Origin of the sequence: Campylobacter sp. 2457A (assembly GCF_020135895.1) — a bacterium.
In the GTDB taxonomy this organism is placed as follows: domain Bacteria; phylum Campylobacterota; class Campylobacteria; order Campylobacterales; family Campylobacteraceae; genus Campylobacter_D; species Campylobacter_D taeniopygiae.
Genome location: NZ_JACHTO010000015.1, coordinates 1 through 42,963, shown reverse-complemented (window position 1 = coordinate 42,963; position 42,963 = coordinate 1). Strand labels below are relative to the sequence as shown.

54 protein-coding genes, 9 tRNA genes and 1 pseudogene are annotated in these 42,963 nt (G+C 31.1%); 13 read left to right on the top strand and 51 right to left on the bottom strand.

What is annotated here, in order from left to right; all coding sequences use genetic code 11:
• From H2280_RS05940 to recA, 12 genes and pseudogenes are all read right to left on the bottom strand, one after another.
• Nucleotides 1-201, bottom strand: a pseudogene (locus H2280_RS05940) (ankyrin repeat domain-containing protein); the annotation flags it as partial.
• A gap of 58 nt (nucleotides 202-259) precedes the next feature.
• Nucleotides 260-1,339 carry a hypothetical protein gene (locus H2280_RS05935; RefSeq protein WP_337215944.1) on the bottom strand — a complete coding sequence of 360 codons (1,080 nt, stop codon included), beginning with the start codon at nucleotides 1,337-1,339 and terminating at the stop codon, nucleotides 260-262.
• Between the two features lie 156 nt (nucleotides 1,340-1,495).
• A tRNA-Leu gene (locus H2280_RS05930) sits at nucleotides 1,496-1,580 on the bottom strand.
• 5 nt (nucleotides 1,581-1,585) lie between these two features.
• A tRNA-Arg gene (locus H2280_RS05925) sits at nucleotides 1,586-1,662 on the bottom strand.
• A 9-nt stretch (nucleotides 1,663-1,671) separates the two neighbouring features.
• Nucleotides 1,672-1,748 (bottom strand) — tRNA-Arg (locus H2280_RS05920).
• 5 nt (nucleotides 1,749-1,753) lie between these two features.
• Nucleotides 1,754-1,830: transfer RNA gene (locus H2280_RS05915), tRNA-His, on the bottom strand.
• A 16-nt stretch (nucleotides 1,831-1,846) separates the two neighbouring features.
• A tRNA-Pro gene (locus H2280_RS05910) sits at nucleotides 1,847-1,924 on the bottom strand.
• Between the two features lie 49 nt (nucleotides 1,925-1,973).
• Nucleotides 1,974-2,813 (bottom strand): DNA ligase, encoded by an 840-nt coding sequence (locus H2280_RS05905; protein WP_337215945.1) that lies wholly within the window; start codon nucleotides 2,811-2,813, stop codon nucleotides 1,974-1,976.
• A complete protein-coding gene (locus H2280_RS05900; RefSeq protein WP_337215943.1) occupies nucleotides 2,813-3,469 on the bottom strand; it encodes an AMIN domain-containing protein in 657 nt (218 codons plus the stop codon). The genes H2280_RS05905 and H2280_RS05900 overlap by 1 nt, the downstream gene beginning before the upstream one ends.
• Nucleotides 3,459-3,662: a hypothetical protein gene (locus H2280_RS05895; RefSeq protein WP_137623825.1), complete on the bottom strand. Its 204-nt coding sequence runs from the start codon at nucleotides 3,660-3,662 to the stop codon at nucleotides 3,459-3,461. Before H2280_RS05895 ends, H2280_RS05900 begins: the two co-directional genes overlap by 11 nt.
• Nucleotides 3,663-3,727: 65 nt before the next feature.
• The gene (eno, locus tag H2280_RS05890; RefSeq protein WP_337215942.1) at nucleotides 3,728-4,972 is read right to left on the bottom strand and encodes a phosphopyruvate hydratase; all 1,245 of its coding nucleotides are present in this window, start codon (nucleotides 4,970-4,972) and stop codon (nucleotides 3,728-3,730) included.
• Between the two features lies 1 nt (nucleotide 4,973).
• Complete coding sequence (gene recA, locus H2280_RS05885) at nucleotides 4,974-6,002, bottom strand: recombinase RecA (RefSeq protein ID WP_137623827.1); 1,029 nt, start codon at nucleotides 6,000-6,002, stop codon at nucleotides 4,974-4,976.
• Nucleotides 6,003-6,134: 132 nt separating this feature from the next.
• On the opposite strand from recA, the gene H2280_RS05880 reads away from it, so the two are divergent.
• From H2280_RS05880 to H2280_RS05865, 4 genes are read left to right on the top strand one after another with little or no spacing between them, the layout of a single operon-like run.
• Complete coding sequence (locus H2280_RS05880; protein ID WP_337215941.1) at nucleotides 6,135-6,998, top strand: menaquinone biosynthesis family protein; 864 nt, start codon at nucleotides 6,135-6,137, stop codon at nucleotides 6,996-6,998.
• A 9-nt stretch (nucleotides 6,999-7,007) separates the two neighbouring features.
• Nucleotides 7,008-7,277, top strand: coding sequence for a flagellar biosynthesis protein FliQ (gene fliQ, locus H2280_RS05875; protein ID WP_137623829.1), 270 nt, complete (start codon nucleotides 7,008-7,010; stop codon nucleotides 7,275-7,277).
• Entirely contained in the window at nucleotides 7,274-8,050 is a 777-nt protein-coding gene (locus tag H2280_RS05870; RefSeq protein ID WP_337215940.1) for a UDP-N-acetylmuramate dehydrogenase, read from the top strand. The genes fliQ and H2280_RS05870 overlap by 4 nt, the downstream gene beginning before the upstream one ends.
• Before the next feature lie 36 nt (nucleotides 8,051-8,086).
• Nucleotides 8,087-8,260 (top strand): hypothetical protein, encoded by a 174-nt coding sequence (locus H2280_RS05865; RefSeq protein ID WP_171000080.1) that lies wholly within the window; start codon nucleotides 8,087-8,089, stop codon nucleotides 8,258-8,260.
• On the opposite strand, the gene H2280_RS05860 is transcribed toward H2280_RS05865, so the two are convergent.
• From H2280_RS05860 to topA, 5 genes are all read right to left on the bottom strand, one after another.
• Nucleotides 8,250-9,011 carry a hypothetical protein gene (locus tag H2280_RS05860; RefSeq protein ID WP_337215939.1) on the bottom strand — a complete coding sequence of 254 codons (762 nt, stop codon included), beginning with the start codon at nucleotides 9,009-9,011 and terminating at the stop codon, nucleotides 8,250-8,252. The genes H2280_RS05865 and H2280_RS05860 overlap by 11 nt on opposite strands.
• A 16-nt stretch (nucleotides 9,012-9,027) precedes the next feature.
• Nucleotides 9,028-9,789 carry a 3'(2'),5'-bisphosphate nucleotidase CysQ gene (locus H2280_RS05855; protein WP_407920025.1) on the bottom strand — a complete coding sequence of 254 codons (762 nt, stop codon included), beginning with the start codon at nucleotides 9,787-9,789 and terminating at the stop codon, nucleotides 9,028-9,030.
• 60 nt (nucleotides 9,790-9,849) lie between these two features.
• Nucleotides 9,850-11,025, bottom strand: coding sequence for a cation:proton antiporter (locus H2280_RS05850; RefSeq protein ID WP_337215938.1), 1,176 nt, complete (start codon nucleotides 11,023-11,025; stop codon nucleotides 9,850-9,852).
• On the bottom strand, nucleotides 11,006-11,842 hold the full coding sequence (locus H2280_RS05845; protein WP_337215937.1) for a biotin synthase: 837 nt from the start codon (nucleotides 11,840-11,842) through the stop codon (nucleotides 11,006-11,008). The genes H2280_RS05850 and H2280_RS05845 overlap by 20 nt, the downstream gene beginning before the upstream one ends.
• 63 nt (nucleotides 11,843-11,905) lie before the next feature.
• Nucleotides 11,906-14,005 (bottom strand): type I DNA topoisomerase, encoded by a 2,100-nt coding sequence (topA, locus tag H2280_RS05840; RefSeq protein WP_337215936.1) that lies wholly within the window; start codon nucleotides 14,003-14,005, stop codon nucleotides 11,906-11,908.
• Between the two features lie 156 nt (nucleotides 14,006-14,161).
• Here topA and H2280_RS05835 point away from each other — a divergent pair, with 156 nt between their 5' ends.
• The gene (locus H2280_RS05835) at nucleotides 14,162-15,427 is read left to right on the top strand and encodes an MFS transporter (protein WP_137623836.1); all 1,266 of its coding nucleotides are present in this window, start codon (nucleotides 14,162-14,164) and stop codon (nucleotides 15,425-15,427) included.
• On the opposite strand, the gene H2280_RS05830 is transcribed toward H2280_RS05835, so the two are convergent.
• The 24 genes from H2280_RS05830 to rpsJ all read right to left on the bottom strand — a co-directional run bounded on the left by H2280_RS05830 (nucleotide 15,420) and on the right by rpsJ (nucleotide 29,629).
• On the bottom strand, nucleotides 15,420-17,903 hold the full coding sequence (locus tag H2280_RS05830) for a PEP/pyruvate-binding domain-containing protein (protein ID WP_337215935.1): 2,484 nt from the start codon (nucleotides 17,901-17,903) through the stop codon (nucleotides 15,420-15,422). The genes H2280_RS05835 and H2280_RS05830 overlap by 8 nt on opposite strands.
• Nucleotides 17,878-18,720, bottom strand: coding sequence for a phosphatase PAP2 family protein (locus H2280_RS05825; RefSeq protein ID WP_337215934.1), 843 nt, complete (start codon nucleotides 18,718-18,720; stop codon nucleotides 17,878-17,880). Before H2280_RS05825 ends, H2280_RS05830 begins: the two co-directional genes overlap by 26 nt.
• On the bottom strand, nucleotides 18,701-19,870 hold the full coding sequence (locus tag H2280_RS05820) for a 1-acyl-sn-glycerol-3-phosphate acyltransferase (protein WP_337195810.1): 1,170 nt from the start codon (nucleotides 19,868-19,870) through the stop codon (nucleotides 18,701-18,703). Before H2280_RS05820 ends, H2280_RS05825 begins: the two co-directional genes overlap by 20 nt.
• Before the next feature lie 8 nt (nucleotides 19,871-19,878).
• The gene (secY, locus tag H2280_RS05815) at nucleotides 19,879-21,144 is read right to left on the bottom strand and encodes a preprotein translocase subunit SecY (protein WP_137623840.1); all 1,266 of its coding nucleotides are present in this window, start codon (nucleotides 21,142-21,144) and stop codon (nucleotides 19,879-19,881) included.
• Entirely contained in the window at nucleotides 21,144-21,536 is a 393-nt protein-coding gene (gene rplO, locus H2280_RS05810; RefSeq protein ID WP_337215933.1) for a 50S ribosomal protein L15, read from the bottom strand. The genes secY and rplO overlap by 1 nt, the downstream gene beginning before the upstream one ends.
• A gap of 3 nt (nucleotides 21,537-21,539) precedes the next feature.
• A complete protein-coding gene (rpsE, locus tag H2280_RS05805) occupies nucleotides 21,540-21,983 on the bottom strand; it encodes a 30S ribosomal protein S5 (protein ID WP_002779428.1) in 444 nt (147 codons plus the stop codon).
• Nucleotides 21,984-21,993: 10 nt separating this feature from the next.
• Nucleotides 21,994-22,350 carry a 50S ribosomal protein L18 gene (gene rplR, locus H2280_RS05800; RefSeq protein ID WP_137623842.1) on the bottom strand — a complete coding sequence of 119 codons (357 nt, stop codon included), beginning with the start codon at nucleotides 22,348-22,350 and terminating at the stop codon, nucleotides 21,994-21,996.
• Between the two features lie 12 nt (nucleotides 22,351-22,362).
• Nucleotides 22,363-22,899 carry a 50S ribosomal protein L6 gene (gene rplF / locus H2280_RS05795; RefSeq protein ID WP_137623843.1) on the bottom strand — a complete coding sequence of 179 codons (537 nt, stop codon included), beginning with the start codon at nucleotides 22,897-22,899 and terminating at the stop codon, nucleotides 22,363-22,365.
• 81 nt (nucleotides 22,900-22,980) lie between these two features.
• Nucleotides 22,981-23,376 (bottom strand): 30S ribosomal protein S8, encoded by a 396-nt coding sequence (gene rpsH, locus H2280_RS05790; protein ID WP_137623844.1) that lies wholly within the window; start codon nucleotides 23,374-23,376, stop codon nucleotides 22,981-22,983.
• Nucleotides 23,377-23,385: 9 nt separating this feature from the next.
• Nucleotides 23,386-23,571 carry a type Z 30S ribosomal protein S14 gene (locus H2280_RS05785; RefSeq protein WP_002779433.1) on the bottom strand — a complete coding sequence of 62 codons (186 nt, stop codon included), beginning with the start codon at nucleotides 23,569-23,571 and terminating at the stop codon, nucleotides 23,386-23,388.
• Complete coding sequence (rplE, locus tag H2280_RS05780) at nucleotides 23,564-24,118, bottom strand: 50S ribosomal protein L5 (RefSeq protein WP_137623845.1); 555 nt, start codon at nucleotides 24,116-24,118, stop codon at nucleotides 23,564-23,566. The genes H2280_RS05785 and rplE overlap by 8 nt, the downstream gene beginning before the upstream one ends.
• Nucleotides 24,119-24,121: 3 nt before the next feature.
• Nucleotides 24,122-24,355 carry a 50S ribosomal protein L24 gene (gene rplX / locus H2280_RS05775; protein WP_137623846.1) on the bottom strand — a complete coding sequence of 78 codons (234 nt, stop codon included), beginning with the start codon at nucleotides 24,353-24,355 and terminating at the stop codon, nucleotides 24,122-24,124.
• Nucleotides 24,355-24,723 carry a 50S ribosomal protein L14 gene (gene rplN / locus H2280_RS05770; RefSeq protein ID WP_137623847.1) on the bottom strand — a complete coding sequence of 123 codons (369 nt, stop codon included), beginning with the start codon at nucleotides 24,721-24,723 and terminating at the stop codon, nucleotides 24,355-24,357. Before rplN ends, rplX begins: the two co-directional genes overlap by 1 nt.
• A complete protein-coding gene (gene rpsQ / locus H2280_RS05765) occupies nucleotides 24,723-24,974 on the bottom strand; it encodes a 30S ribosomal protein S17 (protein ID WP_002779439.1) in 252 nt (83 codons plus the stop codon). Before rpsQ ends, rplN begins: the two co-directional genes overlap by 1 nt.
• A 9-nt stretch (nucleotides 24,975-24,983) precedes the next feature.
• Nucleotides 24,984-25,169 (bottom strand): 50S ribosomal protein L29, encoded by a 186-nt coding sequence (rpmC, locus tag H2280_RS05760; protein WP_137623848.1) that lies wholly within the window; start codon nucleotides 25,167-25,169, stop codon nucleotides 24,984-24,986.
• Nucleotides 25,156-25,581, bottom strand: coding sequence for a 50S ribosomal protein L16 (rplP, locus tag H2280_RS05755; protein WP_137623849.1), 426 nt, complete (start codon nucleotides 25,579-25,581; stop codon nucleotides 25,156-25,158). Before rplP ends, rpmC begins: the two co-directional genes overlap by 14 nt.
• 2 nt (nucleotides 25,582-25,583) lie before the next feature.
• Nucleotides 25,584-26,285 (bottom strand): 30S ribosomal protein S3, encoded by a 702-nt coding sequence (rpsC, locus tag H2280_RS05750; protein WP_137623850.1) that lies wholly within the window; start codon nucleotides 26,283-26,285, stop codon nucleotides 25,584-25,586.
• A complete protein-coding gene (gene rplV, locus H2280_RS05745) occupies nucleotides 26,285-26,707 on the bottom strand; it encodes a 50S ribosomal protein L22 (protein ID WP_137623851.1) in 423 nt (140 codons plus the stop codon). The genes rpsC and rplV overlap by 1 nt, the downstream gene beginning before the upstream one ends.
• A gap of 14 nt (nucleotides 26,708-26,721) precedes the next feature.
• Nucleotides 26,722-27,003, bottom strand: a complete 282-nt coding sequence (gene rpsS, locus H2280_RS05740) for a 30S ribosomal protein S19 (RefSeq protein ID WP_002779444.1) — start codon at nucleotides 27,001-27,003, stop codon at nucleotides 26,722-26,724.
• A 1-nt stretch (nucleotide 27,004) separates the two neighbouring features.
• Nucleotides 27,005-27,835, bottom strand: coding sequence for a 50S ribosomal protein L2 (gene rplB, locus H2280_RS05735; RefSeq protein WP_137623852.1), 831 nt, complete (start codon nucleotides 27,833-27,835; stop codon nucleotides 27,005-27,007).
• A gap of 1 nt (nucleotide 27,836) precedes the next feature.
• Nucleotides 27,837-28,118 carry a 50S ribosomal protein L23 gene (locus H2280_RS05730; RefSeq protein ID WP_137623853.1) on the bottom strand — a complete coding sequence of 94 codons (282 nt, stop codon included), beginning with the start codon at nucleotides 28,116-28,118 and terminating at the stop codon, nucleotides 27,837-27,839.
• 2 nt (nucleotides 28,119-28,120) lie between these two features.
• Nucleotides 28,121-28,735 carry a 50S ribosomal protein L4 gene (rplD, locus tag H2280_RS05725; protein ID WP_137623854.1) on the bottom strand — a complete coding sequence of 205 codons (615 nt, stop codon included), beginning with the start codon at nucleotides 28,733-28,735 and terminating at the stop codon, nucleotides 28,121-28,123.
• On the bottom strand, nucleotides 28,732-29,307 hold the full coding sequence (gene rplC, locus H2280_RS05720) for a 50S ribosomal protein L3 (protein WP_137623855.1): 576 nt from the start codon (nucleotides 29,305-29,307) through the stop codon (nucleotides 28,732-28,734). The genes rplD and rplC overlap by 4 nt, the downstream gene beginning before the upstream one ends.
• A 10-nt stretch (nucleotides 29,308-29,317) precedes the next feature.
• Nucleotides 29,318-29,629, bottom strand: a complete 312-nt coding sequence (gene rpsJ / locus H2280_RS05715; RefSeq protein WP_002779353.1) for a 30S ribosomal protein S10 — start codon at nucleotides 29,627-29,629, stop codon at nucleotides 29,318-29,320.
• A gap of 261 nt (nucleotides 29,630-29,890) precedes the next feature.
• Between rpsJ and H2280_RS05710 the strand changes: the two genes are divergently transcribed.
• Complete coding sequence (locus H2280_RS05710; RefSeq protein WP_337215932.1) at nucleotides 29,891-30,424, top strand: phosphatase PAP2 family protein; 534 nt, start codon at nucleotides 29,891-29,893, stop codon at nucleotides 30,422-30,424.
• A 115-nt stretch (nucleotides 30,425-30,539) separates the two neighbouring features.
• Here the strand turns inward: H2280_RS05710 and H2280_RS05705 are convergent, their stop codons facing one another.
• Nucleotides 30,540-31,925 (bottom strand): dicarboxylate/amino acid:cation symporter, encoded by a 1,386-nt coding sequence (locus H2280_RS05705; RefSeq protein WP_337215931.1) that lies wholly within the window; start codon nucleotides 31,923-31,925, stop codon nucleotides 30,540-30,542.
• A gap of 199 nt (nucleotides 31,926-32,124) precedes the next feature.
• Between H2280_RS05705 and H2280_RS05700 the strand changes: the two genes are divergently transcribed.
• Nucleotides 32,125-33,168: a type II asparaginase gene (locus H2280_RS05700; RefSeq protein ID WP_337215930.1), complete on the top strand. Its 1,044-nt coding sequence runs from the start codon at nucleotides 32,125-32,127 to the stop codon at nucleotides 33,166-33,168.
• 26 nt (nucleotides 33,169-33,194) lie between these two features.
• Here H2280_RS05700 and H2280_RS05695 read toward each other — a convergent pair whose 3' ends face one another.
• From H2280_RS05695 to rsmA, 3 genes are read right to left on the bottom strand one after another with little or no spacing between them, the layout of a single operon-like run.
• Nucleotides 33,195-33,956, bottom strand: a complete 762-nt coding sequence (locus H2280_RS05695) for a pseudouridine synthase (protein WP_137623859.1) — start codon at nucleotides 33,954-33,956, stop codon at nucleotides 33,195-33,197.
• 3 nt (nucleotides 33,957-33,959) lie between these two features.
• Nucleotides 33,960-35,951, bottom strand: a complete 1,992-nt coding sequence (locus H2280_RS05690) for a ribonuclease J (RefSeq protein WP_337215929.1) — start codon at nucleotides 35,949-35,951, stop codon at nucleotides 33,960-33,962.
• Nucleotides 35,932-36,720: a 16S rRNA (adenine(1518)-N(6)/adenine(1519)-N(6))-dimethyltransferase RsmA gene (gene rsmA, locus H2280_RS05685; protein WP_337195803.1), complete on the bottom strand. Its 789-nt coding sequence runs from the start codon at nucleotides 36,718-36,720 to the stop codon at nucleotides 35,932-35,934. The genes H2280_RS05690 and rsmA overlap by 20 nt, the downstream gene beginning before the upstream one ends.
• An 87-nt stretch (nucleotides 36,721-36,807) precedes the next feature.
• Between rsmA and H2280_RS05680 the strand changes: the two genes are divergently transcribed.
• Together H2280_RS05680 and rlmN are read left to right on the top strand one after the other, a co-directional pair.
• Nucleotides 36,808-37,353, top strand: a complete 546-nt coding sequence (locus tag H2280_RS05680; RefSeq protein ID WP_337195802.1) for a phosphorylase family protein — start codon at nucleotides 36,808-36,810, stop codon at nucleotides 37,351-37,353.
• 14 nt (nucleotides 37,354-37,367) lie between these two features.
• Complete coding sequence (gene rlmN, locus H2280_RS05675; protein ID WP_337195801.1) at nucleotides 37,368-38,438, top strand: 23S rRNA (adenine(2503)-C(2))-methyltransferase RlmN; 1,071 nt, start codon at nucleotides 37,368-37,370, stop codon at nucleotides 38,436-38,438.
• Between the two features lie 167 nt (nucleotides 38,439-38,605).
• Here rlmN and H2280_RS05665 read toward each other — a convergent pair whose 3' ends face one another.
• The 3 genes from H2280_RS05665 to H2280_RS05655 form a co-directional block, all read right to left on the bottom strand.
• The gene (locus H2280_RS05665; RefSeq protein WP_137623867.1) at nucleotides 38,606-38,881 is read right to left on the bottom strand and encodes a hypothetical protein; all 276 of its coding nucleotides are present in this window, start codon (nucleotides 38,879-38,881) and stop codon (nucleotides 38,606-38,608) included.
• Entirely contained in the window at nucleotides 38,881-39,195 is a 315-nt protein-coding gene (locus H2280_RS05660) for a hypothetical protein (protein WP_337215928.1), read from the bottom strand. The genes H2280_RS05665 and H2280_RS05660 overlap by 1 nt, the downstream gene beginning before the upstream one ends.
• A 123-nt stretch (nucleotides 39,196-39,318) precedes the next feature.
• Nucleotides 39,319-39,395, bottom strand: a tRNA-Met gene (locus H2280_RS05655).
• Nucleotides 39,396-39,478: 83 nt separating this feature from the next.
• Between H2280_RS05655 and H2280_RS05650 the strand changes: the two genes are divergently transcribed.
• The 4 genes from H2280_RS05650 (at nucleotide 39,479) to H2280_RS05635 (ending at nucleotide 40,753) form a co-directional block, all read left to right on the top strand.
• Nucleotides 39,479-39,566: transfer RNA gene (locus H2280_RS05650), tRNA-Ser, on the top strand.
• Between the two features lie 217 nt (nucleotides 39,567-39,783).
• Nucleotides 39,784-39,859: transfer RNA gene (locus tag H2280_RS05645), tRNA-Ala, on the top strand.
• Nucleotide 39,860: 1 nt separating this feature from the next.
• Nucleotides 39,861-39,936 (top strand) — tRNA-Val (locus tag H2280_RS05640).
• Between the two features lie 184 nt (nucleotides 39,937-40,120).
• Nucleotides 40,121-40,753, top strand: coding sequence for a hypothetical protein (locus tag H2280_RS05635; RefSeq protein WP_137623869.1), 633 nt, complete (start codon nucleotides 40,121-40,123; stop codon nucleotides 40,751-40,753).
• Here the strand turns inward: H2280_RS05635 and H2280_RS05630 are convergent, their stop codons facing one another.
• From H2280_RS05630 to queF, 3 genes are all read right to left on the bottom strand, one after another.
• Nucleotides 40,754-41,734: a Gfo/Idh/MocA family protein gene (locus H2280_RS05630; RefSeq protein ID WP_337215927.1), complete on the bottom strand. Its 981-nt coding sequence runs from the start codon at nucleotides 41,732-41,734 to the stop codon at nucleotides 40,754-40,756.
• The gene (locus tag H2280_RS05625) at nucleotides 41,718-42,362 is read right to left on the bottom strand and encodes an outer membrane beta-barrel protein (protein ID WP_337215926.1); all 645 of its coding nucleotides are present in this window, start codon (nucleotides 42,360-42,362) and stop codon (nucleotides 41,718-41,720) included. Before H2280_RS05625 ends, H2280_RS05630 begins: the two co-directional genes overlap by 17 nt.
• Before the next feature lie 126 nt (nucleotides 42,363-42,488).
• The gene (gene queF / locus H2280_RS05620) at nucleotides 42,489-42,872 is read right to left on the bottom strand and encodes a preQ(1) synthase (protein ID WP_337195798.1); all 384 of its coding nucleotides are present in this window, start codon (nucleotides 42,870-42,872) and stop codon (nucleotides 42,489-42,491) included.
• Nucleotides 42,873-42,963 lie beyond the last annotated feature (91 nt).

Below are 42,963 nucleotides of genomic sequence, written 5' to 3'. Positions count from 1 at the left end.
CCTTTGGTATCGATATAGGTCATAAACATCTTTACCTTTTGGATCTTCTATAATATACATTGTATTTAAATCTGTTTTTTTAACATATTCTTGCCATTCTTGATAATATTTATCCTTGACACTACATTCTTCATAAAAAAACCATTTAAGCATAGGATTTGCTTGAACTTCTTCATAAGAGATGATTTTTTCTTCAGCCATTTGTTTTCCTTTTTTTGTATAATTGATGTAGATTATTCTTAAATCCAGCACCTCAAAACTATTTTTTAATACTAGATATTATATCTAATGTAAGCAATATAGATATATCTTCAGCGACTTTGATAAACCTTTTATAAAAATAGCTATTCTTATCTATTTTCAATTTATTTTTAGCTACAACTTTCTTGTAATTATTTATATATTTATCTAAAATAATTTTATAAATAGTTGCAAACTCGGTATTATTTATTATATTGGGATTTTTTGTATCTAATAAATCAATGTCTATCTTGTTTTTTACAATATAACCCATTACATCTTTTTTCATTTTATACAAATAATTAACCAAAGTGATAAATTTAATAAATCCAAATAATGTTATGCACTCATCATTAAGCGTATATATATTTAATTTGTCATTTTTAATATCCTTTTTTACATCATAATGCCCTATGATCTTAATATAACTTGGTTTAAATAGATTATATTTAAAAATGATTATACTAAAATACCCCGCTATATTAAATATTATTCTATCATCGTTAAAGGAGGATACTTCAATATCATCTGCTAATTCATTACAATAAATACACAATAAACAAATAATGGCTTCAATATTGTTTTTAACATGATTATCTAACCTTAGATTTTCATATTTCTTTAACATTAATTTTAATTTATGGGTTTTGTTTATTAACTTATTAAATTCACTTCTATCAATATTCACATAATCTAAACCGTTGTAATCAGGATTAAAATATGGTAGTCTGGTATTGATAAGATTATTATAAGACTCATTTACAAACATAGTATCCGATGAAATACTATCATACCAAATATACTCGGTAAATTTAATAACTGGATGATTTAATTTAAACACTTTAAAAAAATTCAAAGTGTAATAAAATCCTTGTATTGAAGAAACCCCTTGATAATTATCTAATTCTATATCAGGTAACTCTGGATTTATAAAGTTTATAAATGTTGTACTAGATACGATATCATATTCAGTAAGAGTTCTCTCTCTATCATTATTGAATAAAATTCTAATTAAATACAATATAAAACTATTATATTCACTTGATGCTTCTTTTTTGATATTAAATATATCTTTTAAGCTCACAGGTATTTTTTTCATGTTTTTCCCTTTTTAACATTACATTACAAAAATTAAGATTATTATTTAATGTGTATTTTAGCATATATTTATTGTTTTTGCTTTTAATAAAATTTAAATTAAGTATATTTTTTCTTTGATTAAAATTTTATCGCGATTAAAATAAGAAAAATGAAGTGGTGCGGATGAAAGGACTTGAACCTTCACGCATTGCTGCACCAGATCCTAAGTCTGGCGTGTCTGCCAATTTCACCACATCCGCAAAAGTGGTACGCTCAAGAGGATTCGAACCTCTGACCTACGGCTTAGAAGGCCGTTGCTCTATCCAGCTGAGCTATGAACGCATAAAAGGTTGGTACGCCCGATAGGAATCGAACCCATAACCTACAGATCCGAAGTCTGTCGCTCTATCCAGTTGAGCTACGGGCGCTCTGATGGGGTGAGTGATGGGAATCGAACCCACGACCCTCAGGACCACAATCTGATGCTCTAACCGACTGAGCTACACTCACCATTTTATAATTAAAATGGTCGGGGTGAAAGGATTCGAACCTTCGGCCCCTTGGTCCCAAACCAAGTGCGCTAACCAGACTGCGCTACACCCCGAATTTAAAAACTAGTATTCTATCAAAAAAGAAATCATAAGTCAAGAAATTTATTCTCTAATGCGTAAAAAAACTGGAAAACGCGGAAGTGAATTTTTAGTCAATCCGTTGAATTTATAAGTAATAATAGTTCCTATAGAAGGTGGATTTTTTCTATCTTGATCCTTTAAACCACTGCCTATTTTAATGATTTTGCCATCCATTGTTTTACATATCAAAGCACCGATTTGATTTTCAAACCTTCCCTTGCCTTTTGTATAACCGATCACCTGACATTCTGCATCGTTATAGGGTTTTAATTTTAAAGCTTGTTTGCTTCTGCCTTTTTCATAAGGATTTAAACTTTTGCGTATAACTACACCTTCACCTTTGTTTTTTACAATATTCTCGTAAAATTCATTTAAATGTTTTTCATTTTCAATAGGAATTTGTGGAATGATTTTTATATATGGATTAGGATTTTTTTGTAAATATTTTTGTAAAACTTGAAGTCTGTTTTCAAGGTTGCAAGGATTGAGATCGAATTCTTCACAAGCATTAGGCACGTCAAAAACATTATAGCTTACTTTTTTCCATAAATTTTCATCCGAGTGTGTTGTTCTTATGAGAGAAGAGATTAAATCAAATTGATTTCTACTTATCCAAAGTTCCCCATCAAGAGCAAAAGGAGGAAAATTTTTCATAAAAAAAGAAGGTGGTGTTATGGTTTGATTTTTTCGAGTTTTTAAAGATTTTCCGTCCCAAATTCCACGAACGCCATCAAGCTTTTCACTCATTACATATTCATTCAAATTTTTATTTTGAAAATCCTGCTTATTGAATTGAGTCAAAAGCAAGATTTCATCAGCAAAAACAAAAGAAGAAAGGCAAATTAAAAGAAAAAATCTAATCAAGATAAATGAACCATATATCCTGTAGAATCTTTTTGTATTTCATAATTATACACACCATCGAGATAAATCACTAGTCTATAATATCCTTTATGAGATCCAAAATCTATACGTTTAAATATAGAATTTTTAAGGCGTATATTTTTAGTCGGATAAATTGATGTGGATTTAAAATCGATAATAATCTTACTAGGATTGCCCACTGAAAAATCGCTAATAAGATCATCTTGAGTGTTTAATTTGATTTTATTTTTATAAACAGTATAGGATATAAAATCATAAATTTTTGCAATTTGTAAAGGGATATCAACTTCAGTTGTTTTATTTGTTTCTTGGCTAGTATTTTGTGGTATAGTGACAGAAACATCTAAAATTTTTGAAGGCTCTGGGGTTTTAGAATGTGTTAAAACATAAGAATCGTGCCAATTGACACTTTTATTAATATCAACGTTTAACTTATCTTCGCTACCATCTGCTTTAACATAATGAAAAGTGATACTTTTTAAAATCCTTGCATCAGAATTAAATTTAAAAGTTCTCTCTTGGAATTCTTGCGGAACAATCATTTTTTCTTTTTTTTCCACTTTAAAAGGGTTTTCATCAGCATTTAAAAAAGATATAAAAATTAAAAATATTGTCAAAATTCTAGTTTTCATTTGGATACAATCCTTTTAATTCAAAATAATCTTTTTGGGCTTTAGCATTTTGCTTTTTAAGCAAAGATATTTGTTTGGTTAAGTCTTCTTTAGTAGCCTCCAAAGAAAGCAAAGTATCCAAGGAATATTGTCCAAAAAGCATATTCCCAAAATAAATCGCTCCAACAATAACCAATAAAGTCCAACAAAACATTTTTACAATATGAACATAAAAGCCCTTCTTTTTGGTGCTTTCATCATACTCTTTTAATAAATCACTCAGAGTTTCTCTCCTAAATACTCATCATTATCTAGCTCTATTTCAAGCAAACGATTATATTTTGCAGTTCTTTCCCCACGTGCTAAAGCACCGGTTTTAATTTGCCCTGTATTTAAAGCAACTGCAAAATCAGCGATAAAGGTATCTTCGCTTTCTCCGCTTCTATGAGACATGATGCATTTATAATTATTTCTTTGAGCTAAACGCACTGTTTTCATTGTCTGGGTAATAGTGCCAATTTGATTTGGCTTTATTAAAACAGCATTGGCCATTTTTTTAACAATGCCTTCTCGCAAAATATCTTCATTAGTAACAAACAGATCATCTCCAACGAGTTGAATTTTATCTCCTAATTTTTGAGTGAGTTTAATCCATCCATCAAAATCATTTTCAGCTAAACCATCTTCAATGCTAAAAATAGGATATTTTGAGCAAAGTTCAATGTATTTTTCAATCAGATCATCACTAGAAAGGATTTTGCCCTCTATGTGATATTTTCCATCTTTAAAAAATTCAGTACTTGCTACATCTAAGGCTAGTTTAATATTTTTTCCATATCCAGTTTTTTTAATACATGTCATTAAAAGCTCTAAAGCTTCTTCATTGCTAGATAAATTTGGAGCAAAACCACCTTCATCTCCTAAAGCTGTAGAATGCCCAAGACTTGCTAATTCTTTTTTCAAATTAGCATAAATTTCACAAACCGATCTTAAAGCCTCTTTAAAACTTGAAAAACCAAAAGGCATAATCATAAATTCTTGAAAATCTATATTATTATTTGCGTGGGCGCCTCCATTGATAATATTACACATTGGAACAGGTAAAATACTTGCATTAACTCCGCCCAAATAACGATACAAAGGGATATTTAAAGAATTAGCAGCAGCACGCGCTAAAGCCATAGAAACACCTAAAGTCGCATTGGCTCCAATTTTAGAATAATTATTTGTCCCATCAAGCTCTTTTAACACCTCATCAAGTTGAGTTTGATTGTACGCATCAAGACCTATAATATTTTCGGCGATAATTTCATTCACGTTTGAAATAGCGTTTAAAACGCCTTTCCCAAAAAATCTTTCATCATTATCACGCAATTCCAAAGCCTCTTTTGAACCAGTGCTTGCACCACTTGGAACTATAGCAGATCCCACACTCCCATCATTTAGCATAATTTCGGTTTTAAGAGTAGGATTACCTCTACTGTCTAAAACTTCAAAAGCTCTTACATCTTCGATCAATAACATCTCAATCCTCTTCATCGTTTTCAGAGGCACTGATCATACCTTCAACGCCTATAGAATTTTGAATTTCTTTCGTGATTTCCTCAGCTATTTCAGGATTTTCTTTTAAAAATGCTTTTGAATTTTCTCTACCTTGTCCTAATTTTTTATCTTTGTAAGAAAACCAAGCCCCGCTTTTATCGACAATATCAAGTTTAACACCATAATCGATTAACTCGCCTTCACGACTCAAGCCTTCTCCAAACATCACATCAAATTCAGCTTGTCTAAATGGAGGAGCCACTTTATTTTTAACCACCTTCACTTTAACGCGGTTTCCTATAACCTCTTCACTTTGCTTTAAACTTGCTACTTTTCTAACATCTAAACGCACAGAAGCATAAAATTTAAGTGCATTTCCTCCAGTTGTTGTTTCTGGTGTTCCATAGCCCATAGCACCTATTTTCATACGAATTTGATTGATGAAAATAACCGTTGTATTCATCTTATGTACAATACCGGTAAGTTTTCTTAAGGCTTGCGACATCAATCTTGCTTGAAGACCCACATGCTGATCTCCCATATCGCCTTCAATTTCCGCTTTTGGTGTTAAAGCAGCGACACTATCAACAACGATAAGATCGATAGCACCACTTCTAGCGATAGTCTCTACAATTTCCAATGCTTGTTCGCCAAAATCAGGTTGAGAGATATAAAGATTATCCGTATCAACGCCTAAATTTCTTGCATATTTAACATCCAATGCGTGTTCTGCATCGATAAAAGCACAAATTCCACCTGCTTTTTGACATTCTGCGATAATATGAAGAGTAAGGGTTGTTTTACCAGAACTCTCAGGTCCATAAATTTCAATAATTCTTCCTTTAGGCACACCTCCTATACCTAAAGCAAGATCTAAGCCAACCGATCCAGTGCTTATGCTATCAATTTGTTCAACTTCCTTATCTCCTAGCCTTAAAATTGTTCCTTTTCCAAAAGCTTTATCAAGGCTTTTTAAGGCTGCATCTAAAGATTTTTTCTTATTGTCGTCCATTATATTCCTTAAAAAATTTTAATTTAAGAATTCTACAAAATAAAATTAAATAATGTTTTATTTTTATAAATTTTTAAATGAAATTTTATAAAATAATTTCAATAAAAAATTTACTCAAGGTTAAACTACACAATGAAAAAAACGATAACAGTCGCACACTCTCCCGATGCTGATGATATATTTATGTTTATGGCGATTCACTTTGGTTGGGTGGGTAATCATTTTAATTATAAAAATACTGCTTTAGATATACAAACCCTTAATGAATTTGCCTTAAAAAATGAATTTGACGCCACAGCCATTTCTTTTGGACTTTATCCATTAATCGCCAAAGAATATGCACTTTTACGCACAGCAGTAAGCTTTGGACAAGGTTATGGGCCCAAATTGATTAAGAAAAAAAATGTTCAATTAAAAAGGAATTTTAAAGTCGCTCTTAGTGGAGCTAATACAACCAATGCTTTAATTTTCCGTATGAAATATCCTGAAGCTAGAATTATTTATAAAAACTTTTTAGATATTGAAAATTCGGTTTTAAGTGGAGAAGTAGATGCTGGAGTATTGATCCATGAAAGCATTTTGGATTTTGATCGAAATCTTTGTGTGGAAGCTGAAATTTGGGATATATGGCGAGAATTAGCCAAAGAAAATTTACCCCTACCTTTAGGCGGAATGGCTTTACGCAGATCTTTACCTTTAAATGATGCCATTGAAATTGAAAAAGATTTAACTCTTGCGGTAAAAATCGCTGATTCAAATCGCAAAATTATAGCTCCAATGCTACTAGAAAGAAATCTTATTCGTGTAGATAAAGACAAGCTTGATACTTATCTTAATCTTTATGCAAATAAAAATTCGATTAGCATGGATGAAACACAATTTAAAGCCATTGATACCTTATTTAAATTAGGATATGATTATAAATTTTATGATAAGATTATAAATGTAAATGATTATCTCATACCTAGCGAATATGAACAAGCAAGAAATTCTTAAGGGGAAAATATGGATGAAGGTACTTTAGTTGGATTAGGAGTTCAAACTTTTAAAATCACACTTTTACTATCTTTACCTATGCTTTTGGCGGGTTTAATTGCGGGTTTGATTATCAGTATATTTCAAGCGACAACACAAATCAATGAAATGACACTTTCTTTTGTGCCTAAAATCATTTTAGTGGTTATTGTAATCATCTTCTTAATGCCTTGGATGACGACTACGATGATTGATTTTACTCAAAACATTCTCAATCAAATTCCAACTTTTATTAAATGATTATTGATTTTAAAAAATATTCATCCGTTCGCATAGGCAATAAATTTGAAGTTCAAATTTTAGATCAAATCAGTGGTTTTGAAGGTTTTTTAATAGGAGGAGCTAACAATTTACTCGTAAGTCCTAAGCCAAAAAATATAGGAATTTTAGGTGAAAAATTTGATTTCATTGAAATTCTAGATCAAAAATCAGATTTTTTATATCTTCGTATAGGATGCAGAACTAATTCTAGAAAAATATATAATTTTGCCAAACAAAATAATCTTTGCGGCTTTGAATACCTTAGTAAAATTCCTGGCACCCTAGGAGGACTTTTGAAAATGAATGCGGGGCTTAAAGGAGAATGCATTAGTCAAAATTTAATTAAAATCGCCACTTCAAAAGGCGAAATTTTGCGTGAAAATATCGATTTTGATTATAGGTTTTGTCCTTTAAAAGTGCCTTTTTTTTGGGCGGAATTTAAATTAGAATTTGGCTTTGATCACGCAAAAGATGAAGCTTTAAAAAATGCTAGAAATAATCAACCTAGCGGGGCAAGTTTTGGATCTATTTTTAAAAATCCTCAAGGAGATTTTGCTGGACGCTTGATTGAAGCGGTTGGCTTAAAGGGTTTTAGCAAAGGCGATGCGATACTAAGCGATAAACACGCTAATTTTCTCATCAATAAAAAAAATGCAAGTTATGAAGATGCGATCTTTTTGATCGAACTAGCAAGAAAAAAAGTTTTTGAAGAATTTGGAATCATGCTAGAAAATGAAGTTATTATCATTTAATTTTTTGTTCTTATTAATTTAAACACAGGAAAAAATATGCAAATTTATATCAATTTAGAAGAGATGAATAAATGGCAAATCAAAGACGAACTTAGAAAAATCTTATCTCGACTTGATCCTATAAGCGCACATGAAATAGCAAAAGAATTAAGAGAGGAATTTTTAAGTATAGAGGAACTACAAGAAAAAATTAAAAACATTAATGCATAAGCGTTAATGTTTTTACTTCCTTAAGGATAATTTCTGATAGCATTTTAGGCATTTGATCTATGATATTTTGATAGTTTTTGCTTGAATTTTTAGGATCAAGAGCAAAATTTAATTTCACATTTTTTGCCTGAAGAATTTTGCCATTACTTAAAGCAATAATCTTGAAATTGATTTTAGCAACAGCATCTTTAGTCACGGTTATAAAATAGTTTGTAGTATTGACATAAAAATCATCCAAATTAACTACGATAAGATAATCTATAAATTTAGCATAAATTTTATTTTTATCCCTCTCATGTTTTAAAAAAGGGCTGACATTAATCAGTTTAGCATCTTTAGGGCTAAATCTTGATAAAATTTTAGGACTTTGATACAAACCATTTGCTACAGAATTTGCAAAATTTAGATTTAAAGCATTGATCAATCTTTTAGAAAATAAAGTTGAAAAGTCTCTAGCTTCAACTCTAAGCCCATCGGATAGATACCCAAAATTTCTTCTAAAGCTTAAAACGATAGCAAAATCTTTATCTTTATCCTTGATTAAAGCAGGTTTTTTTTCAATCAAACTTGAACTATCAAAAACAGCTTTTTGATTGTCTAAACTAGAATTAATTGGATTTTGTCCAAGATCTATCAATTCAAAATTATCTTCACTTGGCTTTAGCTTAATAATCTTTTTTTGCGACAAATCATTAGCAAAAAGATTAAAATTTAAAAACAAACTTATAAATAAAATAAAAACTAATCTCATTGATAACCCTTGATTATTATAAAAAATCTTTCAAAAAACTTTTTTGAGAAACACATATAAAAAATTGCGATCTATGCTCTAAAGGACTATAAGGAATTAAATTTTGATCCAACATCCCCATAAATCCACCATTTAAATTGACCAAAAAATCTCCCGCTGCTATATCCCAAATATTTAACCTCTCAAGACGTCTATAAATTCCTGCTCTGCCTTCTAAAATAGCACAAAATTTAAGCCCTGAACCAATATTAACAGCCTCTAATTTATGTTTTTGTGCGAATTCTAAATCCGTTTTACTTAAATGATTTACACTCAATAAGGCTTTAAACTGATTATCTTTAAACCATTTTTCATCTATATTTAAAAACTCATCATTTTTATAGACTTTACTTTCTTTATGTCCATAATAAATATCTTCGGTTGATGGATTTTTAATAAGCGATAAAATAGGTCTATTCTCATGAATCAAAGAAATCATGATGCAAAATTCATCCGAACCTTTTAAAAATCCACTCGTGCCGTCAAGTGGATCGATAAGCCAAAAAGTTTGCAAATTTTCACTTTCTTTTCGGCTTAGAATTTTTTCTTCAGATAAAACCTTTATATCTGTTTTTCCTAAAATATCATTTAAAATTTGATCGGATGCTAAATCAGCTGAAGTTAAAGCCGAACCATCTTCTTTTTTCCAATCTTTTAAATTTTTTCGCTCTTGCATAATAGCCTTAGAAGCTTTATTTGCTGCTTCAATAGCAAGCTCTAACCAATAATCTAAGCGCATCACTTTCCTTAAATTTAAAACTTTAATCCAATATTAGCCAAAATATTCCAACAATCAAAATCACTTCTTGATATTTGAAATAAACTTAATCGCACTCATTACCAAAATAGCCTCAAATAAAGCTGTTAATATCAGTGCTGAATAAATTTCTTGATCAAGTACTTTTACAGAATATCCCAATGTAGCCGTTGCGATCAACAAAGTTAAAGGCATAGAATGACCCAATCCAAATAAAACCATGTTTTTAAATCCTATCGTTTTTACAAAAACACTCGCACATAAAATTCTTAATCCCACCATCACAAGCATCAATAAAATAGCTTTTAAAACAATATGATAATTTAAAATCATCGATAAATCAAAAGTTGAACCCGTATAAATAAAAAAAATCGGAATTAAAAAACCATAACCAAAAGTTGAAATTTTATATTCTAAATCCTTTTTATGACCCAAAAAAGTCGCGATAAAAGATCCCGCGATAAAAGATCCTAAAACAATTTCAAGTTTTGTGATAATCATAGCAACGATGATTAAAATAAAAATTGCCATACAAAATCTAATATCTTTTTCGTTTTTATCTTCCCAAGGCATAAGAACGATTTTAAATTGAGGATACCACCAAAAAAGAACACCAAGAAATTTAAAAATCAAAAAGCAAAGACTTAAAAAGATGGCAAGATACAAAATGCTTTGTGCCACATCTACGATTGTCGTTTGCTCTTGTAAAAATGCCCCAGCTATCGTTAAAAGAACTATGGAAATAACCTCAGCTAAGGTTGCGACTATCATGGCTATATTTAACCAATCACACTCTTTTCCAAAATCCTTGTAAAGTAAAGACAAAAGCCCTACACTCATAACAGGAATAATCAAAACAAAGACAAAAGAAAGTTTAAAAATCCACACAATCAGTAAAGATAAAACATAAAGTAAGATAATATATAAAAAGCTTTTTTTAATGATCTCTTTATCAAGGCTAAAAAAAGTTCTTAAATTTATTTCCATACCTGCGATAAACATCAGATAATAAAAACCCACATTAGCTAAAATAGAAAAATTTTCACTCTTTCCAATAAAGCCAAAATAAGCCACAATCGATCCTAAAATAATTTCAGTGGCTGAAATTGGCAAACGTAAAATTTTAGCAATATGTGGAGAAAATAATAAACAAAGCGCTATAACTATAAGAATTTTTAAGTCAATTAAACCTTGCGTATCAATGACATTGTGATGCAAATGTAAATCCCATCTTTTTTAACTCGACTATATCACGACTCGGTTCTTCTCCTTTTGTCGTAAGATAATCGCCTATAACAATAGCACCCGCACCCGCTTTAAAAATTTCATATTGTCTTTCACCTAAAACAACCTCTCTTCCGCCTGCAACCATAATTACAGTTTGTGGCAAAGCCTCTTTGGTATCACTAACAATCTTTAAAGCTTCATCAGCATCCAATTTAGGAACTTTTAAATTTAAATTATCATTAGCGATAAAAAAATTAATCGGGCTTGAAAAAGGTTGCAATTCTTGCAAAGATTTTCTTAGACTTATTCTATCTTCAAAACTTTCACCCATGCCATAAATTCCACCACAACAAAGCATAAGCCCTGCTTCTTTAGCATTAAGATTAGTTTGAAAACGACTTTCCCAAGTATGAGTGGTGCAAATTTGAGGAAAAAATTCTTTAGAGGTTTCAAGATTATGATTATAAGAAAAAATTCCCGCTTTTTTTAATTCTTTAAGTTGTTCTACACTGGCCATACCATTACAAGCTATAAGGAGTAAATCAGGAACTTCTTTTTTAACCGCCATTGCAGCTTCACAAACATATTCTAATTTTTCATCATCAAGTCCAAGTCCAGCGGTTACTAAACAAAATCCTAAAGCCTCATTTTTCTTAGCAATTTTAGCCTCTAAAACAATTTGAGAAATTTCTTTACGTCTATATTTTTGAATATCTGTTTTTACATAAGCACTTTGAGTACAGTATTTGCAATCTTCTGAGCAATTTCCGCTTGCTATATTAGAAATAGCACAAAGCATGATTTGCATCGTTTCTCCTATTTAACAATTAAAACTCGCATTCTAACAAAAAAAGACTTAAATAAATTTCTTTTATTCTTTCATTTCTTTTTTGATTTTGCATTTAAGACATTCTAAAAAAGTGCCTTTTTTTAGTTCCTTAATAACCAAATTTTCGCCACATTCTTCGCATTTTTCATCACTTGGCTTATATTTAGAAATAAAGTTACATTTTGGATAAGCACTACAACCATAAAATTTTCCACGCTTAGAAAAACGTTCTACAATTTCACCTTTTTGACAACTAGGACAAATTATGCCTATACTATTGGTTTTTTTTGCGGTTGCGTTTTCTTCATTTGCTTTATTTTCATTTTTTAAATTTCTAGAATATTTGCATTTTGGAAAATTTAAACAAGCCACAAATTCACCAAAACGTCCCTTTCTTATCGCAAGTTCTCCTCCACAATCAGGACAAGTCTCACCTAATTTTGTCACCGTTTTTTGACTTGCAATCTTTGTTTTTCCCTCTTCAATTTTTCTCATAAAAGGGTAATAAAATTCTTTTAAGATATTTTGCCAATCCGCTTTATCTTCGGCAATATCATCTAAAGTATTTTCAAGATTTGAGGTGAATTTGCTATCTACAATATCACTAAAATTCTTTTCAAGCACTTCAGTTACATTAAAGGCAATATCACTAGGAATGAGTTGCTTTTTATCAATTTTAACATAATCACGACTTGTAAGTATTGAAATAGTCGGAGCATAGGTTGATGGACGTCCTATACCTAAGCTTTCTAATTTTTTCACAAGCCCTGCTTCAGAATATCTTGAAGGTGGTTCAGTAAAATGCGAATTCATTTCTAATTTTTGAATTTTTAAGTTCTCACCTATTTTAAGATTAGGCAAAATTTTATCCTTATCCATATCTCCATAAACTTTATAATATCCATCAAAAAGAATTTTTCTACCACTTATTTTAAATAAAGCTCTATCATTTTTTACAAAAACATTTTGCGTTTGAGAAATAGCAGGATTCATCTGACAAGCTAAAAAACGATTATAAATGAGTGCATAAAGCTTTAATTCATCTTTATCTAAAAATTTAGCTGCAATTTGTGGCGTAAATTCCAAATTTGTAGGACGGATAGCCTCATGTGCTTCTTGCGCACCCTTAGCCTTTGTTACATAAACATTAGCTTTACTAGGCAAATAATCTTTTCCAAAATCTTTTTGGATCAATTTTCTTACCTTATCAACCGCTTCTTTAGCCAAATTCAAACTATCAGTTCTCATATAAGTGATCACACCCATCATGCCTTGATGAGTATTAACCCCTTCATAAAGTTTTTGAGCTAACATCATAGTTTTTTTAGGATTAAATCCTAAACGATTGCTTGCACTTTGCTGTAAAGTTGAAGTCATGAAAGGAGGCGGTGGAGCGATTTTTCTTTCCTTACTTTCTATATTTTCTATCACATAACCGCCATTTTTACAAGATTGAAGAATCAATTTTGCACGATCTTTATTGGTAATGGTAAGTTTTTCAATTTTTGCCTTATCAAATTCAACCAACTCAGCATCCAAATCGGAATTAAAAATCATATCAATGCTAAAATACTCCAAAGGCACAAAGGCACGAATTTCTTTTTCTCTATCAACTATGATTTTCAAAGCAGCACTCTGAACACGACCAGCACTCAAACCTCTTTGAATTTTTTGCCCTAGCAAAGGACTTAATTTATAACCCACTATGCGATCCAATAAACGCCTAGTTTGTTGGGCATTGACTGAATGCATGTTAAGTTTTCTTGGATTTTTTAAAGCATCTTCAATCGCACTTTTGGTGATCTCGTGAAATACAATACGAGGTAAAATATTTTCATCCTTACCTATAGCTTTGGCAATATGATACGCTATAGCTTCACCTTCCCTATCCTCATCCGTTGCAAGATAAACTTGTGAAGCATTTTTTGCTTTTTCTTTAAGCTCTTTAACCAAACTGCTATGATCGCTTGTTATTCTGTATTCTGGTATAAATTCATCATTTTCTATTTTTATACCAAAGCTTGTTTTAGGTAGATCTCTTATGTGCCCTTTAGAAGCTATAACCTCATAATTTTTCCCTAAAAAATTACCTATAGTTTTAGCTTTAGCAGGAGATTCTACTATGATTAAATTTTTTTTCATGAGCTAGACCTCAAATGCTGATTTTTAGAAACATTTCATTATATTAATAAATAAAAGCTGAATTTAGCTAAAAAAATTTAAAAATTTACTTATAAATTGCTAAAAATAGAAACATATAATCAATTTGGAGTATAATAAAATAAAAAAGGCTTTAAAATGCGAAAACATTATCAATTTCACCCCAATGATACAAAATTAGATAAGAAAATAGTTGAAATTACCGAAAAATCTACCTTTAAAATCGCAGTATTTTCTATGGCGGCTATGACCATGTTGGGCAGCGTGGTTATTTCTTCAGCATTGCCAGCAATTAGTAGGCATTTTGAAAATCTTTTAACTCAAGCAGGTGCTACAAACTCAACAAGTTTTACTTTAGCTCACCTTGATATCTTAGTGAGATTGGTTTTAACCATGCCCGCCATTTTTGTCGTTATCTTATCACCTTTTGCAGGAATTTTAATGGATAAATTTGGTAAATTAAAATTTGTTTTTCCTGCAATGATAATATGGACTATAGCTGGAGTGAGTGGATTTTTTCTCAATGATATCTATGCTATTTTACTTTCTAGGGCTATTTTTGGAATGGCTACAGCTTTTATCATGACTGGAGCTTCAGCTTTACTTGGGGATTATTATAGCCATGGTGGATTTAATCGGCGTGAAAATGCCTTGAGTTTGCAAGGTTTTTTCTGTGCAGTTGGGGGTGCTGTTTTTATTTCTATTGCGGGTTTTGTTTCTAGTTATTCTTGGCGTTATCCTTTTTTAGTTTATGGGCTTGGAATATTTATTACTCTTATAGCTATACTTTATCTTTTTGAACCACGTTTTAAGTTTTATAATCACAGCAAAGTGGAGGCAAAAACAAATTATTGGCAATTCCTTCCTGTTTATTTTATAGGATTTTTTATTATGGTGGTATATTATATTTCTCCAACACAACTTCCTTATTATATCGAGGAGCATTTAGGCTTAGATCCTAAATACATCGGAATTTCTATGTCTGTTTCTGCCCTTTGCTATGGAGTTTTTTCGCTTAGCTATAAATATATTATGCGTTTTTTAAGCATTAAGCAAATTTATATTTTGACTTTATTTATAGTGGGATGTTCCTTTTTATTATTGTTCTTAGTTCATAACTTTATAGCGGTTTTAATGGCCTTAGCATTATTAGGAACCGGAGGGGGTGTTATGCTTGTTAATAATACCGCTTATCTTTTTTCCATATGTCCTGAAAATGCAAGAGCTAGAGCTTATGGGATACTAGCAAGTTGTATTTTCCTTGGACAATTTTTAAGCCCTATTATATCTCAACCTATAGTAAGACAAATAGGATTAGTTGATGCTTTTTTAATATGGGCTATTGTGATTTTTACGGTTTGTGCTATATTTGTATTTTTAAAACAAAAAGCTAGGGTTAATTAAGAATATAAACCCTACCTTTTCCACCATCAACTTTTACCTTCATTCCGTTTTTAAGAATTTTCATAGCATTTCTTACACTCATTACAGCAGGTAACTTCATCTCTCTTGCAGTCACCGCTCCATGTGATAAAGCTCCTCCGCTTTCTGTGATCACGCCTTTTGCAGTATAAAAAAGCGGTGTCCAAGCAGGATTGGTTGTTCGTGCAACCAAAATCGCATCTTTGGGAAAATGTGAAAAATCATCTTTAGAATGCACCAAATAAACCTCTCCTACGCTTACTCCTATACTTCCAGCCACCCCCTCTAGGATTTCACTTTCATTTTCGATTATTTCATCCTCTTCGCCTAAATTCCAAGCAGGGATTTTTTTGGAATTTTCAAAATATTGTGCTTTTTCTTTTTCTATTTCCAAATGCACTTTATCGATAGTTATCTTGCCTTCCTTATAAGCTGAAATTGTCTGCATATGGGCAAAAAATACATCCATAGGATCTTTTATAATGCCTAATTTTACAAAATGCTTACCTATAGCCTTAGCCGCCTTTCTTACTAAAATACTCAAACGCGTTGTTTCATAATGCTCCAAATCATCCAAAAGTGTATAAGTTTTTACCAAATTTAAAAGCTCATCAAAGCCAAAATGCCATTCTTTTGGCAATAATGCAAAAAGCTCATTTTTGGTATCAAAGTATATTTTTTTCTTTTGGAATTTTTTATTATTTGAAAAATCACTATTTAGCAAAAGCTTAATGTTATCAATTACTACTTCAGGTGCTTCAACCCAAGTAGGATGATAAGGATCAAATTCTATTTCCCTATGTCCGTGATTTTCTAAAAATTTTAAAAACTGTTGAGAAATTTTATATCCGAATATTTTTTCTTTAAGCTCTTTTGAGTTATATTTTTCAAATTCGCTTTTTAAAAACGGATCTTTTGCGATCAATTTAGCTAAAGAGAGCAAATCTTCATTGACTTGCGCAGTCTTGCTCTCATCAAAACTGGTTAAAATATCAAAATAAAAACTAGACTTTTCTCCTACTAATTTTTCTAACAATATTTTTAAAATTTTATAAAGCAAGCTTTGAGTTATAGATATAGCAATATTTGGACGAAAGTACATTGTGCCGAGTTTCACCACATCATCTAAAAAATCAAAAGCTTGTTTATTATCTGATATTACTTTATTTTCTAAAGCCCCTATACCTTTTAAATAATAATCCAAATCCCTCATCCATTGCTTTGGTAGTTCATAAACATGAGGATATTTTTGCAAAATTTGCTCTAACGCTGTATTTAAATTTTTAAAATCAATTCCTAAATTGCCACTTTGCATATAAAGCCAAATGATATTTTGATTACCATAAATATAATTATTAAAACTCGCAAACCATTTACCTTTAAAACTTGGTAAATTCATCATCTTAAAAGAATATTCTAAAGAAATATGAAAAGCTTTATCCACATAATCCCAAGTAAAAGGAGTAATTACATTTGGATAACGCTCTGCTGATTCATCACGCGTCCATCGCTCTGCTAATGTTGTAATCGCTCTTGCTTGAAGCAAATAAAGCTCATTTTTTTCTATAGCCCATTCTATATCTTGTGCAAAAGCGTAATAATTTTCCACCTCGCAATTTAACTTTGCAATTTGCCTTAATTTCTCCTCGGTAAGGCAAGGAATTTCTTGTTTTTCTTTGCTTACTTTTTCCTCTTTTGTGCCCAATTTATCTTGAATAATACAAATTTCTTTTTTGGCTATATGGGTAGAAAGTAAGGAAAAATCACTCTTTGAAAGGGAATACTCATCCACATTAAATTCACCGCTTACCACACTTTCGCCCAAACCATAATTTGCATTGATTAAAATTTCATCGTTACGATTTTTAACAGGATTGATAGAAAAACTTACCCCTGCAAAATCAGCATTAACCATTTTTTGTACCACAACAGCCATACAAGCTTCATTTTGAAAAAAGTTTTTTTCTTCACGATATAAAATAGCACGACTTTGCCATAAAGAAGCGAAACAAAGTTTAATATGCTTTAAAATTTCATCTCTACCATAAATATTTAAAAAAGTATCATGCGCTCCTGCAAAAGCAGCAGAATTTAAATCCTCCATTGTAGAAGAAGAACGCACGCTAAAAGCTGTATTTTCATCAAATTCTTTTAAATTTTCATCAAATTCTTTTAAAAATTGTTCGTCAAAATCAAGCTCTAAAAAAGCTTTCCTTAAGATCTTACTTTGCTTTTCTAACTTATCTAAATCTTGATAATCAAAAGTATGATTGAAACTTTCAATCAAATTTTTAACATTTTTATTATTTTCTATAAATTTGTAATAAGCTTTTACGCTAATAATAAAGCCTTGTGGCACCTTAAAACCAGCTTTTGTTAGTTTAGCTAAATTTGCCCCTTTACCGCCACAAAACTCTAAGATTGTAGCTTTTTTATCGCTGAATTTTAAAATTTGCATTGAAAGTCCTTTTTGCAAGTTGATAAGACAAGTATGCCAAAATAAAACCAACAATACAATCAATCAAATAATGATAACGCAAATAAATCGTAGAAAACCAAAGTAGAATACAAGGAATAAGCCAAAAATAAAAATGTTTTTTATCAAAATGTTTCAAAAAAAGTAAAATAAATAAAGAAACCCCGCAATGCAAACTTGGAAAAACATCGCTAAAATTACTAAAATTTGGATAAGCTTTGTTTAAAAAATCTCTAAAGAAAAATCCGTTAAGCAAACTTTTAAATTCACTTGCATAATAAAAATAAGGGCCTATAGCTGGAATAAAAATATACCCTAAAAATCCTATAGCATAAAGACTTAAAATCCCATTGTAAAAGGCTTTTGAAATTTTTTCATCTCTACAAAGATAAAAAATAAAATAAAATAAAAGTTGCACCATAAAAAGCAAATAAGCGATGCTTAAAAGCTCTGTAAAATAAGCATTGGAAAAATTATCAAAAAATAAAGATAAATTTTTAATGTCTCCTAAAATAAAAGCATCAATTAAAGCAAGATAATAATCCTTTTTACCAGCATTGATTAAGGGAGAAATTTCTTTTATTAAGGTAAAAATGCTATTCATGAAAAGAACATAAATACCAAATTTCAAACGATAATTTTTAAGAAACAAAAGAACAAAACTAGCCATTAAATAGCCTAAAATAATTAAAGTATAAATACTAAAAAATACATCAAAAACAAGCCTTAAAAACATAATACCAAAAAGACAAAGCCATAAACATTCAAAAAGCTGAATTTTATTCTTTAAAACACTCATTAATCTTCTCTTGCAAATCATCATAATCTTGTTTTAATCGCTTAAAAAATATGGCATTAAGCAAAGATATTCCATGTTTTTTAAAAGCTCCATAAAGATGAAATCCCCATAAAGATAAACCCATACATAAAAAAGCTAAAAACGGAGAAAATAAAGCTAAAATCACATAAAAAATTGTAAAAATACTTACTCCAGATAAAATTTTATAAAGACTTATAGTGTGTTTTTCTTTGGAAAATTTCGCCGCAATAAAAGAACCTATAAGAGTAGGTAAATTCAACAAAAAAGTAGGTGCTACAATAATCACTGTAATTAAAAACACCCACAAGCTTAGCCAAAAAGATTTGGGAAAAATGGCACAATTTTTATATAAAAAAGCTTTATGGCTTTTATTTTCATAAGACTTCAACTTTTCTTGCAATTCTAGAATCTTAGAATTCTTTAATATTTTTAAATACAAATCATCTCTATATAATGAAGCAAAAACAGCTAAATTTTGGCAAATTTCTTGCTCTTTTTCATCTTTAAACTCTATTAATATGCTTTCTAAAGCTGTGCTGATTTGAGTATGTAAATTTTCTTTATCTTGGATACAATCCCACTTTAAATTCTTTCCTTTTACAATAAAAACCTTAGAACCCATTTTAGCAGGATCATCATAAAAAATGCTCAAGGGTGTCATTTCTAAAGTATCTTTTTTTAGCATTAAATGTGCTATTTTGGAAGCTCCGTTATCAAATTTTAAATGTTTAGGATTTAAAGCACTAGTACCCTCGGGAAATATTCCCAAAGTATTGCCATTTTGCATCAAATTTAAGCATTGTTTTAAAGTGCTAAAATTATCATTTTCTTTTATTTTTAAACCTTGTTTTAACGCCTTTTCTCTGTCTTTTTTTCTCGTGATCTCAATACCATGAAAGAAAATTTTACCTAAAAAACTACGTCTTAAGTTTTTAGCTAATAAAAATTGGATTTGAGGAAAAATAAAAGCGTATAAAAAACCATCAATGGCACCGTTTCTGTGTGATAAAACAGCCATTTGTCCCAAAGGATCATTTTTGGATAAATCTAAAAAAATAACTTTTCTAAAATAAGCAAAAATAAGCAAGGAAATGAAAAATTTAGAAATTCCTTGCTTTATTTTTTGCATTATATATTCTACAAACCTACCGCACTTAAGGTTTGATATTTACTCATATAAATTTGAGCTTCGATTTTTCTCATCGTATCAAGTGCAACTTGCACTACAATAAGCACTGAAGTACCACCAAATTGAAAAGGCACTCCCATAAATTTCACTAAAACCCAAGGCAAGGTTGCTATAATTCCTAGATAAATAGAACCAGATAGCGTTAAACGAGAGGCTACTTCATTTAAATAATTTGAAGTTCCTTCTCCTGGACGAATTCCTGGGATAAAACCACCTTGCTTTTTAAGATTATCTGCAATATCCTTAGCATTAAATGCTATAGAAGCATAAAAATAAGCGAAGAAAATCACAAAAATAAAAGTCAAAATGTGAAATACATATCCATTAGGATTTAAAAAATCATTAACAGCTTGTATATAAGGATTTGTACTGGTTTGCAAAATGGTTGTCGGAAACATTAAAATCGCACTTGCAAAGATTGGAGGAATGACTCCGCTAAGATTGATTTTAATCGGAATATAATTCATAATACGTTTATTTTGATTTTGCATCACTACTTTGCGAGAATAAGAAATAGGAATTCTACGCTCTCCAAGTTCTACATAAATAATAGCACCTATCGTAATTAAAATCAAAACAAAAATAGCAAAAGCGGTTAAGAAATTCATCTCTCCTGAATTTACCTGACCTATAGTCCCTGAAATCGCTCTTGGAATCCCTGAAACAATACCTGCAAAAATAATTAAAGAAATACCATTTCCTATACCTCTTTGAGTGATTTGTTCTCCAAGCCACATTAAAAGCATAGTTCCTGCAAGCATTGAAATAGCACAAAGTGCGATAAACATATTTAAATTTTCTATCATAATAGCACTTGATCCACCCTTGCCGTGTAAGCTTTGTAAGCCTATAGCCACACCTATACTTTGAGCTAAAGTGATCAATATAGTCGCATAACGGATAATTTGCATGTATTTTTGCATACTATCGCGTTCTTTTTTCATCTTACCTATGCTTGGAAAAGTTGCTGCGAAGAGTTCCATTATAATAGAAGCAGTGATGTAAGGCATAATTCCTAAAGAGATAATAGAAAAACGTTGTGCTGCCCCACCGCTAAAAACATTAAATAAACCTAAAGCATTATTTTGATTATGGTTAAAAAAATCCGCAATCACATCAGCATTGACGCCAGGAACTGGAATATAAGCCAGAACCCTATAAGCAAATAAAAAAGCTAAAGTGATTAAGATCTTATTCGTCAATGCTCTATTCATTATTTTGTTCCAGTGACGCTAATATTCTCGTCTTTAATTTTTGATACTAAGCCCTTAGCACTAGCACCGATAAGCTTAACTTTTTTCACAGATTTTGAAAGTTTGTGAACACCTTTGATGTTTTCAATTGTAATTTCAGCTAGATCTTTTACAGCTGTAATTTTTTCAACATTGATTACATAAGGTTTTTCTACTTTAGATGTAAAACCTACTTTTGGTAATCTTCTTTGAAGTGGTTGCTGACCTCCTTCAAAACCTCTTTTTTCATTATAACCTTTTCTAGCAGTTTGGCCTTTTCCACCTTTAGTGGCAGTTTTACCCATACCACTGCCTTGGCCACGACCTATTCTTTTAGTTTTGTGCGTTGAACCCGCTGCTTTTGTTAAATTCATGACTTATCCTTTTAGCATTGTTAAAGCTTTAATAGTAGCGCGAACCACATTAGCTGAATTATTTGAGCCTAAAGATTTAGTTAAAATATCTTTAATACCAGCAAGCTCTACAATAGGACGCGTAGAACCACCAGCAATAACTCCCGTACCTTCGCTAGCTGGTTTAAGTAAAATTCTACTTGCATTGTATTTTACTTCTACATCGTGAGCAATAGTTGAACCTTTAGTTTTTACTTCAACAATATTTTTAAATGCATCATCGACTGCTTTACGAATAGCATCTGGAACTTCTTTAGCTTTTCCATAGCCAACACCTACTAAACCTTTGCGATTACCAACAATCACTAAAGCAGTAAATCTAAATCTTCTACCACCTTTAACTACCTTAGTAACTCTACCAATATCAACAATGACTTCTTCGAATTCTTCTCTATTATATTTTTCCATCAATTACCCCTTATAGCCTAATGCCATTTTCTCTTAAAGATTCAGCTAAAACTGCGATCACTCCATGATAAACATAACCATTTCTATCAAACACAGCTTGCTCAATTTTTTTAGCTTTTAATAATTTCGCAAATTCAGCGGCAATTTTTTTAGCCCCTTCTTTGTTGGCTTTAATGCCTAATTTGCGTCCATCTGCTGCAGCCAAAGTTACAGCTTTAACATCATCGATTGCTTGGATATAAAGAGTTCTATTTGATTTAAATACAGAGATTCTTGGAAAATTTTCACAACCAGAAATTTTTGCTCTGATTCTCTTTTTTCTTTTAATTCTTAAACTTAATTTTCTTTTTAATACATTTGCTCTCATTCTTTAGTCCTCTTATTTCTTAGATGTCTTACCGGCTTTGCGGATAATACGCTCATCTGAATACTTAACGCCTTTTCCTTTATATGGCTCAGGTGGTCTAAATTCACGAATTTGAGCAGCAACTTGTCCTACTACTTGCTTATCACTTCCTTTGACAATCACATTATTTTTATCAACTACAATTTCAATGCCTTCAGGAATATTATAATTAATAGGATGTGAAAAACCGAGGCTTAATTCTAAAATTTTTCCTTTTAAAGCAGCTTTATAACCCACTCCATTGATTTCAAGAGTTTTTGAAAAGCCTTGAGTTAAACCTACAACAATATTATAAGCTAAAGCTCTATAAGTTCCCCAATAAGCCCTGCTTTGTCTGTCTTCACCTTTTGGAGAAAAAAGAATATTGTTATCTTTAATCTCAACATTAACATGAGCTTTTGTATCAAGCTCTTTTGCCAAATTTCCTTTTTTAAATTTAAGTAAATTTCCTTCTAATTTAACCTCTACTCCACTAGGAATAGCGATTGGTTGTTTACCTATACGAGACATATTTTTTTCCTTTTTATTTGTCTAGGATATTTCTACTTTTTGCAAAGAATGGATACCCAATGCCATAAAAAGCAGATTTTTTTACCAAATGGTACATAAAATTTCGCCACCAACTCCTGCTTTATAAGCTTCATCGTTAGCTAAAACGCCTTTGCTTGTGCTTACTACAATCGTACCATAACCATTTTTAAAACGTTTAATTTCATCTTTTCCTTTATAAACACGACGACCTGGTTTTGAAACCCTTTTGAGTTCATTAATCACACTTTTACCTTTTTCATCGTATTTTAAGATCACATTGATAAATTTCTTTTTATCTTCTTCGATAACATTAAAACTTTCAATATAACCTTTAGCTTGAAAAATTCCAACCAAAGCTTCAACAACTTTAGAGTGTAAAAGTTTAGTTGTTTCAAGTTTTCTCATTCCCGCATTGCGAATTCTTGTTAATGAGTCTGAAATTATATCATTTATCATTTTATTTCCTTACCAACTTGCTTTTTTAAGACCTGGAATTAAGCCTTCATTGCCCATTTTTCTCAAGCAAACTCTACAAATTCCAAAATCTCTATAAACTGAATGCGGACGTCCACAAATTTGGCATCTAGTATAGCCTCTTACTTTAAATTTAGGCTTACGTGCTGCTTTTGCAATCATTGATTTTTTAGCCATCTTTTCTTCCTTTTGCAAATGGTACACCGATAAGTTCTAATAGTTTTTGTGCTTGCTTATCGTTTTGTGCTGTTGTAACTATAGAAATATTCATACCATGAGTTCTTAAAATTTTATCATACTCAACCTCTGGAAACATAAGTTGTTCATCAAGACCAAAGTTATAATTTCCACGTCCATCAAAACCATCTCTACTCAAACCTCTAAAGTCTTTTACCCTTGGAAGAGCGATAGAGATTAGTTTATCAAGAAAAGCATACATATTATCTTTTCTTAAAGTAACCATAACTCCAACTGGAAATCCTTCGCGGACTTTAAAACCAGCTACAGATTTTTTTGCTTTAGTGATAACAGCTTTTTGTCCAGCAATTAAAGAAATTGTGTCAGCAATATTTTGCAACACTTTTTGATCCTTAGCAAGTTCTCCAGCTCCCACACTGATAACTACTTTTTCGATCGCTGGAATAAGCATAGGATTTTTAATATCAAATTCTTTAACCAATGCAGGTTTAATGCTTTGATTATATTTTTCTTTCAATCTCATCATTGCTTACTCCTGAATTTTTGCCACATTAGAAATATCCATTGGCATTTCTTTATTGATAAAGCCACCATTTGGATTTTTATCACTAGGCTTGATCGCTTTTTTAGCAATTTTACATCCCTCAACTACTACTTTAAGAGTTTTTGGATATACAGCTAAAACTTTACCTGTTTTACCTTTATCATCTCCTGTGATAATCTTTACATTATCACCTTTTTTTATTTTTAATTTAACCGCCATTATAACACCTCCGGTGCTAGTGAAACAATTTTCATAAAGCCACCATATCTAACTTCTCTACCTATTGGTCCAAAAATACGAGTTCCTATAGGCTCTCTTTTGTTATCAAGAATTACTGCAGCGTTTTCATCAAAACGAATTAAAGAACCATTATCTCTATGAATTTCTTTTTTAGTTCTAACGATAACTGCTTTTACCACTTGACCTTTTTTTACCTTACCATTTGGCAAAGCTTTTTTTACAGATGCAACGATAACATCACCTACAGTAGCATATCTTCTTTTGCTACCACCTAAAACCTTAATACACATAAGTTCTTTTGCACCGCTATTATCAGCTACTGCAAGTCTTGTAAAACTTTGAATCATTACTCAACTCCTGTTGCTAATACAGATTTTAAGCGAAATGATTTTCTTTTAGAAAGTGGTCTGCATTCTACAGCAACAACAGTATCACCAACTTTAACTTCATTTCTTTCATCATGAATTAGATATTTTTTAAAGCGTTTTACGATTTTTCTATATCTTGGATGAACAACCTTTCTTTCAACCAAAATACTTGCTGTTTTTTCTCCAGCAATTTTCACAACAACGCCTTGAATTTCTCTTTTAAATGCCATTTGTTATCCTTATTTTAAAGCGTTAATTGCTGTATTGATTCTAGCAATGTCTTTTTTAACTTCACTAACTTCTTTAGGATTAGTTAGCTGCATTGTTTTTAGCTTTTGTTTTAAAGTGAATAAAAGCACCTTTTTTTCTTTTAGCATTGTTGCAAGCTCAGCTGCTGTTTTATCTTTAATCTCAGTATATTTCATTTTGGCTCTCTCTTGTAACAAACTTAGTTTTAAATGGCAATTTATGCATTGCTAAAGTTAATGCTTCTTTAGCCATTTCTTCGCTTACTCCTGCCATTTCATAAATAATACGACCTGGTTTGATATTCATTACCCATTCTTCAACAGCACCTTTACCTTTACCCATACGAGTTTCTAAAGGCTTTTTAGTTAAAGGTTTATCAGGGAAAACTCTAATCCAAGTCTTACCTTGTCTTTTAACGAAACGAGTTAAAGCGATACGAGCCGCTTCAATTTGACGTGAATTAATTCTTCCTGCTTCAGTTGCTTTTAAAGCAAATTCACCAAAAGTAAATTCAGTCCCACGATTAGCATAACCTCTGTTACGCCCTTTCATCATTTTACGATATTTTGTTCTTTTTGGCATTAACATGATTACTTACTCCTTCTTGTGCGTCTTGGTTTTTTAGCTGGAGCATTTTCCTCGGTTTTTTCAGCCTGCAAACCTTTTTGCAATACTTCACCTTTAAAGATCCAAACTTTAACGCCTATGTTACCATAAGTGGTTCTAGCTTCAGCAAAACCATAATCGATTTTTGCTCTTAAAGTATGAAGTGGCACACGTCCTTCAAGATACCATTCTGTTCTTGCCATTTCAGCACCACCTAAACGGCCAGAAACTGAAACTTTAATTCCTTTGGCACCTGCTTTTTGTGCTCCTTGGATTACTTTTTTCATTGCTCTTCTAAAAGCAATTCTTTTTTCAAGTTGAGTTGCTACGCTTTCAGCTGCAAGTTGTGCAGAAGCTCCTGCTCTTCTTTCTTCTTTGATATTGATATTGACATCTTTTCCGATAAGATCTTGTAATTCTTTTCTTAAATTATCAACATCGCTACCTTTTTTACCGATAATAATACCTGGTCTTGCTGCAACTACAGTTACACGAAGCTTTTTAGCAGTTCTTTCGATCAAAATTTGACTGATTCCTGCATAATAAAGTTTTCTTTTTAAGAAAGCTCTTATTTTATAATCTTCGCCAATATTTTCTACCAAATTAGCTTTAGTTGGAAACCATCTTGACTCCCAATTTCTATTGATTCCTAGTCTTAGACCAATTGGATTTACTTTTTGTCCCATTAGCTTTCCTTTTTCGCTGTTACTTTTTTAGTGCTTGTTTTTTTAGCTGTTGTAGTCGCTTTTTTTTCAGAAGCTTTTTTAGTTGCTTTCTCTTCGATTTTTGTTTCTACTTTTGCTACTTCTACTAAAATATGTGAAGTAGGTTTTCTTATGCGACTTGCACTTCCTCTAGCACGTGGTCTAAATCTTTTTAAGACAGCACCTGCATCCACACGACAACTTTTTACAATCACTTCATTTGCTTCAAAACCACCATTTGCTACCGCACTTGAAATTGCATTTGCAATATATTTTGCTCCCTTATTTGGCATAAATTTTAAACTAGCCATTGCAAGTTCTGCATTCATCCCCTGAACTTCTCTAGCAATAAGTCTTGCTTTAGTCGGAGATAATCTTATGAATTTAATTAAAGCTTTACTCATAAATACACCTCTCCTTATTTACCTATCTTTTTCTGAACAGAACCTTTATGGCCTTTAAATGTTCTAGTCGGAGCAAATTCTCCAAGTTTATAACCGATATGATTTTCAGTTATATAAACTGGAATAAAACTTTTTCCATTATGAACATTAAAAGTTAAACCTATCATATCAGGAATGATAGTGCTTCTACGAGACCAAGTTTTTATAGGTTTATTATCATTAGCCTTTTTAGCAGCGATGACTTTTTTCATTACATGATCATCAACAAAAGGACCTTTTTTTAGTGATCTAGCCATCTTACTTTCCTTTTCTTCTTGAAATTATTAGTTTATCACTAGCTTTTTTACGGCGAGTTTTTGCACCTTTAGTTGGTTTGCCCCATGGGGTTACTGGATGGCGTCCAGAATTTTTCTTACCTTCTCCCCCTCCGTGTGGGTGATCAACTGGGTTCATCGCAGAACCACGAGTTTGAGGACGGATACCTCTATGGCGATTTCTACCCGCTTTACCTATAGTGATGTTAGACCATTCTTCATTGCCTACTTCACCGATACTAGCCATACATTCAGCTAAAACTTGTCTCATTTCTCCACTTGCAAGTCTTAAGATTACATATTTTTCTTCTTTACCCATAAGTTGAGCATAAGCACCTGCTGAACGGATCATTTGACCGCCTTTTCCTGGCTTTAATTCAATATTATGAACAATAGTACCCACAGGAATATTTTTAAGCTTCATTGCATTACCTGGTTTAATATCAAGTCCGCCTTCTGCTGCAGCAACTATATCACCTACGCTTAATCCACGTGGTTGGATAATATATCTTTTTTCACCATCTCTATAAGAAATAAGAGCGATTCTACAATTTCTGTATGGATCATACTCGATTGCTTCTACTTTACCCTCGATACCAAATTTACGACGTTTAAAGTCTATAATTCTATAAAGTTTTTTAGCGCCAGCTTCTTTATGGCGACTTGTAATTCTTCCGTAACTATTGCGTCCCGCATGAGATGGAAGTTTAACAAGTAGTGAGCGAACACTTGGTTTTGCTGTAATATCTTCTGAGCTTAAACCAGTGATATATCTTCTACTTGGAGTATATGGTTTATAAGTTTTAATTGCCATCTTAAGCCTCCACATTTTCTAAGCTAACACCCTCAGGTAGCTTAACATAGAATTTTTTATAATCGTTTCTTTGCCCCAAACGACCTCTAAAGCGTTTAACTTTTCCACTCATTCTTAAAGAATTGATACTTTGTGGAGTTACGCCAAAATACTCTTTTAAAACAGCTTTTAAACTTGTTTTAGTCATCTTTGGAGAAGTTTGAATAACTACGACACCTTGCTCTTGCAAATTCAAACTTTTTTCTGTATAAAGTATTGTTTTAATATCAGTAATATCTGCCATAATTATCCTTCTTTTGTAATAGATTCTAACGCTGATTTTTCCATAATAACAGCATTAAACACAGATACCAAATAAGCATTAACTTCGGTTACATCTACAACATAGCAATTTGCTAAATTTCTGTAAGCTAAAAGTGTTTTTTCATCTAGTAAATCTTTAACAATTAAAGCATCTTTTACACCAAGCTTTTTAATAACAGCATTTGCGTCTTTAGTTTTTCCGCTTTCTATAGTTAGAGAATCTGCAGTAAATAAAGCACCTTTAGCTGCTTTATCCGCTAAAGCTCTTTCAAGTGCTAATCTTTTTTGTTTTTTATTTACTTTTTGAAAATAATTTCTTTCATTAGTTGGACCAAAAGCAACAGCACCGCCTACCCAAACATTTGTTCTAGTTGAACCTGCACGAGCACCACCACGACCTTTTTGTCTCCAAGGTTTTTTACCCCCGCCACTTACATCACTTCTACCTTTAGTATGAGCTGTATTTGCTCTAAGACTAGCAAGGTAAGATTTTACATATAAGTAAAGGTTATGTGGATTTACTTCTGCGTATTTTGAAGGTAAATCAAGTTCACCTGCTTTTTCTAGTTTATCATTTAAAACGGTTACTTTACTCATTTTGCAATCCTTATTTTACCCATAGCTCCATTGTATCCTGGAACTGCACCTTTAACAACTAAAATCTTATTTTCACTATCATAAGACACGACTTCATTTTTAACAGTTATTTTTGTATTTCCATAATGTCCTGCCATTTTCATACCTGGTTGAACACGACCTGGCCATTCTCTATTACCTATAGAACCATGACGTCTATGAAATCTTGAACCGTGACTTGCCGGACCTCCAGCGAAATTATGTCTTTTCATAACACCGCTATAACCTCTACCTTTAGAGTTAAAACTTACTTTTAAAATTTTAGCTTCACTCAATGGAGTTTCATCTAAATCACCTGCTTCAGTATTTGCCACTTCTAAAGTTGCAAAACGATTAAATTCAGCAGAAAGGTTGTATTTTTTTTGTTGTCCTGCGATACATTTATTATTTGTTTTACCTTTTGAATATGCTACTATCGCTTTTCCATTCTCAACTTCGCATACTTTTGCATTGACAACTCTTAGCAAAGTTACAGCGATACTTGGACTATTGATAGTTCTACTCATTCCAATTTTTTCTACAATGTATTCCATATTCTATCCTTTATTTACCCATAGCTCTAACTTCAACGCTTACTTCTGGCGCCAAATCAAGCTTAGTTAAAGAATCAACTGTATCTGGAGTCGCTGCTACAATATCTAGCATACGAGCGTGAATTCTGATTTCAAACTGCTCACGAGAATCTTTATTAATATGTGGAGATTTTAAAACTGTATAGCGTTTGATTTTTGTAGGCATTGGTATTGGACCTCTAATATCCGCACCTGTTCTTTTGACAGCTTCTACGATTGCTGCAACTGTTCTGTCTAGTACTCGATGGTCATAAGCTTTAAGCTTAAGCCTAATTCTTTCCATGATATTTCCTTTAAAAAGAACTCGTTAGTTTAAAACTAACCAAAAATAAAAATGAGAGTATAGTAAATTTGGCTTTCAAAAGTCAAGAAAATTTGATAAAAAATTATATTTTTATCCTTTTAAAAAGGAAAAAAATATAATTATATCTGGATGAAAAATTTAAAAATATTAATAAAAAATAATTTAAAAATACTTTTTTAAGTTTAAATTCAGGGGGGGGGTAAAATACAAATCTCATTATTTTTTATTTGGAGGTTTGATATGAAATTAATCCAAGCTTTTTTATTATTGATTTTCATTTCTAACTTAAATGCAAATATTTTTGATGATAAAAAGCAAGTCAAAAATGCAGGAGATATAACTCAAATTGCAGTCCCAATTTATGCTTTTGGATTGCTTTTTTATAATGATGATTTTAAAAATGGAATTTTACCCTATACATTGAGTTTTGCTGCAACTCAAGCAAGTGTAGAAATTCTTAAACGTATTGTTAAAGAAGAAAGACCTGATAAAAGCGACAATCTATCCTTTCCTAGTGGACATAGCGCGGCAGCATTTTTTGGAGCGACTTTTATCCATAAAAGATATGTGATTAAACAAGCAATTATTCCTTACATCTTAGCCACTTATACAGCTTATTCTCGCGTAAAAGCAGATAAACACTACACAAGAGATATTATAGCAGGTGCTGCAGTAGCTGGATTTTGGAATTTTGTTTTAGTAGATCGTGTGCCTAATTTGATGCTAGAACCTAGAACAGATGGGTTTTTCTTAAGATATGCAAAAACTTTTTAACAAATATTAAGATCTTAGATACTTATAAAAAATCTATAGTTCAATTTCAATTCAAAGAATTTAAAATCTTATAAATTCTTTGAAAAAATTTTAATTCTACCTAAAAATTTATATTTTAATTTTCTTGATATTTTTTCATGTCTAAATTTTTCATTTCTTTATCTGTTATAAGACTTACAACCATAGCTCCTGAAACATTGCTACAAGTTCTTGCCATATCAAGTATAGGATCTATAGCTAAAATGATAGCCAGTAAGGCAAAATGACTTTGCATTCCAAGTCCTGAAAGCATAACAGAGATGATCATTATCGTGATACCTGGAATTCCAGCGATACCAAAAGAAGCAATGATGCATAAAGCAATCGTTATTAATATTTCACTCATACCCATAGGTATATTTAGAGCATGAAACATAAAAACAGCAATCATTCCTGCATAATATCCGGCACAACCATTCATTCCCATAGTTGTTCCAAGACTTGCAACAAAAGAAGCATTAGTATGAGTAACACCTAAATTTTGAGTTAAAGTAGAAATGGTAACTGGTAAAGTTCCTGCTGAACTTCTTGAGCTAAAGGCCATCAATAAAGCCGGCAAAGCCTTTTTAAAATACATAAAAGGATTTAACCCATGAAGCAATAATAATAACGCATGTAAAATAAAAACAGCCACAAAAGAAACATACAGCAAAGCTATAAAATAAATTGAATCAATAAGCACCTTATAGCCATTTAAAATCAAGGCATTAGCGATCATTGTAATGATAAAATAAGGCATGATTTTTATCACATAAAGACTGATCTTCATGATAACTTGATGTAGAAAACTAGTCAATAAAGAAAAAATTCTAAATCCACGATTTTCTTTTAGACTTCTTACCCCAAAAGATAAAATAAAAGCAAATATAATCACCCCTAAAATATTGTTTGAATTCATAGCATTGATGATATTATTTGGAATTAAATTTAAAATGATCTCATCTAAACCTTTAAGTTCGTGAAGATTTTTTGAATTTGATGCAAAAGCTATATTATTTCCAAGATTTGCAACCATTGCAATACAAATTCCAATACAAGCTGAAATGCCCGTTGAAAATAAAAACCAAAAAAAAGCACGAGAAAACAAAGATTTTATTTGAATCTTTTCATCTAAATGTATCAAAACATGGATTAAAGAAATAAATACCAAAGGAATGACTAAAAGCCTTAAAATACTTATATACAAAGTGTTTAGAAAATTCATCCAAATATGAATTTCATAAAACCAACGTAAAGAATTTGAAGAACTAAATTTTGATATTTCTTCATTAGGAAAACCTGCTAAATAAAGTAAAAAATACCCTAAAGCAAAACCAAAAATTAAAGAAATTGCCATGATTAAATAAAATTTTAGTCTTTTTTTGAAAAATTTGAGCAAGACAAAAAGACAAGCAATTAAAATAATGAGTAAGAAACTTTTAATTTGGGATAAATGAAAAAAATTAATTAAAAAATTTTCCATAAAAAACCTCTAAAAATGTTATTTTGCAACCTGCAAACTTAAAGGGGCAAATTATAGCATTAAAAATTAAAAAATCAATTTTATTATTTTTTATAAATGAGTAAAAATACTTTCTTATTTTTAAATATTTAGTTTAAAATTTATTTATTTTTATTTAAATTATATTATAATTTTTAAATATTTAAAAAAGGAGGAAGGTATGAAAAATATTATTTCATTAATAGTATTTTTGCTATTGAGTGTTAGTTGCTTAGAAGCTAAGCCAAAAATTGTGATTTTAGCAACCGGTGGGACTATAGCTGGTTCGATTGATAGCGAACTTGAAACAACGGGATATAAAGCCGGAGTTATAGGCGTAGAAACCCTAATCAAAGCTGTTCCTCAAATCAAAGATATCGCACAAGTAAGCGGAGAGCAAATTGCTAATATTGATAGTTCTAATATGAATGATGAAATTTGGTTAAAACTAGCCAAAAAAATCAATGAATTGCTTAAAAAAGATGTGGATGGTATTGTAATCACTCACGGAACTGATACTATGGAAGAAACGGCTTATTTTTTAAATTTAACCGTAAAAAGCAATAAACCTGTTGTCTTAGTCGGTGCTATGCGTCCAGCAACTGCTATGAGTGCGGATGGCCCAAAAAACCTTTACAATGCTGTAGCCTTAGCAGCCAATAAAAATGCAAAAAATAAAGGCGTAATGATCGCGATGGATGATAAAATATTAGGTGCAAGAGGAGCGGTTAAAACCCATACTCTTAACGTTGATGCCTTTACTTCGCCTGATTTTGGAAATTTAGGTTATATAGTTGATGGAAGAGTCTTTTTCTACAATACAATCTCAAAGGATCATACTACAAAAACTCCTTTTGATGTTAGCAAATTAAAAACTTTACCAAAAGTTGATATACTTTATACTTATTCCAATGATGGAAGTGGCGTTGCAGCTAAGGCTTTGTTTGATAATGGAACTCAAGGTTTGGTTGTAGCAGGAAGTGGAGCTGGAAGCATCCATGAAAATCAAAAAGAAGTCTTAAAAGATTTGATGAAAAAAGGATTAAAAGTAGCTGTAAGCACTAGAGTGGTTGCAGGATCTGTAGCAGTCAGCAAAGATGATCAAAATTTAGGTTTTATCAGTGCTCAAAATTTAAATCCGCAAAAAGCAAGAGTTCTTTTAATGTTGGCTCTTACAAAAACTCATGATAGTGCCAAAATTCAAAAATATTTTGAAAAATACTAAAATATTAAAAAGTCCGAAAGGGCTTTTTAATATTTGATTTCATTGGATTTTAAAAAATCTCGCAATTTATCATATTCTCCATTTTCTAAATAGCGATATTTTCCAGCTTTTAAAACACCTAGATCTAAAGCTCCAAAAGCCACACGCTTAAGATCCATTACTTCCAAATCAAAATGTCCAAAAAATCGCCTAAGTTCTCTATTTTTACCTTCATTGATCACTACTCTTAATTTAGTATAACCCCCACTTGATCCAAAAATTTCAAAATCCAAAAAAGGAGAAAAAGTCATAGAGGTAATTTTAGTTTTTGCATGGGCGCCTTTTTTTTCATTTTTTATCTCTAAGCCATTTTGCATAGCCTCTATAACTTGTTTATTCACCACACCTTTAACTTTAAGATAATATTCACGTTCTAAATCACTATGCATCAAAGCATCGGCTATAACAGGAGAATCCGTTAGCAAAAGCAAACCTTCGCTTGCAAAATCAAGTCTTCCTACGCTAAGCCAAGTATTAAATTGTCTTGGCAAAGTATCGTAAATCGTCTTTCTTCCACGATCGTCTTTTTTGCTGACTATTTCACCTTTTTGTTTATGATAAATGATGACACTAAATTGCGTTCTTTTTTGTAATCTTTTTCCTTTTAAAAAAACCTTGTCATCAAATTTAACCTCATCACTTAAAAGGGCTATTTTATTATTGATTTTTACTAAGCCCTGTTTAATCAGCTCATCAGCCTCACGACGAGAGTAACGACTATTGTGCGATATAAATTTATTGATTCTCATTGATCACATCACAAAAATAGTTGGAACTATAGTTGGATATTTTTTAATTTTTCTAAAAATATGTTTTCTAAGCACTTGACGAATTTGATTTTCTAAAAATCTCGGATCATTTAAAATTTCATCTTTTACATTGGCAAAAAATTGACTCAAAACATCTGCCATTTCTTTAGAAAAAGCATGATCGTGTTTATCAGCCACAAGTCCATAACTAAAAACTCTAGGTTTATTAATAAGAGTTTTTGTTGCCTTATCAAGTTGAGCGATGATCACAACTATACCATTATCTGCTAAATTTTGACGATCAATAACAACATCATCGGCAATTTGCTTATTGATTTGATTATCTACAAAGACTTTACCAGTTTTAACCGTTTTAACACGCTTGATATATTTTTGGCAAATTTCAACTTGATCCCCATCACTCATAAGATAAATATTTCTTTCTGGAATTCCACATTTCATAGCTGTTTCTTTATGCTTTAAAATATGATTATATTCTCCATGTACTGGCAAGAAAAATTTAGGTTTTACAAGCGTTAGCATTAATTTTTGCTCTTCTATACTTGCATGACCACTTACGTGAATTTCGCTGAATTCTTGATACGCAACCTTAGCTCCCGCTTTCAAAAGATAATCAAGCACCGCAGAAACATTAGCTTCATTGCCTGGGATTGCCTTAGCAGAAATAATAATCTGATCTGTAGGTTTGATTTTGATGAATTTATGCTCATCTGTTGCCATTCTATAAAGCGCACTCATAGTCTCACCTTGACTACCTGTGGTTACAATCAAAACTTCATTGTCTTTAAATTTATTCACCTCATCTGCATCGATAAAAATTTTACGATCAAGTTTAATATAGCCAAGCTCCATAGCTGTATAGAGATTTCTTTCCATAGAACGACCTATCACGCAAACTTTTCTTCCGTATTTTAACCCGTAGCTGATCGCTTGAAAAACACGGTGTATATTTGAACTAAAAGTACTCATTATCACTCTACCTTTAGTCTTAGAAAAAATTTGATCAAAAGTTGGTCCTACTGAACTTTCGCTTTTAGTATAACCTTCTTTATAAGAATTGGTACTATCACTCAAAAGGCATAAAACACCCTCTTCTCCATAATAAGCCAAACGATTTAAATCACTAGGATAGCCATCGATTGGAGTTTGATCTATTTTAAAATCTCCTGTATGGATAATCGTTCCTGCATCGGTTTTAATCGCTAAGGCTGAAGCATCGATAATAGAATGTGTAATATGGATCCATTCTACACTAAATTCACCTATTTCATAAACCTTTCTTTTCTCAACCGGTCTAAACCATTTTCTTTCAGCTTTAAGATTGTGTTCTTCAAATTTATTTGAAATCATTCCAAGAGCTAAAGGTGTAGCGTAAATAGGAAATTGAAATTCTTTGAAAAAATACGGCACAGCTCCTATATGATCCTCATGTGCATGAGTAATAATAATACCTTTTATTTTATCTTTAATTTTTCTAATATAACTAAAATCAGGTATGATGATATCTACTCCGTGCATAGTCCCATCTGGAAAACTCATACCGATATCTACAATAATTGCTTCATTATTTGTTTCAAAAACAGTGATATTTCCACCAATTTCACCAAGTCCCCCAAGGGGAATAACGCGGATTTTATGTTCGCTAGAGTTATTGTATTTTAAAGGGTGCAAACGATTTTCATGTGAAACACGATTAGCTTCTATACATTCTGCAAGAGCTATTTGCCAATCTTCATTTCCACTAAGTTTAGAAGGTAAATTGCGATTTCTTTTTTTTCTTTTTTCTTTAGATTCTTCATCAGTATTTTTAAAACCAGCACTAGCTTTTTCATTTGAATTTTTCAAATTCGCCTGATCGGATGCTTCATTATCAGAATCTGTTGTTTTTTTCTTGCGATTTTTGAATTTATTATAAAATCTATTTTTCTTTGTTTTTACAGAATTTTCATTATTTTCATTGTTGTTTTCGTTCATAGTCTTCCTTTACTCTTTCGTAAATTTTAAGGTATGAATCAACGCAAATTTCATGTGGCCTTGAGTTTAATTTAATTTCCAACTCTTTAAAAATTTCTTCCAATTTTATCTTATGGTTTTTTAAATTCCCCATAAGCTGTTTTCTTGGAGATTTGAAACATTCTTTTAAAAATCTCTTAAAAGTGTCGATATGGCAAAAATCTTTGTATTCCCTAAATTTAGTCATTTTTATCACCGCTGACATCACCTTAGGTGGTGGAGAAAAATATTCAGGACTAACATCAAAAAGTATTTCGCAATCACAAATAACAGCGCTTAAAATTCCCAAAGCTGAAAAATCTTTCTCTCCATGCTTAGCACAAAATTTCAACGCCATTTCTTTTTGTACCATTACTATTAAGCCTGAGCAATTTTCATCTTCTAAAACTTTCAAAATCAAATGACTTGCTATATAGTAAGGTAAATTAGCAACTAAAAAATACTTCTTTTCATCTAGACATGCAATTTCGCTTGCATCTTTATGAATTAAATTAAGCCTTCCGCACTCTAATTCTTTTTGAAATTTATTTTGCAAAATAGGGATAAGATCTGAATCAATCTCATACGCTTTTACATTAGAAATTTTCAAAAGTTCTTGCGTTAAATCACCTAAGCCAGGCCCAATTTCTACTATATTTTTCACACCATTGGGTATGGCTTGGATGATTTTATCTAATATGCTTTTATCATTTAAAAAATTTTGTCCGTAATGTTTTTTCGCTTTTACCATGATTGAACTTTTTATTTTAACCAAAAATTCTTAATTTTAAGTCTTATTTAGTTAAAATTATACTAAAAATATATTTAGGAGAACTTTATGATTGTTTGTGCTGGTGGTAATGAAAATTTTTCTTTTGCTAAAAGTATAGGAGTTGGGCTTATAGAATCGGGTATTAACTTAACAGAGCTTTGCTTAAAAGAAAAACCTAAAGATCTGCTTTTTATAGGAAGTTGTGGAATTTATGATAAAGGTGAAATTCTTGGAATTTATGAAAGTTCCCATGTTTTCAATATAGAATATTCTCAAATCAGTGAAAATTTTTATACCCCAACACTTAATGAAATTCATTTTAATACTAATATTGAAAATGTTTCACAAGAAACATCCTACAAGATCAATTCTTCAAATTATATTTGCCAAAATACTTCTGCGGCTAAAAAATTAGCTGAATTTGGATTAGATTTTGAAAATATGGAAGTTTTTTCTGTCTTTAGTGTTGCGAAAAAATTTAATATTCAAGCAAAATGCATTTTGTGTGCGACAAATTTTTGTAATGAAAATGCACATGAAGATTTTATAAAAAATCACAAAAAAGCCAAAGAAAAATTAGAAAATTATTTAAAAGAACACAACTATATTTAATCAAGGAAGATTATTTGGACAAACCTATTAATATCTTAGATTTTCTTCCTGAAGAATTGGAAGATAAAATTCAACCAACGTTTCGCGTGAAACAAATTTATCAATGGATCTATCAAAAATACGCCGATAGCTTTTTAGAAATGAGTTCTTTGCCTAAAAATTTAAGAGAAGAATTAAATAAAGAATATTATTTCGATGCTCTAAAATGCGTCTTTAAAGAAAAAAGCAAAGATGAAAGCATAAAGTATCTTTTTGAATTAAAAGATGGCTTACGCATAGAAAGCGTTTTATTGCCGATGAAAAAAGAAAAATTTGATGAAGAAGGCAAAAGAATAGCTCATGCAAAATTTACAATCTGTGTTTCATCTCAAGTAGGATGTAAAAGCGGATGTAGCTTTTGCTTGACTGCAAAAGGCGGACTTAAAAGAAATCTTAGTGCTGGAGAAATTGTTGCACAAATTCTCTACATTAAAAAAGATAATCAAATTCCTTATGAAAGAAGAATCAATATAGTTTATATGGGCATGGGCGAACCCCTTGATAATCTTAAAAATGTCGCCAAAGCAGTTAAAATACTCTCTTGTAATGATGGTCTAGCTATCAGCCCTCGCAGACAAACCATTAGCACAAGTGGCTTAGCTAAACAAATAAAAGAATTAGGCAAAATGAATTTAGGAGTACTCCTTGCTATATCCTTACATGCGGTAAACGATGAGCTCCGTACGGAATTAATGCCGATCAATAAAGCTTACAATATCGCTGCTATCATGGAAGCAGTCAAAGAATTCCCTATAGATCAAAGAAAACGAGTGATGTTTGAGTATTTATTGATTGATAATGTAAATGATAAAATAGAACACGCTAAGGAGCTTGTTAAGCTTTTAAATGGTATCAAGGCTAAAGTAAATTTGATACTTTTCAATCCTCACGAAGGAAGTTTATATCAACGCCCTAAATTAGAAAATGCTATCAAATTTCAAGATTTACTCAGTCAAAAAGGTGTCACTTGCACCATAAGAGAAAGCAAAGGTCTTGATATTTCAGCGGCTTGCGGGCAATTAAAAGAAAGGGTAAAAACACCGTGACAAGTTTAGATATTTTTGAAATTATTTTTGTATCAGCAGTGGTAATTGTTGGTTTTTTTGGAATGGCTTGGGTAATTTTTAAAGACAAAACAAATAAAAACTAATTCTATCTCCCAAATAGACTAATTAATACTCCACTTTATCCAAATTAAAAATAAATGATAAAATCATTTATTTTTAATTATTTTCAACCAAAGCTGATTTGATCTTGGAAATTCTATTTTTTGAAGTTGCTTGAGAATTTTTTTGAGTTCTTTATCATCCAAATTTAAAAATTCTTTACAAAAGAAACCTTCCTCAAAAACATTGAATCTTTCATCTGATATTTTTTGAACTTTTATAGCTCTGTCTTTTTTTGAAGTTTGAAAAATCAAAATATCCAAAGTATTGATTTGCTTTAAATTTTTAAAACAAATTTGAATAAAATCTTTATTTTGTATCATTACACTACTTTTGCTATTTCTTTTGTAAAATCAGCCTTGATCAAAGTCTTAGAAATATAAAAAATCCTAATATCATCTCCATCAAAAATATATGCCAAACGGTAAGCTTGTTTAGGTAACTTTAGCTTATACTCATAAATCGTTTTATCTTTGTATTTATGGCCCTTAACTTGTTTTATTTTATGCGGAGCTTGATTTATAAAGGTTTTTGTATTTTCACAAATGATTTCACAAATAGATTCTTTATCCATTTTTAAATGTGAAAAAAATTTTTCCAAATATGAATTATTTTCTAAAATAATATTTTTTTCCATGGCTTATTTTTAGCATAAATTACTTAAAAATTAGCAAAATTATAAGAACTCTTTAAATAAATTAACAATTATAAAACAAATATTTAAAATTTGTTAAATTATATTGAGATAAATTTGGAGAAATGGTGTCAAGGGGGAGACTTGAACTCCCGACCTCCGGCTTATGAGACCAGCGCTCTAACCAGCTGAGCTACCCTGACAAAAAGTTTTTAAGTCAAAATTATAGCTTTTTTTTCTAAAATTTTTCTTTATTCTGAAAAATTTTAGCTATAATAACGATTTTAGACAGGTGTCCGAGCGGTTGAAGGAGCACGCCTGGAACGCGTGTAAAGTGCAAGCTTTCGAGGGTTCGAATCCCTTCCTGTCTGCCATTGATCAAACTTATGCCGATGGTAAAGTTATCAAAAACTTACCTAAATATTTATAAAAAATTAATCAATAAATTTAATCAAACTATTTTTGTTATTAAAAGCCGATCAAAAAAATTTTACAAATATTCCAATAAAATTGCAAAAAATTTAATTTTTACTTAAAATTTTCAGGCAAAAAAAAGTAATATTTTACTAAAATTCAAATTTCTTAAAACAAGGGGCATTAGCTCAGCTGGGAGAGCACAACGCTGGCAGCGTTGGGGTCAGCGGTTCGAACCCGCTATGCTCCACCATGGTTCCGTAGCTCAGTTGGTAGAGCACTACCTTGACATGGTAGTGGTCGTTGGTTCAAGTCCAATCGGAGCCACCATTTTTTAAAACTTTTAATAATCTTTATTTGATCATTCTAGTATAAAATGGATTAAAATAAATTCTCATTAAAACGATATAGTAAATTAGTTATGATATAATTTAGTTTTAAAAATATAAAAGCTAATTTGATATTTTAAAGAAAAATTTTTCAAAATCAACCCTTTAACAAGAAAAGGATTTTTATGTTAAAAGAATTACTTGAAATTAAAAAAGAAATGGAACCCATTATCCATGAAGCCAATGTCAAACTCAATGTTTTAGCAAGAGAGGTTATTGTTCGCAAAAAAGAATACGAAATTTACGGCCCTATGGTTGATCGCGTATATCTTGATAATGCAATTTATGTCAAAGTAATGTCAAGTGGGCGTGATACAAAAAGCGATAACGTTCAAATAAAAAATGGTTTTTACATGGTTTTTGTTGCTCCAGAAAAAGAAAGTACAAAAGATATAAAAAATAAACTCAAAGTTGCTTATGAGGGACTTGATAACAAATTCATCTCTTCTTTGATCCGTTCTTGCCAACGTTTTAAAGAAATTGTCAATAAAACTCAAGCGACTTTAGCCAAAGCTTCTCAAATGAATGTTTTAATCAAAACCAATCTAGGTGAAGCCAGTGCCGCGCTTAAATTTAATATCACTATAGAATACACCAAAGATAATCAAAAGCTTTCGCGTGAAAATTCAAAATCCGCTGGAAGTTTTAGGGATACAAAAACTGCGATTAATCTTGTTGTGGATAAAAATACAGAATCAAGAATTTGTGAAAAATTGCTTGATGATGTTGAAAAATATTTTATCGGTGGGGGTAGTTGATCACTCGCCGATAAATTTCACTCCCATTTTTTCACGCACCCTATCCATCAAATTCATCATTTTTAAAATTTCTTCATGATTCATTTCATCACATTCTATTTTATTTTGTTCTAGGGCTTTAAAACAGGCCTCAAATTCGTATTCAAAGCCATTGATTTGACTTGGCACGAGACAATCTTTTATTAGCTTTCTTTCTTTATCGTAAGCTTTTATAGAATTTGGATTGTTGATATTATCGACGCAAATATAACCTTTTGTTCCATTTATAACGCCTTTTCTATCACTAATAGCAGCTACACTTGAATTTAAAAAAGCAAAAGCACCCTTTTGAAATTCTAAGATGATCCCATTGCTTTCATCTACACCACTAGGCATTTTTTTACAAGTTGCAATAATATTTTTAATTTCATCTTTTAAAAAACTAAGAGCAAAATTAAGTGTATAAATTCCTACATCAAGCAAAGCACCACCACCAAGCTCTAAACTTGTTATGCGGTTTTTATGTGTAACATTGTAGGCTAAATTTGCTTCTATGCTAACTATTTCGCCGATTAAATCTTTTGCCAAAAGATCTTTAATGATATCTATATAAGGCATATAACGCGTCCAAATGCCTTCGGCTAAAAGCACATTTTTAGCCCTTGCTAATTCCACCACCTCTTTAGCCTGTTTGAAATTTAAAGTGAAAGATTTTTCGCAAAGCACATTTTTATGATTTTCAAGACAAAGCTTTATATGATCATAGTGTAAAGAATGTGGGGTGTTGATATAAACAAGATCGATATTTTGATCTTTGAGTAATCCTTCATAATCAGTATAAAATTTTTCAAAACCATGCGTCAAAGCAAAATCTTTTGCACGGCTTAAAGATCCCACCGCATACGGGTGGAATCCTGCTTGTTTTAGCATCGGTGCGATTTTGTTTGCTATAGATCCAGCACCTAAAAAAGCGATATTTTTTCGCTTAGAATTTGTAAGCATATCCTAGATATACACCATAATTTGTTTGCTTAGGATCATAAAAATTAGATCCAATTTTGCTTTGGTAGAAATTTCTAGAATTATAACGAATTTGTTCTGCCTTAACGCCAAACTCTATTTCATTGCGTGGAGTAAGTTCATAAAGAGCACCCAATTTCGCTCCATAAACAAAACCATCAAAATTCTGAGATAGAGATAAAAACGATGTTTTTAGATCGATATTAGTTTTTGCATAACCAGAATACACACCTAAAACCGCCCTTGTATTTGTGAAAAGCTTTGGAGTGAAATCATAGCCTAATAAAAACTTATGTGTCGTAAAATCGCCCTCTATTTGAATTTTTGGAGTTTTAATCAAATCATTAAATTCGTCAGAATAATTATAAGCGGCATAAATTCTATGTGATTCATTGAAACGATATCCGGCTCTTAATCCAAAATTAGGGATATTTCCTGACACATCTCCATTGAAAGTCATACCTGTTAAATTATGCTTAAGATCACCTTTTACATTAGAATGCATCCAAGCAGCATCAGCTCCTATGAAAAATCCTGATTTTTCATCCGCTAAAGCTATATTAGCAAACAAGCACACACCGGCAACTATACTCAATAATTTTTTATCCATGTCTTCCCTTAAAATTTTAATCAATCTAAAATTTTTTAGATTTATAAATTATATAATTTTAATATTTAATATCATATTTATTTTAGAAAAATTTTAAATTTTTATTAAAAAATGGGAAGATTCTACTCACTTAGGTACCACCATATCACTGCGGCATTCTATGACTGTATGCACATTTCCACGTGGATTGAAGTCCCCTACAACTTTGATCCATTTTGGTTTGAGTTTGTCTTTTAAGGTATTGTAAATTTCATTGATACTTGCTTCATGTGAAACATTTCTATACATGAAAGTATTGATATAAAGTTTTATAGCTTTAAGTTCAACGACGAATTGATCTGGTATATACTCAAGATATATCGTTGCAAAGTCAGGATAACCACTCCTAGGACAACAACACATGAATTCAGGTAAAGTGATCTTTATGATATAGTCATTTTTAGCATCATTGGGCCAAATTTCCATATTATCTACATTAAATTCTTTGATTTCTTTTTCACCATAACGCATTTATTTTTCCTTACAATAAATTTAAAAATTCAAATTATAGCAAATTTCATTCTTGCAAAAAATATTATCAAGCTTATATTGCCTTTGATAA

Excerpts from the sequence above, each read along its gene's own strand:
- queF (WP_337195798.1), bottom strand. The coding sequence starts at position 42,872 with ATGCGTTATGGTGAAAAAGAAATCAAAGAATTTAATGTAGATAATATG.
- rplV (WP_137623851.1), bottom strand. The coding sequence starts at position 26,707 with ATGAGTAAAGCTTTAATTAAATTCATAAGATTATCTCCGACTAAAGCA.
- H2280_RS05660 (WP_337215928.1), bottom strand. The coding sequence starts at position 39,195 with ATGGAAAAAAATATTATTTTAGAAAATAATTCATATTTGGAAAAATTT.
- H2280_RS05855 (WP_407920025.1), bottom strand. The coding sequence starts at position 9,789 with ATGCGCTTAGATTATTGGTTAGAGCTTGCTATTGAAGCAGCAAATAAA.
- H2280_RS05705 (WP_337215931.1), bottom strand. The coding sequence starts at position 31,925 with ATGGAAAATTTTTTAATTAATTTTTTTCATTTATCCCAAATTAAAAGT.
- H2280_RS05830 (WP_337215935.1), bottom strand. The coding sequence starts at position 17,903 with ATGCAAATTTTAAAATTCAGCGATAAAAAAGCTACAATCTTAGAGTTT.
- H2280_RS05820 (WP_337195810.1), bottom strand. The coding sequence starts at position 19,870 with ATGCAAAAAATAAAGCAAGGAATTTCTAAATTTTTCATTTCCTTGCTT.
- rsmA (WP_337195803.1), bottom strand. The coding sequence starts at position 36,720 with ATGGTAAAAGCGAAAAAACATTACGGACAAAATTTTTTAAATGATAAA.
- fliQ (WP_137623829.1), top strand. The coding sequence starts at position 7,008 with ATGGATGAAGGTACTTTAGTTGGATTAGGAGTTCAAACTTTTAAAATC.
- rpsJ (WP_002779353.1), bottom strand. The coding sequence starts at position 29,629 with ATGGAAAGAATTAGGCTTAAGCTTAAAGCTTATGACCATCGAGTACTA.
- rplC (WP_137623855.1), bottom strand. The coding sequence starts at position 29,307 with ATGGAATACATTGTAGAAAAAATTGGAATGAGTAGAACTATCAATAGT.
- rpsH (WP_137623844.1), bottom strand. The coding sequence starts at position 23,376 with ATGATAAATGATATAATTTCAGACTCATTAACAAGAATTCGCAATGCG.
- H2280_RS05825 (WP_337215934.1), bottom strand. The coding sequence starts at position 18,720 with ATGAGTGTTTTAAAGAATAAAATTCAGCTTTTTGAATGTTTATGGCTT.
- H2280_RS05860 (WP_337215939.1), bottom strand. The coding sequence starts at position 9,011 with ATGAGATTAGTTTTTATTTTATTTATAAGTTTGTTTTTAAATTTTAAT.
- H2280_RS05695 (WP_137623859.1), bottom strand. The coding sequence starts at position 33,956 with ATGAGAATCAATAAATTTATATCGCACAATAGTCGTTACTCTCGTCGT.
- rpsC (WP_137623850.1), bottom strand. The coding sequence starts at position 26,285 with ATGGGACAAAAAGTAAATCCAATTGGTCTAAGACTAGGAATCAATAGA.
- rplD (WP_137623854.1), bottom strand. The coding sequence starts at position 28,735 with ATGAGTAAAGTAACCGTTTTAAATGATAAACTAGAAAAAGCAGGTGAA.
- H2280_RS05730 (WP_137623853.1), bottom strand. The coding sequence starts at position 28,118 with ATGGCAGATATTACTGATATTAAAACAATACTTTATACAGAAAAAAGT.
- rpmC (WP_137623848.1), bottom strand. The coding sequence starts at position 25,169 with ATGAAATATACTGAGATTAAAGATAAAACAGCAGCTGAGCTTGCAACA.
- H2280_RS05625 (WP_337215926.1), bottom strand. The coding sequence starts at position 42,362 with ATGGATAAAAAATTATTGAGTATAGTTGCCGGTGTGTGCTTGTTTGCT.
- rplO (WP_337215933.1), bottom strand. The coding sequence starts at position 21,536 with ATGAATTTAACAAAAGCAGCGGGTTCAACGCACAAAACTAAAAGAATA.
- recA (WP_137623827.1), bottom strand. The coding sequence starts at position 6,002 with ATGGACGACAATAAGAAAAAATCTTTAGATGCAGCCTTAAAAAGCCTT.
- H2280_RS05900 (WP_337215943.1), bottom strand. The coding sequence starts at position 3,469 with ATGAAAACTAGAATTTTGACAATATTTTTAATTTTTATATCTTTTTTA.
- H2280_RS05845 (WP_337215937.1), bottom strand. The coding sequence starts at position 11,842 with ATGCAAATCATGCTTTGTGCTATTTCTAATATAGCAAGCGGAAATTGC.
- H2280_RS05835 (WP_137623836.1), top strand. The coding sequence starts at position 14,162 with ATGCGAAAACATTATCAATTTCACCCCAATGATACAAAATTAGATAAG.
- H2280_RS05935 (WP_337215944.1), bottom strand. The coding sequence starts at position 1,339 with ATGAAAAAAATACCTGTGAGCTTAAAAGATATATTTAATATCAAAAAA.
- H2280_RS05665 (WP_137623867.1), bottom strand. The coding sequence starts at position 38,881 with ATGATACAAAATAAAGATTTTATTCAAATTTGTTTTAAAAATTTAAAG.
- H2280_RS05870 (WP_337215940.1), top strand. The coding sequence starts at position 7,274 with ATGATTATTGATTTTAAAAAATATTCATCCGTTCGCATAGGCAATAAA.
- rplN (WP_137623847.1), bottom strand. The coding sequence starts at position 24,723 with ATGATTCAAAGTTTTACAAGACTTGCAGTAGCTGATAATAGCGGTGCA.
- rplP (WP_137623849.1), bottom strand. The coding sequence starts at position 25,581 with ATGTTAATGCCAAAAAGAACAAAATATCGTAAAATGATGAAAGGGCGT.
- H2280_RS05710 (WP_337215932.1), top strand. The coding sequence starts at position 29,891 with ATGAAATTAATCCAAGCTTTTTTATTATTGATTTTCATTTCTAACTTA.
- rpsE (WP_002779428.1), bottom strand. The coding sequence starts at position 21,983 with ATGGAAAAATATAATAGAGAAGAATTCGAAGAAGTCATTGTTGATATT.
- H2280_RS05630 (WP_337215927.1), bottom strand. The coding sequence starts at position 41,734 with ATGCTTACAAATTCTAAGCGAAAAAATATCGCTTTTTTAGGTGCTGGA.
- H2280_RS05785 (WP_002779433.1), bottom strand. The coding sequence starts at position 23,571 with ATGGCTAAAAAATCAATGATTGCAAAAGCAGCACGTAAGCCTAAATTT.
- rplR (WP_137623842.1), bottom strand. The coding sequence starts at position 22,350 with ATGAGAGCAAATGTATTAAAAAGAAAATTAAGTTTAAGAATTAAAAGA.
- H2280_RS05700 (WP_337215930.1), top strand. The coding sequence starts at position 32,125 with ATGAAAAATATTATTTCATTAATAGTATTTTTGCTATTGAGTGTTAGT.
- topA (WP_337215936.1), bottom strand. The coding sequence starts at position 14,005 with ATGAAAAAAAATTTAATCATAGTAGAATCTCCTGCTAAAGCTAAAACT.
- H2280_RS05680 (WP_337195802.1), top strand. The coding sequence starts at position 36,808 with ATGATTGTTTGTGCTGGTGGTAATGAAAATTTTTCTTTTGCTAAAAGT.
- rplE (WP_137623845.1), bottom strand. The coding sequence starts at position 24,118 with ATGATGAGATTGAAAGAAAAATATAATCAAAGCATTAAACCTGCATTG.
- rplF (WP_137623843.1), bottom strand. The coding sequence starts at position 22,899 with ATGTCTCGTATAGGTAAACAACCAATCGCTATTCCTAGTGGAGTAGAG.
- eno (WP_337215942.1), bottom strand. The coding sequence starts at position 4,972 with ATGTTATTGATCGAAGATGTAAGAGCTTTTGAAGTTTTAGACAGTAGA.
- rpsS (WP_002779444.1), bottom strand. The coding sequence starts at position 27,003 with ATGGCTAGATCACTAAAAAAAGGTCCTTTTGTTGATGATCATGTAATG.
- H2280_RS05690 (WP_337215929.1), bottom strand. The coding sequence starts at position 35,951 with ATGAACGAAAACAACAATGAAAATAATGAAAATTCTGTAAAAACAAAG.
- H2280_RS05880 (WP_337215941.1), top strand. The coding sequence starts at position 6,135 with ATGAAAAAAACGATAACAGTCGCACACTCTCCCGATGCTGATGATATA.
- rplB (WP_137623852.1), bottom strand. The coding sequence starts at position 27,835 with ATGGCAATTAAAACTTATAAACCATATACTCCAAGTAGAAGATATATC.
- H2280_RS05635 (WP_137623869.1), top strand. The coding sequence starts at position 40,121 with ATGTTAAAAGAATTACTTGAAATTAAAAAAGAAATGGAACCCATTATC.
- secY (WP_137623840.1), bottom strand. The coding sequence starts at position 21,144 with ATGAATAGAGCATTGACGAATAAGATCTTAATCACTTTAGCTTTTTTA.
- rplX (WP_137623846.1), bottom strand. The coding sequence starts at position 24,355 with ATGGCGGTTAAATTAAAAATAAAAAAAGGTGATAATGTAAAGATTATC.
- rpsQ (WP_002779439.1), bottom strand. The coding sequence starts at position 24,974 with ATGGCATTTAAAAGAGAAATTCAAGGCGTTGTTGTGAAAATTGCTGGA.
- H2280_RS05865 (WP_171000080.1), top strand. The coding sequence starts at position 8,087 with ATGCAAATTTATATCAATTTAGAAGAGATGAATAAATGGCAAATCAAA.
- H2280_RS05895 (WP_137623825.1), bottom strand. The coding sequence starts at position 3,662 with ATGTTTTGTTGGACTTTATTGGTTATTGTTGGAGCGATTTATTTTGGG.